Below are 57,453 nucleotides of genomic sequence, written 5' to 3'. Positions count from 1 at the left end.
CGGCCGCACACCGTGCGTGCGGCGATGGCCGCCGCGGCCGCTGGCGTCGCTGCAGTCGCGAGACTGACAGCCGGCGCGCACACTTTCGCATCCATGATGGCAACTTCCGCTGGCGTCGCTCCGCCGTTGCCGCCTGCCTCCCTCCATGCGCGTGCAGGCACCGAATTACGCGCACGATTTCTTCATCTTAGGTAAAAATTCGGATGACAAAGCAGTGGGAAACACCCGACAAAACATGGGAAATTACGCGGCTCGATTCCGCGGTACGACGATGCGGGAGAATGCGATGGCCGATGTCGATGCGATGTCGACACCGGCAAATTGATCAGCGGATTGGATGTCCGTGCACGACAAACTTCATACGTTCCCGTGCGCTACGCGATCGCCGGATGGTTTCCGCACGCCGGGCGCGTCATGTCATCGCTTGTCGGCTTCCTCGACGAAAATCTCGAACCACGCGTTCATGACGGCCCAGAAGTCCACCGGCTCGAGTTCGGTCGGATTCTCGTGCCACCAGATTCGCCCTGCATCGCTGCCGTCACCGGCGCTATCGCGAAGATCGAGGCACAGGTAGTCGCCGCCGCCATTCTGAAATACCGTCCACACGAGATCCGGGTTCACGCCGAGCTTGCGCGTCTCGTCGGCTGTCAGATCGAGCTTGTCCGTCAGTGCGCTCTGGTCGCCGATCGGCAACGGTCCCATCGAATTGGCAGGGAAAAAAGTCCAGCCGTTGTGGGTGAACTGGTAGAAGCTGCGCAGATCGTCGGGCAACGCACGCCAGAGCGGCATGTCGTCCGACACGAGGTCACCGAGCGGCGGGTGACCGATGAAAAAGTTCAGGTCGTCCTGTTCGACCGTGTACGGATAGAGCAGGCAGAGATCGCCGTTTTCCTTCTGGAACACGGCGGGCCGCCGCAGCTTCTCGTTGAAGAACTGCTCGATCGCCGGCAGACGGCCGGTGACGCCGGCCCACATCTTCGCGAGCCAGTTGCCCAGCGCGGCATCGGGCGTATCCAGCAGCACGCGCCACGCGGTCGGCACCTGGACGTCGGCAGGAATCTCGTTCGCCGCCAGCCAGACCTCGCCTCGCAACTTGAAACGCTTCAGCTCGGCCGTATAAGTCGTCGCGGATAGCTCAATCATTGCCATTCACCATTGAATTCGTCGTCCGGTCATTCTACTTCGGCTGATCGCCGAGCAAATCGTTGATCTGCTGCTGCAGCATCGTCCGGTTGTCGGTTTCGCGCTGCATCATCTGCTGCCTGAATCCTTCGTCGACCTTGATGCCGCCCTTCTTGTATTCGGTCCAGTCCGCGTACGACTTCGATCCCTTCGATGTATTCGCCGTCTCGCTCAGGCCCGTGAAGTTGTCAGGGTTGTTGAGCACCTTGACCTGATCGTCGAACGGCAGATCCTTGAATCCGGGCATCTCCGTGATCTCTTTCATCGACACGATGTGATCCGCATGCAACGGCTTGTCGATCGTCAGGCCCGGGAGAGCGGGATCGTCCATGCCGGGTTCGTAGTTCTCGTTGACCATCTTCTGAACCTTGGAACTCGGCGTCTTAGCCCGAAGCTGATCGTACAGCGTTCTCGGCACGCCCTTGGTCGTCACCCGTACGTTGCCGCCATTGGCGCCGAGCGTGTTCGGCTCGATCTCCACCTTGGTCCGGTTCAACACGTCGACGGCATTCTTCGCCGCTTCCGTGTCGGCGCCCTTGGCGCCCAGCCCGAGCAGCGCAAATCCCGCGACGCCCACCATGATGTCGCCGTAACCGGGCCCGAGCGACTCGCCCCACGAGTGGAGCGCATTCAGGCCGACGTTGGCACCGATCACGGTGCCCGCGAACAGGGCGGTCGCACCCAGTCCGGCTGCCAGCGCGCCGAGCCCTGCGGCACCGAGTGCAACGAAGCCCAGCACCTCGAGCGCCGTCTCGAACATTGCCTCGGTATCGTGGATGGCCACGACGGTCACGGTCTCGCCGCCGACCGTCACGTTGTCACTCGCCGTCTTGATGACCGCGCCGCACTCCATCTTCATCGACAACCGCGCCATCGGCTTGCCGTTGACGGTCACGGTTCGCGAGCCCTGTGCAACCAGGAGCTTCGCCTGGGGAAAATGATTGAACGGCAGGCCATTGCACTCGTCCGCGAAATCGACGCCGGCGCGCAGTGCGGAACGACTGTTGACCGTGACGTTCGTCGATCCCTGATGAAGCATGCCGGTCGTTGGACCGGATATGTTGGCCGCCTTCTGGATGCCGCGAACCAGCGCACCACCGGCGAGGCCGCCGCCCGCCACGCAGCCGCCGACGATCGCGACGAGCGCGAGGCCGCCGGTGGCCGCGGTCGCCGTCACGATGGCCGCTGCGACGACCGCACCGACCACGGCGCCCGCGATCATCCCGAGCAGGCCGAAACCATGCGCGATCTCGTCGCCCATGCGAGCGGCGCGCAGGGCGGCCTCCGCACCGCTCATGACGACCTGCCGTCCGTATGCGCAGCCGTCTGCCGCCGCAGGTGCGCCTCGATGTCCTGCAGCGATGTCAGCGGCGGCACACCTTCCACCGCGGTGACGGATTCGAGTCGGCGACGCAGTTCGAGCCCGGAGTAGCCGGGACTGGAGCGCAACTCGTAGCGCCCGTCGGCCTTGAACAGCCCGTGGCGGCTGCGCTGGGTGATCGTCGGCTCCAGCGGCGAACCGTCGCTCGCGAAGAACACCCAGTCGTGGCTTTCGACTTCACGCGCACTGATATGCTCGCACGCCGTGCGAGGGTCCGGATACACGCGCAGCACGCGTGTCTTCGCCGACAACGCGAACACGTGCGGCAGGCGCTCGAGCGAGGTCGCCGGCGTATCGACTGCCTCCGGCGCCGGCGGCACCACGACGAACGAAGACAGGATCGACGTCCATGCAGGAATATGCCGCTCGAAGTCTTCCACGCGGGCATTGAGCGTGAACACCAGCATCGCTTCGTCGAGCCTGACCATCGCCTGTCGCTGCCGCAGCACCGTCTTGTCGCTGCGCCACTGGTAGTCCAGCATGAGGCCCGGAAGCCCGTCGATCGTGACAGGCTCGCGCGCGATCGGCTTGTAACCGGGAAACTGGCGCTTGAAAGCCGCCTGCTGTGCATCGGCGTAGGCGCCGACGTCGTCGAGCGGCGTGTCGTAGTCGCGTGTGACCACGAATGCCACATCCTTCCTGCCGGACGCATCAGGCAAGTGGAACACATTCATGGTTTGGTCACGCCAGCCGTCGGGCAACGCCATGCGCCCCTCGTGCAATCGGTAAACCGCCATTCCGTTTGTCCTTTTATTGATCCGTGCACACGCGTCAGGGTGTCGCGTTACTTCGCCTTGTCGCCGAAGCCGACGCTCGACAGGCAATCGGGATTGCGCTCCGCGAACCCGAACACGAGCTCGCCCCACGCGGTTTCCGATCGGAACGTCGTTTCCTCGTTCGGAGAGCGCCCCGACGGCGCACCGGCGACCCGCATCCCGGCAAACCGCGCCTTCACTTCATCGCGGCTGATGCAACGGCCGGACAGCGCCAACGTCAGCGCGCCGCGCGTGTCGCTCTCATTGCTCGTACGCAGCACGATCCGCTCGATCTGCGTGCCGTCGTCCAGCGCGATCGGGCCGCTCTCGCCATTGCTCCAGAACGTGAAGTATTCGTTGCTCGATTCGCTGCGCGCGAACTTCGTGTTAAGCAGATGCTCGACGGGCTCGCGCCGGATCGGCTGATGCGTGCCGATCTGGTCGATCACTTGCCAGAGACTGAGTTGAACGGTTGTGTGCATCTTTTTCGATCCTTCCGAACAAGCAGGCGTCACGCCCAGCGACATGGCGAGCAGCAGCGGCGCGATGATCGCCGTGTAGCGGCCTCGCCTAGTGGGACGGGTAGTTACGGTCATACCAGCTTCCGTAGTACGTTTGATAGTTGACATACTGCCCATTGACCGGCACCGACGCATATTCTCCCGTGCCGTACACATGCCCGATGGCAGCCCGCGCGGCACCGGCGTCGCCGTTGTGCACGAACTGGTTGTACGCCGCATTGTAGGCCGGCGCATTGTCAGGATTGCCTGCGATCTGGATGTCGGGGCCGCCGTGCGCGAGGATTTCTCGCTGCACCTTGATGTTGTTCATCGTCGCCGCGCCTTCGTCCGCCAGTTCGCTATTGACGTAGTTTGTCTTGGTCGAATAATCCGGCGTGCCCTGATACAGCGCGTGTCCGGTTTCGTGCGCGAGCCCCTGGACGACAGCCTTCGGATTCCCCCGGTCGTTGCTGTCGATCACGATCGTCGGCGGCTGGCCATGCTTGTTCGTCGAGGATCCCTGATTCGCGGGACCATACTGGATCTGCCAGCCGTCCTTCTGCAGTTGCGTGATGTCGTGTTCGAGTGTCGGCGACTTCGCGGCGAGTTTGTCGACACCGGCGCCCAGCCCCGTCGCCACGACCTTCCTGGGTGTGCCTTTCGCGTGATTTTTCCCGTGCGCCGGCGCTGCTGCCGCCGCTGCGCCGCCACCGCCACCGCCACCGCCTCCGCCTCCGCCACCGCCGCCTGCCGCGGGCGCTGCGGCATTGGGCTCGGGATCGGCCGGATCCGTCACCGGGACGAGCGGCGGCGACGCCGGTCCCGTCGTGCCGTCCGGATTCAGGTCGACGCTTTGCGAACCCAGCACGACGATGCGCGTACCGTCGAGTACGATCTGTCCGTCGGCCGAGAGCGTGATCCTGGCCTTCCCGCATTCGAGGACGATCGATTGGGATCCCTTGACATGCACATGCTCGGTGTCGGATTCGATCTGAACGGGGCCCTTCGCCTTGAGCGCCATGTGCTGTTCCTGCGCATGCAGGATTACCGCAGTCTTCGCCGTATGCTGAATATGCGCGTCCTGCGACTGCACGGAAATGGCCTTGCGTACGATGTTCGCGTGCTGCCCCTGCGTGACGACGTTCGTCTGGTTCGGGCCGTTCACGACCGTCACGTGATTGTTCTGGACCGTCGTGGCCATATCCTTCTGGCTATGGATATTGACCAGTTCCTCGCCCTTCTTGTCGTGGATCACGACCTCGCAGAATCCCCCGCCGCCCGGCGTGGAGTTGCTGTGGAACCCCATCTGGTGCGCACCGTCGGGCAACGCATACGGTGGCGTCTGTTCGGCGTTGAACATGCGGCCGACAATGATCGGGCGATCGGGATCGCCGTTCAGGAAGTCGACGATGACTTCCTGGTTGACGCGCGGAATCGCCACGGTTCCCCAGCCGCGCCCCGCCCACGGCTGCGATACCCGTATCCAGCAGGAACTCTCCTGGTCGTTCTTGCCGTAGCGGTCCCACGGAAACTGCACCTTGATCCTGCCCATTCCGTCGGTATGGATCTCTTGCCCCTTCGGGCCGACCACGATCGCGCTCTGTGGTCCGGGCATGACCGGCTTGTCGTGTCGACGCTCGGGACGATACGGAATCTTGCTGCGGATCAGCGTCAGCGAGCTCCTGAAACTCCCGGGCTGCGCCGATGCATCGCCGAAATTGTTCTTCGCATCGATGTCGATCCCGACGACCAGGAATTCGTTGTCGTCCTGCTTGGCCGGGTCGAACCAGAAGTGCCCGTCGATCTTGAATTTGCGGCCCACCGTGAGCCCCCGGCAACCGGATTCGCCACGGAACACCTTGGCCTGCCACTCGTACACCTCGAGCCGGCGCTTGGCTTCGGCCTCGCCCTCGCGGGTGTCCTTGTATGCGAACGCCGAACTGCCGTCGTACACCTCGAGCTTCGGCGCGTTGCCCTGGTCGGCCAGCGTCGGCAGCTCGACATACGGCCGGCTTTTCGGGTGCTTGTAGTCGAACGTATGCAGCGCGACCACACCAGGCTGGGTTTCGCGGCTCGCCGACAATGCGGTCAGGCGGTCCGCCTGCTGCACGCCGCTCGCCGCGTTGTAGGTCACGACAGGATCGTGCGCCTGGTCGGGACACGACGTCGAATCGTCGGCGATCACGAGCGTGTGACCATCCTGCCGATATTCGAAGTAGTAGAACAGCCCGTGCCGCTCGAGCAGCCGGCTGACGAAATTCAGGTCGCTCTCCTGGAACTGGACGACGAAATCTTCCTGTTTCAGTTCCTCCTTGACATGCGTCTGGTAGTCGACCAGCGCGCCGTAGTCGGCGAACACCTTGCGCAGCACGTCGAGCACCGTGACCTGCTGATAGATTCGGCTGTTGACCCGCTTGCCGAGATACCAGAGCCACGGCACCAGGTCGCCGCGATAGTGCGCAACGCCGCCATCGTTACGCTCGAAGCCGAACCGGACAAGATAGCCGTGAATCTGCCGCTCCGATCCGTCCTGAAGCGCGATGTTCACGGCCACCGCCTGGTTCAGCACGTCCTTGAGATCGATCGACGGATTCTGCGCGATCAGGTCGAGCGTATAACGGGGCAGCTCCGATAACGCCTCGCCACCCTTGATCGCGGCAATCGACAGCGCGCGATTTCCGGTCAGCGACGATTGCAAGCGAAGCAGCCGTGTCGTCTCGCTGAATGGCAAGGGCGACCCGAGTGCGCCGGGCTGGCCCTGTGTCTGGCCCGGAACGAAAAATTGCGGGGCGGAAGCGAGGTCGGACAGCGGCTGCCCGGCGAGCGGGTGATCGTCGACAGCCGGTGCGGCCTCGGCTGCCGCTGCCGGCGAAGCCGATGCAGTCAGCCCCCGCATGCCGGACATCGCGCCGGAAGCGAGTTGCCCGGCGACCGGATTCAGCATGCCGGCCGCCGGCGCCGCCATCGATGCGGCAATCTGGGCCGGATTGGCTCCGGCGGCCAGCGCCTGCATGACGGCCGATGCGGTTGGCGCAACCTTGCCGACTACGGGATTCGCGGCCGCGGCCATTTGCATCGCACCCGATGTCAGTGCGCCACCCAGCGGAGACGATCCCGCCGACTCGGCTATTCCGGCGATTCCTGGCAACTCTTTCATGGGCCCTCTCGCTTTCTATTCTGATCACCACGACGCATGCGCGCGGTTTTACTACATGTCGATGTCCGAAATATTAATTTCGAAACGCGTCCTCGACGAAATACTCTTATCGGATTTCTCGTAATGCGTGCAATCGCATTCGCCAGCAGGCGAGCATTAAGAAAAATCGGTAATTTTCGGCCGCGTGAAGATTTATATTGAATGGAGATGGATTGCCTCTCACGCAGGCGGCGCCATCATAACGGCCCGTTTCAGGCGCGTCCATACCTTCCAAATAAGCAATCCACTCGATTGCCTCCAGATCGACTGCAACGCGCGCAGACCGCCATTCACTTCGGCGTCACAATGAGTAATTTCGACATTGACGCAACGCAGCACGGGACAATTTACCTGATCGCGAATTACTGCGTATTCCCGATTTAAAACAAGTCGACACCGGCGATTCGCTTCGCGACCATGCGTTCAAGCCGTTTCCGTTACGCCGGAATGGCGAGAGCGACATGCCTGTCGATCACGCGATCCTTAGCTTTCTCGCCGACGCGAGATTGACTCACTTCCCGGCCAGGTTCCAGGCAATTTTCGCCGGCGAATATGTCGCTTCGTAGGACGACGTTCCGGAACCCCGGCGTGCACCCCGGCCACCGCATCGAACGGCGCACTCGCCCCTGCCCGAGGTATCCTTGGGTTCTGAACGGACCCTGCCACGTATCGCAAGCGGTCCATCCGCGCCAACCTCGCACTTCAATACCATCCATGGATTTCGACGTCATCGTTCTCGGCGCCGGCATCGTCGGCGTCTCAGCCGCGCTGCACCTGCAGGATCGCGGACGCAAGGTCGCCCTCGTCGATCGCGGCGCGCCCGGCGAAGGCACGAGCTTCGGCAACGCGGGGCTGATCGAGCGCTCGTCGGTCGAGCCGTATCCGTTCCCGCGCAGCCCGTTCACGCTGATGCGCTATGCGCTGAACCGCTCGACCGATCTCTACTGGCACAGCGCGTCGCTGCCCGCGTTCGCGCCGTGGCTCGCGCGGTTCTGGTGGGAATCGGCGCCGCTGCGTCATGCGGCCGCTTCGCGCGACATGCTGCCGCTGATCGAGCGCTGCATCGTCGAGCACGACGCGCTGATCGCACGGGCCGGCGCCGGCGAGCTGATCCGTGCGAACGGCTGGCTGGAAGCGTTCCGCACGCCAGCCGCGTTCGAGCGCGGCGTGGCCGAGGCCGGCCTCACCGCGCGCCGACACGGGCTCGGCATCACGCCGCTCGACGCGGCCGCGCTGCTCGCGCACGAGCCGAGCCTCGCGCCCGGCTTCTGCGGCGCGCTGCACTGGCTCGATCCGAAGAGCGTCGTCGATCCGTCCGCGCTCGTCAAAGCGTATGCGCAATTGTTCGTGCAAGGCGGCGGGACGCTGCTCACCGGCGACGCCGCGAGCCTCGACGCACTGTCGCCCGGCTGGCAGGTTCACACCCAGGATGGCCCGGCCGCCGCACCGGCCGTCGTCGTCGCGCTCGGCCCGTGGTCCGACACGGTGTTCGGCAAGTTCGGCTACAAGATCCCGCTGCGCGAGAAACGCGGCTATCACATGCACTACACCCCATCCGCACGCGGCGTGCCGTCGGCGCCGATCGTCGATCGGGAATACGGTTACGTGATCGCGCCGATGCGGCGCGGGCTGCGGCTGACAACGGGGGTCGAGATCGCGCGGCGCCGCGTGCCGCCGACCGGCGTGCAGCTCGAGCGTGCGGAACGCATCGCAAGGCCGGTGTTCGGCTTCGGCGAGCGGCTCGACCCGCATCCGTGGCTCGGCTTCCGGCCATGCACGCCGGACATGCGCCCGGTGATCGGCCCCGCGCCCGCCCATCGCGGGCTGTGGTTCTCGTTCGGGCACAACCACCACGGGCTGACGCTCGGCCCCGTCACCGGCCGGCTGCTGGCCGAGATGATGACGGGCGAGGCGCCGTTCACCGATCCGGCGCCGTATCGCGCGGACCGATTCTGAACCGGTGATGCGTCGACGCGCGCTCAGTCGAGCGCGCGGCCGAAAATCCGGATGACCTCGTCGAGATGCTCGGCCATCGCGCGGCGCGCGGCTTCGGAATCGCGCGCACGGATCGCGTCGAGGATCGCGCGGTGTTCGAGTTCCGACCGGTGCGGCATGTCGTTCGGCATGTACAGCGACTGCAGCCGCTGGAACATCAGGTCGTACTTGTGCGCGAGCAACTGCTTGATCATCAGCGCATACGCGGCGTTGTCGCTCGCTTCCGCGATACGGATATGGAACAGCCGGTCGCCCGGGTGCGTGAGCGAGCCGCTGCGGTTGTCTTCCTGGTTGCGCAGGAACGCTTCGTGAATCCCTTCGATCTGCGCATCCGAGCCGTGCGTCGCGGCCAGCGACGCGGCTTCCGGCTCGATCAGCCGGCGCGCCTGCAACAGCGCGAACGGCGGGATTTCGGTGTCGAGGTCGAGCGCGATGCCGAGTTCGGGATCGATCTCGACGATCGAGAACGGCGCGACCGTCGCGTCGGGTGCCGATGCGGGTGTGGGCACGGCGGCCGTTTCGGGATGGCGCACCTTCACGCCGTCGCCGACGCGCACGCTGACGAGCCCGTTCACTTCGAGCGCGATCAGCGCCTCGCGCACCGACGTGCGCGACACGCCGAACCGTTCGGCGAGTTCGCGCTCGGGCGGCAGATAACTGCCCGGCGGGAAATCGCCGGACTCGATCATCGCACTGAGCTTGTCGGCGATCTGCTGGTAGAGGCGGCGGTTCTGAATCGGCTGGATGGACATACGTTGATGCTGGTAATCGGTTTCGTTCCGGACGGCCTGACGAATCGGGCAGGCCGTTCGCGCCTATTCTATATGCCGCGCTTCACATCGCCCGGCACCGCGTAGCAACGCGCGGCCGTGCCGCCCCACAGCGCGCTGCGCTCGGCCGCCGACAACCGCGATTCGGCCCAGCGTTCGACGAGCGACGTCACTTCGTCATACGACGCCGCGAGCAGGCACACGGGCCAGTCCGACCCGAACATCAGCCGCTGCGGGCCGAACGCGTCGAGCGCCGCGTCGAGGCACTGCTCGATGTGGCGGATGTCCTGCGCGCGCAGGCCACGCTGCCAGTCCGCTTCCGTCACGAGCCCCGACAGCTTGCACGCGACATGCGGCAGCGCACCCAGCTCGCGCAGCGACGCGCGCCAGCGCGCGAACGCCGTGTCGTCGCGCTCGAACGCCGAAAGCGCAGGCTTGCCGGCATGGTCGAGCACGAGCCAGTGCACATCGTGCGTCGAGCAGAACACGCGCACGTCCGGCAACTGGCGCTCGAACACGAGCACGTCGTACACGTATCCATTCGCCTGCAGCCACGCAACGCCGCGATTGAAACCGGGATCCGCGACGAACGCGCCCACGTCGGCTTCGTCCTGCACCTGATGACGAAAACCGCGCAACTTCGGGCTGCCCCACTCGGCAACGCGGTCGGCAAGCGCCGGCGCACCGAGATCTTCCCAGCCGACCACCGCCGCGATGCGGGCATCGTCGCGCGCGAGGTCGAGCAGGAACGCCGTCTCGTCGCGCCCGGCGCGCGCCTGCACCGCGATCGACGCGCCGAGCGCCTGCGCATGCATCTGCGGCCACAGCGTGTCGGGCAGGTAGTCACGCGCGAGCACACTCATCCCGGGGCCGATCCACGGATAGTCGGCCGCGCGATAACGCCAGAAGTGCTGATGGGAATCGATGCGTACTGCGCCCATGGTGCCCTCGTGTTCAGTTGCCGCGGCGGCGGCGCGCGTCGCCGCCGCTCGTGCGCAACGCTCAGTCGTACAACACCGCCGCGATCTTCGGATCGTCGATATTGGTCTTGTCGTACCAGTAGAAACCGGTATCGATGACCTTCGGCAGCTTCTCGCCCTTGGTCGCCTTCACGGCCGCCTCGACGGTCTTGTAGCCGATCCCGATCGGGTTCTGCGTGATCGCGCCGGCCATCAGCCCGCTGCGGATCGCGTCCTTCTGCTGCTTGCCGGAATCGTAGCCGACGATCACGACCTTGCGCTTCATCTCGCGCACGCCGTTGACCACACCGATCGCCGAGCCCTCGTTGGTGCCGAACAACCCCTTGAGCTTCGGATACGCCTGCAGGATCGATTTCGTCACCTCGGTCGATTTCAGCTGGTCGCCTTCGCCGTACTGCACGGTCACGACCTGCACCTTCGGGTGCGCCGACTTCATCCGCTCGAGAAAGCCGTCGCGGCGGTCGATGCCGGTGCGGCTCGTCTGGTCGTGCGCGACCACGGCCACCTCGCCTTCGTCGCCGATCAGCGCCGCGAGCTTGTCGGCGGCGAGCGCGGCAGCCGCCTTGTTGTTCGTTGCGGCCGTCGTCACCGGGATATCGCTGTCGACGCCCGAGTCGAACGCGATCACCGGAATCTTCGCGGCCTGCGCCTTCTTCAGGAGCGGCAGCGCGGCCTTGCTGTCGAGCGCCGCGAAGCCGAGCGCGACCGGCTTCTTCGCGATCGCGGCCGACAGCATGTCGATCTGCTTGTCGACCATCGCCTCGGTTTCGGGCCCTTCGAACGTCACCTTCACCTTGTAGTCCTTCGCGGCCTGCATCGCACCCGATTTCACGGCCTGCCAGAACTGATGCTGGAAGCCTTTCGAGATCAGCGGGATATAGGCTTCCTGCGCCCGCGCGCCGGCCGTGAGGCCGACGGCGAACGTCAGCCCGACGATCGCGTTCAACACCTTGCTCCTGATCACTTCGCGTCTCCTTGGTGGGTCTCTTCTGGATACCGGCCGGGCCGGCGGTGAAGCGGATGCCTGCGGGCAGGCGTGCGTCAGCGGCGGCGCCGGCGCAGGATGTCGACGTACACGGCGAGGATGATGATCACGCCCGTCACGACCGTCTGCCATTCCTGCGCGACCGACATGATGCGCAGGCCGTTGGTCAGCACGCTCATGATGAACGCGCCGATGATGGTGCCGACGATGCTGCCCGCGCCACCCGACAACGACGTGCCGCCGATCACGACGGCCGCGATCGCATCGAGCTCGTAGCCCTGCCCGAGCGCCGGCTGCGCGGAATTCAGCCGTGACGCGATCAGCAGCCCGGCAATCCCGCACACGGCGCCGCTGAACGTGTAGACGGCGATCTTCCACGCGTCGACGTTCACGCCGGACAGCCGCAGCGCTTCTTCGTTGCTGCCGAGCGCGAACGTGTAGCGGCCGAAGATCGTGCGGTTCAGCACGATCGACGCGCCGATCGCGACGAGGAACAGGATCAGCACCGCGTTCGGGATCGGCAGCGCGGGGATCAGGTTGCCGATCAGCGAATCCTGCGCGATCGACGTGAAGCCCGGCGTGTCGTTGAAGTAGATCGGCCGCGTGCCCGAGATCACGAGCGACAGCCCCTTGAGCAGCATCATCATGCCGAGCGTCGCGATGAACGGCGGCACCTTCATCTTCGCGATCACGAAGCCCGACACGCAGCCCGACAGCGCACCGAACAGCAGCGCGGCCAGGATCCCGAGCGGCAGCGGCATCCCCCACTTCGTCAGCACGACGCCGGCCATCACCGCGCAGAACGTCATCAGCGTGCCGACCGACAGGTCGATGCCCGACGTGATGATCACGTACGTGCAGGCGACGGCCAGCACGCCGTTCACGGCGGTGGCCTGCAGGATCGACACGAGGTTGTCGACTTCGAGGAAGTTCGGCGACGCGAAGCTGAAGAACACGATCAGCAGCACGAGGCTCGCGAATGCGAGCAGCTTCTGCCGTGCGGCCGGATTGAAGAAGCGCGACTTCAGGCTCGATGCGGCGGCCGGCGTGTCGCCGGAAGCCAGGGGCGGAACGGGATGCGTATCGTTGGACATGGTCAGCGTCTGAATCAGGACAATACGGTCGACTCGCGCTGCGTCGCGAGCTGCATGATCTTTTCCTGCGTGGCGTCGGCCGCGCGCAATTCGCCGGTCACGCGGCCTTCGCACATCACGAGAATCCGGTGGCTCATGCGCAGCACCTCGGGCAGCTCCGACGAGATCATCACGATCGCCTTGCCGTCGGCGGCGAGCGCGTCGAGCAGCTTGTAGATCTCGCTCTTCGCGCCGACGTCGATGCCGCGCGTCGGCTCGTCGAAGAACAGGATGTCGCAGTCGCGCAGGAGCCACTTCGCGATCACGATCTTCTGCTGGTTGCCGCCCGACAGCAGCCTCGCGGGCTGCGCGACCGACGGCGTGCGGATCGCGAGCTGCCGCACGTACGACTGCGCGGTATCGCGCATCTCGCGCGCATCGAGGAACACGCCGCGGCGCACGAAACGGCGCATGCTCGACAGCGCGATGTTGTTCTGCACGTCCATCCCGACCGCCAGCCCGAAATGCTTGCGATCCTCCGACAGGTAGCCGATCCCGTGCTTCACCGCATCGGCCGGCGTGCGGATCGTCACCGCCTTGCCGTGCACGCGGATTTCACCGGCGTCGACCGGGTCCGCGCCGAACACAGCGCGTGCAACCTCGGTGCGGCCCGCGCCCATCAACCCCGCGAAGCCGAGGATCTCGCCGCGCCGCAGCGTGAAGGCGACATCGCGGATCGCACGGCCGCGCGACAGCCCGCGCACTTCGAGCGCGACATCGTTCGACGCCGTATCGGGCGGCGTGTGGGATACCGTTTCGAGCTGGCGGCCAACCATCATCGAGATGATCGACTCCATCGACGTGCCGGCCATCGGCACGGTCGCGACATACTTGCCGTCGCGCATCACGGTCACGCGATCGGCGATCTGGCGCAGCTCGTCCATCTTGTGCGAGATGTAGACGATGCCGACGCCGTGCGCGCGCAGGTCGCGGATGATGCGAAACAGCTCGGCGATCTCCGCGTTGTTGAGCGCGGCGGTCGGCTCGTCCATGATCAGCGCGCGCGAGTCGAACGACAGCGCCTTCGCGATCTCGACCATCTGCTGCTTCGCGACCGTCAGCCGACCGACCGGCGTGCGCGGGTCGAGGTCGAGCCGCATCCGCTCAAAGATCGCGGCGGCATCGCGATTCAGCTTGTCTTCGTCAACGAACACGCCGAGGCGGCCGCGCGGCTCGCGGCCGATAAAGATGTTCTGCGCGACGCTCAGGTGGTTCATCAGGTTCAGTTCCTGATGGATGATGCCGATGCCGAGCGCCTGCGCGGCGCGCGGATCGGCAATCTCCACCGCGCGGCCGTCCATCCGGATCTCGCCGCCGTCGCGCTGGTAAACGCCAGCCAGGATCTTCATCAGCGTCGACTTGCCGGCGCCGTTTTCGCCCATCAGCGCATGCACTTCGCCGGCGCGCAGGTCGAAGCGGCAGTCGTCAAGCGCCTGCACGCCCGGGAAGCGCTTGCCGATGCCGGTCAATGCAATCAACGGCGGCGTGGGGTTCGGGTCGAGGTCGGGTTGCATGGAGCGCGGCCCTCAGCTGATCGCACGGTCGAGATGCGTATAGCCGCCATCGACGAACAGCCACTGGCCCGTCGTGTGCGATGCGCGATCCGACAGCAGGAACACGGCCGTATCGGCAATCTCGTCGGCCGTCGTGAAGCGTTGGCCGAGCGGCACCTTGCCGGCAATTTCCGCGATCTTTGCTTGCGGATCGTCGAAACCGGCGATCCAGTTCTGATAGAGCGGTGTCATCACCTCGGCGGGAATCACCGCGTTCACGCGCACGCCGTCGTCGCGCAATGCGACGGCCCATTCGCGTGTCAGCGCGAGCTGTGCGCCTTTCGATGCGCAATAGCCGCTCGTGTTGCCCTGCCCCGTCACGGCCGTCTTCGACGAGATGTTGACGATTGCGCCGCGCGCCGCCTTCAGGTGCGGCACGCAGTAGTGCGCCATCACGTAGTAGTGGATCAGGTTGCGTTCGAGCGACGAAACGAACGCGTCGCGCCCGGCATCGAGCCCGATGCTGTCGTTGATGCCCGCATTGTTGACGAGGCCGTCGAGACGACCGAAGCGCGCGACGGTCTGCGCGACCGCGTCGCGACACTGTGCGTCGTCCTGCAATTCGACGGAAACGCAGGTGGCATTCGGCTGCTTCCGCACGAGTTCGCGCCAGAACGCGTCGTCGGGCGCGTGCCGCGCGAACACCACCGGTATCGCGCCTTCGCCGGCGAGCCGCATCGAGATCGCGGCGCCGATGCCCGACGCGCCGCCGGTCACGATCACGACCTTGTCTTGCAGATTCAAATCCACTTCGCGTCTCCGTCGTTCATGTTGTCGGCACGCACACCCTGCTTCAGCCGCGGAACCGGTACTGCTCCAGCGATTCTGGCTTCATCTCGATCGAGAAGCCGGGCGCCGTCGGCGGCATGTACGCCGCGCCGCGCACGACGCACGGCTCGACGAAATGCTCGTGGAGGTGATCGACGTATTCGGTCACGCGCCCTTCCTTCGTGCCGGAAATGCATACGTAGTCGATCATCGACAGGTGCTGCACGTACTCGCACAGCCCGACGCCGCCCGCATGCGGACACACGGGCAGCCCGTACTTCGCGGCCATCAGCATCACCGCGAGAATCTCGTTCACGCCGCCGAGCCGGCACGCGTCGATCTGCACGACATCGATCGCGCCGCGCGCGATGAACTGTTTGAACAGCACGCGGTTCTGGCACATCTCGCCGGTCGCGACCTGCACGGGCGCAATCGCCTTGCGGATCTTGCGATGCCCTTCGACGTCGTCGGGGCTCGTCGGCTCCTCGATGAACCACGGCCGCGCGAACGCGAGCTCGCGCACCCAGTCGATCGCCTCGTCGACTTCCCACACCTGGTTCGCGTCGATCATCAGCTTGCGGTCGGGGCCGATCACCTCGCGCGCGATCGTCACGCGGCGGATGTCGTCCTCGAGGTTCGCGCCGACCTTCAGCTTCACGTATTCGAAACCCTCTTCCACCGCCTCGCGGCACAGCCGGCGCAACTTGTCGTCGCTATAGCCGAGCCAGCCGGCCGACGTCGTGTAGCACGGGTAGCCGTCGCGCTCGAGCGTCGCGATCCGCGTGGCTTTGCCGGGCGCCTGCCGGCGCAGCAGTTCGAGCGCTTCGTCCGGCGTCAGGCAGTCGGTCAGGTAGCGGAAGTCGATCGCGCGCACCAGTTCCTCGGGGCTCATGTCGGCGACGAGCCGCCACAGCGGCTTGCCGACGGCCTTCGCCCACAGATCCCACACCGCGTTGACGACAGCGCCGGTCGCCAGGTGGATCGCGCCCTTGTCGGGGCCGATCCAGCGCAACTGGCTGTCCGACGTCACGTGGCGCCAGAAACGGCCCATGTCCTCGCGGACCCAGTCGAGGTCGAGGCCGACGACGAGGTGACGCATCGCATCGATCGCCGCGCAGCAGATTTCGTTGCCGCGCCCGATGGTGAACGTGAGCCCGTGCCCCTCGAGCCCGTCGCGGTCGGTTTCGAGCACGACGTAGGCCGCCGAATAATCGGGGTCCGGATTCATCGCATCGGAGCCGTCGAGCTGGCGCGAGGTCGGGAAGCGCACGTCGAGGACGCGCATCGATCGAATGATAGGCATGACGAACCGTCCGTAAAAGGAAATCAGGCCTGCACGGTGCGCTGGCGCTGCTCGCCGAGCCCGTCGATGCCGAGCGTGATCACCTGTCCTGCGCGCAGATAGACGGGCGGCTTCTGCCCGAGGCCGACGCCCGGCGGCGTGCCGGTCGAGATCACGTCGCCCGGCTGCAGGCTCATGAAGCGGCTCAGGTAGCTGATCAGGTGCGGCACGCGGAACACCATCGTCGCGGTCGTGCCGTTCTGGTAGCGGTGGCCGTCGACGTCGAGCCACAGCCGCAGCGCGTGCGGATCGGGCACTTCGTCGGCCGTCACGAGCCAGGGCCCAAGCGGGCCGAACGTGTCGTTGCCCTTGCCCTTGTCCCACGTGCCGCCGCGTTCGAGCTGGAATTCGCGTTCCGACACGTCGTTCACGACGCAGTAGCCGGCGACGTGCGACAGCGCATCGGCTTCGTCGATATAACGGCCGCCCTGGCCGATCACCACGCCGAGCTCGACCTCCCAGTCGGTCTTCTCCGAGCCGCGCGGGATCTCGACGTCGTCGTTCGGGCCCGAGATCGCGCTCGTCCACTTGCCGAACACGACCGGTTCCTTCGGCACCTCCATCCCCGATTCGGCCGCGTGGTCGGAATAGTTGAGGCCGATGCAGATGAACTTGCCGACGCGGCCCACGCACGCGCCGAGCCGCGGCGTGCCTTCGACGAGCGGCAGCGACGACGGCGGAATGTCGCGCAGCCGCGCGAGCGACGCCGGGGTCAGCACATCGCCGGCGATGTCGTCGATTACGCCGGACAGGTCGCGGAGCTGGCCCTGCGCATCGAGCAGGCCCGGTTTTTCATGGTGTTTGTCGCCAAATCTGAGCAGTTTCATAGCGTCGTCCGAATGGAAACGGAAAGTGAATGGGGGGCGGTCAGTCAGTTCGGCACGGTCAGTTTGACCAGCCGCCGTCGATCAGGTGGATCGTGCCGGTCGTGAACGACGCTTCGTCGGATGCCAGGTACAGCGCGAGCGCGGCCACTTCATCCGCGCTGCCGATGCGGCCGATCGGCTGGCGCGCGACGAACGCCTGGCGCACCTCGTCGGCCGACACGTGGCGCGTGCGCGCTTGGTCCGCGATCCGCTGCTCCAGCGACGGCGATTCGATCGTGCCCGGGCAGATCGCGTTGCAGCGGATGCCGCGCTCGACGAAATCGGCGGCCACCGCCTTGGTCAACCCGATCACGGCCGCCTTGCTGGTGCCGTAGACGAAGCGGTTCGGCACGCCCTTCACGCTCGACGCGGCCGACGCCATGTTGACGATCGATGCGCCGCCGGCCTCGAGCATCGCGGGCAGCAGCGCGCGGATCAGCCGGTACATCGACGTGACGTTCAGGTTCATCGAAAACGCCCATGCGGCGTCGTCGCAGTCGAGGATCGAGCCGTGATGCACGTAGCCGGCGCAGTTGAACAGCACGTCGAACGCGCGTTCGCCCGCGGCGAGCGCCGCGATGTCGCTCGCATCGGTGACGTCGAGCCGCCGCGTGGCCAGCCGGCCGCCCGCGCGTTCGGCGTCGGCCTCGAGCCGCACGAGCGCGGCTTCGTTGATGTCGGTCGCCAGCACGTCGGCGCCCTCGCTCGCGAACCGCAGCGCGGTCGCACGGCCGATGCCCTGCCCCGCCGCCGTCACCAGCGCGCGTTTGCCCTGCAATCTCATGAGCGACTCTCCCGAAAAAGCGGCCACCCGTCGGCCGATTGGCACAAAGGACTAAAGGTCCAACCAATCATAGGAAGGGATCGCGCGTTTGTCACGAAATCGGGATTCAGTATTTACCCGAGCGGCAAAATCGGGCGGATGAAGAAAAATCCGGTGCAGGACCGGTCCTGAAAGTTGCGTCCTGACTTCGTACAAACCCAATATCGGCGCGCCTCTCGGCCGGTCCGTCGTACTTGTCCGGCGCTGCGGCCACACCAAACTGACAAAAAAGTCATGTTCGCGTCAGGGTCTCAACGGGATCGGCGCGCCATCATGGCGTTGCCGGACCGCGCTTTTCAACCATCGCCTCCCCGCCCGCTTTCGATCCTGCGGGCACTCCGTCCCCCGGCGATGGACGCCGTGACTGGGCGAGCAGACACGGTGCGCGGGCCGATTTTCCGCCCCGGACTTCCCCGTCCGGGGCGTTTTTGTCCGTGGTTTCCAAGAAAATAAGCTTGGATTGTTTCTAAATCGGCAAAAGGTAATTTGAGCCAGACAGGATGTTTTTTCCGGTCACAGACGCTTACATTTAGCGCACCACTCATGGAAACCGCTACGGATTCGCCCTCGGGTAGTGACATCCACTGCCACGGCCGAAACCGCACGAGCTTTAGGAAACGGCAAAATGAAGGCCTCCAAATCCCTGCCTGCGCTCGATCCCGCCGACGTCCACGTCGAAATTCTCGAACGTTCCGATACGCTGCTCGTCGTCCGCTGGGTCGAGCCCGGTCGCTGTCACTACGGTGAACAGCGCTGGCGCCGCCGCTTCGCGCAGCGTACCGGCACCTGCGCGCTGTCGCGCCAGGTCATCCATCGCGGCGACGAAGTGTTCCGACCGGCCGAACGCCCGGCACCCGCGAATGCGGCCGCGATGATCTCCGCCGCCGAGGTGCTCGCACTGGCCGGAAGCAGGTAAAACCTGCCGACCGCGCGCGGAAGCTTGCTGCGTCACGCCGCGAGCCCGCCCTAGAAGCGCCGGTCTAATTCCCCCGCTTGTCTGTCACGTCCGCCCGCACTATCGTTACACCACTCAATGTAACGATTACGTGCCGCGGCCGATCGGCCGTGCCGATGGAGACAGACATGCATGCATGGAGCGCGCGCCACGTCCCGGCGCAGGGCGGCAAGGTCGCGGTCGTGACCGGCGCCAACAGCGGTCTCGGCTGGCAGCTCGCGGAAACGCTGGCCGCGAAAGGCGCGACGGTCGTGATGGGCTGCCGCGACGCGGCGCGCGCCGCGCAGGCGGCAGACGCGATTCGCCAACTTCACCCCGATGCACGCGTCGAAGTCGATCCGCTCGACCTCGCCGATCTCGCGTCGATCGCACGTTTCGCGGGCGATATCTCCGAACGCCACGGCCGTGTCGACATCCTCTGCAACAACGCCGGCGTGATGTTCCTGCCGCTGCGGCACACACGCGACGGCTTCGAGATGCAGTTCGGCACCAACCACCTCGGCCATTTCGCGTTGACCGGCCATCTGCTGCCCGCGTTGCGTGCGGCACGGCGCGCACGCGTCGTGACGATGTCGAGCGGCTTCAATCGCGGCGGCCGGATTCGCGTCGACGACCTGCGTGCCGAACACCGCTACAACCGTTATCTCGCCTATTGCGACAGCAAGCTCGCGAACCTCGTGTTCGCGATCGAGCTGCAGCGCCGTTTCGAGCGCGCGGCGTTCGCGGGAATCAGCGTGGCCGCGCACCCCGGCTATGCGGCGACCAACCTGCAGTTCGCGGGCCCGGCGATGGACAGTTCGCCCGCGCGCGCCGCGCTGATGCGTGCGGCGAACCGTTATCTCGCGCAGCCGGCCGACCAGGGTGCGCTGCCCGCGATTCATGCGGCCACGTCACCCGATCTCGCGGGTGGCGCGTATATCGGGCCGTCCGGCTGGTTCGAGTCGCGCGGGCTACCGGCGCCCGCGAGCGTGCCGCGCCCGGCCCGCGACGTGGCCGCGGCGGCGCTGCTGTGGGAAGCGTCGGAAGCCGCGACGGGTGTGCGCTTCCTCAGTTCGGGTGCGCCGGCCGGACGCGCGCCGGGCCGGCCGTTCGACACGACAGCCGAAGCGCGCTGAACCCCACTCCGCCCTTCGCAATATTCTTCATACTTATTACGCGGACCGAAAAGAAAGCCCGTTGAAAGGCTGATCCGGCGCGCCACTGTTACCACACAGGAAACAATTTATCGTCAAAATCGGCGTTTACCCTGAATCCTCTGGTGACTAAGATTTGATCAATCGCTCAAGACATGGTGTCGAGAGCGAACTCAATAAAACACCCGGAGGTCACCATGAAATCGCTCGTTTCCGCAGTCGTTGCCGCTGTCGCCCTGTCCGCTTCGTTCGGCGCATTCGCACAAAGCACCGTGACCCGCGCACAAGTGCGTGGCGAACTGGTCCAGCTCGAACAAGCCGGCTACAAGCCGGGCGTGTCGAGCCCGTACTACCCGAACGACATCCAGAGCGCCGAAGCGCGTATTCATGGTGCCGACACCAGCGGCTACGGCGCACAGCCGGCTCCGCTCGTCCACTCGGGCGCCCCGGCAGCCGCATCGACGAACGCACGCGACTCGATCTTCTTCGGCCAGTAAGCCGATGCGCCCCCGGCGGGCGCCGCGCGTCGCGCGATGAAGTACGGCAGTCCGGACGAGCCCCTTCGCGGGGCTCGTCTTGTTTCATGAAACGCATACCTCCGCCGCCCGGCAGCGGGTGGCTTCGCCCGGACGCCTGGCGTCCGGGTGCTTTTTCCCGGCGGGCCAAGCGTGACGAAGCCGTATGCGCCGATCAGCGCGCCGCGGCTGCGGCAGGCACCGATCGCGACAGCACACGCCAGCGCGACAGCAACTCGTCGCGATCGACGTAACAGCCCTGCAGGTGCCGCCGGCCCGTCGACGGATCGAACTCGGTACGCGCATGCAGCACGCGCCGGTTGTCGAACGCCCACATGTCACCCGCCCGCAACCGGCGCTGCACACGGAAACGCGGCTCGCGTGCGAGCGCGAGAAACCGCCGGTATGCGCGATAGACGGCCGCGACCGAGCCGGCCGGCGCATCGAGCGGCCCGCGCAGGAAGTTCGCGACGCGCACCTCCGTCACGTTGCCGCGCGCATCGAGCCCGATCACCGGCGCCGAACAGCGGTAGTCGCTGTGCGCACTCTTGTTCCAGAACTCGAACGGCGTCGACGCCAATTGCTCGAACTCGGCAGGATGCTCGCGCCGCAGCGCATCGGCCAGCGCAAAGCCGTCGAGAAAGATACTGTCGCCACCCGTCGCTTCGTTGGCCAGGCAATGCAGGAACTGCACGCCCGGCTGCAACTCGCGTGTCGGCAGGTCGGTATGCGGCGGCAGGTTCAGCGACGTATACGCATTGCTGTCCGGACGCGGTTTCGATTCGACGTCGAACAGCACACCGAAATTGCTTTCGCGGATCAGGCCGACGCGGCGCGCGATCTCGTCGACGCGGCCGCGCTCGGCCGGCACGCCTTCGACGAGCGTCAGCCCCGTGCGCTGCAGCGCGGCAAGCCACGCGAGCAGCGCGCCGTCGTCTTCCATCACGTCGCGCCACGCGAATACGCCGATCGCCGTCGCATCGTCGCCGGCCCACACGTGCCGCCCGTGCGCGACCAGACGCTCCGCGCGCGACGCATCGTCGTATGCATGCGCACGCAACCAGCCCGGCGACCACGCGCTGCGATGGCCGTCGTTCCACTCGACATGCAGCGCACCGTCGGTTTCGACATGCACGGTGAGCGCCGACAGATCGTCGCGCACATCGGCAATCTCGAACACCTGCTCGCGCGTGACCGCATGCACGCACGCCGAACACACGCAGTTGTCGCGCAACCAGTCGAAATGGAACGGCGATCGTCGCGTGTCGCTCCACTCGACGTCCACCGCCCCATCGCCGATCGTCGCCGCCGCGATGGCCGCGTCGGCCGAAAACGTCCGCCAGTCCTCGATACGGTGTTGCGCTGCTGACTGCATCGTTGCCTCCCGGAAACGCCCGCTACGCGTGTGGTGCGAGCAAAAACCCGCCGATCATCCGGTGCATGCGGGCGGCCTGCGGGCTCGTCCCGAGCGCGCGCCAGCAGCCGTGCACCAGTCCTTCTCCCATCCAGCCGTGCGCGAGCCCGCCGGCCGCGCGAATCCGTTCGACGTACACGCGCGCGTCGTCGCGCAGCGGATCGTGTTCCGCGCCGATTGCGAGCACCGGCGGCAGGCCGTCGAAACGCGCCGCTTCGAGCGGCACCGACGCGCGCAACAGCGGGTTGCCGTTCAGCAGCACGTCGGACAAATCACCATCCCAGTACAGTTCGCGATAGCGACGCACGTCGTCGAGCGTCAGCATCGGCGCGTGCGCTTCCGTCTCGCGCGCGGGCGATTGCGGTTCGAAGCTGAGCATCGGATAGACGAGCGCGACGCCGTCGACGTTGCGTTCGCCTGCATCGCGCAGCGCGGTGGTCACGGCCGCCGCGAGCATCCCGCCCGCACTGTCGCCCGCGAGCGTCAGCGGATGCACGCACGGCCCGAACGGCCAGCGTGCGTCGCGCGCGGCGCGTGTGACTTCCAGGCAATCTTCGAGTGCGGCCGGCGCGCGGTGTTCGGGCGCAAGGCGATAGTCGACGGCGATCACGTCGAGCCCCGTGTCGGCCGCGAGTTGCGCGGTGATCAGCGCATGGCTGTCGAGCGAGCCGACGACGAAACCGCCGCCATGAAAAAACAGCACCGTGCCGGGCGATGCGCCGTGCGCTGACGCGTAGCGCCGCAGTGCGATCGCGCGCCCGTCCGGCGCATGCCACACCGCGTCCTGCTGCACGATGCCGGGCGGCAGCGCGGCCGGCGTCCATTCGGCCGCGAAGCGGTCGTAGAGGCGGCGCTGCTCGCCGGGCGAGCGCGCCGCCGCATCGGCCGGGTACCACGCGTCGACGGCGGCGACGAACGCCTCGATTTCCGGTTCGAGCATCGTGCGCGCTCCGCAGTCGAGAGTTGAAGGGTGACGATCGCCGCTAGCGGCGCGGCGGCAACCCGATCACGCGGCCCGCATAGGCAGGCGCCTCGCAATCGCGCTGCAACGCATGCAGCCCGGCCACGCGCGCGGCCACGTCCTCGTCGAACGGCGCCGATTTCGCGCCGTCGCGCGTATCGACGTGCAGCAGCATCTGCTCGCTCGCCGATACCGCGTCGTCATGCCCTTGCGCGAACAGTTCGAGATACAGGTGCAGCCGCTTCGCGTCGTGCGCGAGCACGCGCGCATCGACGCGCACCTGCGTGCCCTCCTTGATCTCGTGCAGGTAGTTCACGTGCGCTTCGAGCGTGTAGACCGAGCGCCCCCGCTCGCGACGTGCGGCGTCGTCGAGCCCGATGCGATCGAGCAACGCATCGGTCGCGAAGCTGAAGATCAGCAGGTAGAACGCATCGCGCAGGTGGCCGTTGTAGTCGACCCATTCGGGCCGCACCACGTCGCGGTAAATCGTCAGCGGGGTATCGCCCGTCATCGTCTAGTCCTCGAATCGCATCCCGTGCCGCGCCTTCACCGCGGCGATCGATTTCAGCACCTCGGTGATGCACTCGTCGCGATAGCGTTCGAGTTCCTTGATGCTGCGCGTGCCCTGCTGTTCGGTCGTGCCTTCGACGACGCTGTCGATCAGCGCGTCGGTCAACGTCGGCGCGACCAGCTTCGTCCACGGCAGTTCGAGCGCAGGGCCGAACTGCTGCATGAAGTGTCGCATGCCCGCGTCGCCGCCGGCCAGCGTGTAGGTCAGGAACGTGCCCATGAACGACCAGCGGATGCCCGCGCCGAAGCGGATCGCATCGTCGATCTCGCCGGTCGTCGCGACGCCTTCGTTGACGAGATGCAGCGCCTCGCGCCACAGCGCTTCGAGCAGGCGATCGGCGATGAAGCCCGGCACCTCCTTGCGCACGTGCAGCGGCCGCATGCCGAGCTTGCGATAGATCTCCATCGCGCCTTCAACGGCTTCCGGCGACGTGCGCGCGCCGCCGAGCACTTCGACGAGCGGCAGCAGGTAGACGGGGTTGAACGGGTGGCCGACCACGCAGCGCTCGGGATGCGTCGCCCGCGCGTAGAAATCGGTCGGCAACAGCCCCGACGTCGACGACGCAATGATCGCGTCGGGCTTCGCCGCGCGGCTGATCTGCTCGTGCAGCTCGAGCTTCAGCGCCTCGCGCTCGGGCGCGCTTTCCTGGATGAAATCGGCATCGGCGACGCACGCCTCGATCGTCGAGACGAAGCGCAGCCGCGCGGGATCGGCGCCCGGCGCGAGGCCGACGCGTTCGAGCGCGGGCCACGCGTTCGCGACGTTCGCGCGCAGCCGCTCTTCCGCGCCCGGCGCCGGGTCCCACACGACCACGTCGAGACCGTGCGCGAGCGCACGGGAAATCCACCCGCTGCCGATCACGCCGGTGCCGATGGCGGCGAACGTCTTGATGTCGGTCTTCACAGCCATGTCAACGCATCCTTCAAATCAGGGGAAATCGGTGGGCGGCCGCGCCTGAATGCGTGCCGCCGTGTCATGTCAGTCAGCGCGGGAACTCACGCGAATTCGGCGATCGCTCGACGTTCGAGCAGACGCTCGCCGCGCGCCGGCAGGCCGAGCTTGCGGCGGCCTTCGGCCGGCGTCAGCACGCGGCCGCCGAGCCGTTCGACGATCTCGCGGGCGCGCTCGACGAGCGTGCCGTTGGTCGCATGCACGCCGCGATCGAGCCAGATGTTGTCTTCAAGACCGACGCGCACGTGGCCCCCGAGCAGCATCGCCTGCGCGACCATCGGCATCTGCATGCGGCCGATCCCGAAGCCGGCCCAGTGCGCACCCGGCGGCAGGTTGTCGACCATCGCCTTCATCGTGCCCGTATCGGCCGGTGCGCCCCACGGAATGCCGAGGCACAGCTGGAACAGCGGCGGATCGTCGAGCAGTCCTTCCTTCAGCAGCTGCTTCGCGAACCACAGATGGCCCGTATCGAAGATCTCCAGTTCCGGCTTCACGCCGAGTTCCTGGATGCGTTTCGCGCCGGCGCGCAGCTGTGCGGGCGTCGACACGTAGATGTAGTCGCCATCGCCGAAATTCAGCGTGCCGCAGTCGAGCGTGCAGATCTCGGGCAGCAGGTCCTCGACGTGCGCGAGGCGCGTGAGGCCGCCGACCAGGTCGGTGCCCTTGCCGAAGCGCATCGGATCCTCGCCCGGGCCGATCTCGAGATCGCCGCCCATGCCTGCCGTCAGGTTGATGATCACGTCGACGTCGGCCGAGCGGATGCGGTCGACCACTTCGCGGTACAGGTTCGGGTCGCGGCTGCCGCGGCCCGTCTGCGGATCGCGCACGTGGCAGTGCGCCACCGTCGCGCCGGCCTTAGCGGCCTCGATCGCGGCTGCCGCGATTTCCTTCGGCGTGACGGGAATCGCCGGATGCTTGCCGACCGTATCGCCCGCGCCGGTGACGGCGCAGGTGATGATGACTTCATGGTTCATGCTGGGTGCCTCGCTTGATTCGGGTTGTGTCGCATTGCTAGGGTGGCGCGGGCGCCGGCCGTCACAGGCCGAGATACGCCTTCACGGCAGGCAGGCCATCCTTGCCGTCGAACGTCTTGACGCCCGCGAGCCACGGATCGAGCACCTGCGGATTCTTCTTCAGGTAGGCCTTCGCGGCCTCGGCCGGCTTCGTCTTGTTCATCACCGACTGCATCAGCTGGTTCTCGAGCTGCGTCGAGAAGCGCAGGTTCGTGACGAGCTTGCCCGCGTTCGGGCACCGCGAAATGAAATCGGGCGCGGTGAGCGTGTACACGCGCGCCTCGCCGTAGTTCGGCCCGAACGACGCGTCGCCGCCGGACAGGTAGTTCATGCTGAGCTGGATGTTCATCGGATGCGGTTCCCAGCCGAGGAAAACAACCCACTTCTTCTCGCGGACCGCGCGCTCGACCGTCACCAGCATCCCGGCCTCGCTCGATTCGACCAGCTTGAAGCCGCCGAGCCCGTACTGGTTCGTGTCGATCATCTTCTGGATCGTCGCGTTCGCGCTGCTGCCCGGCTCGATCCCGTAGATCTTGCCGTCGAGCTCCGCGCGGTGCTTCGCGATGTCCTCGAAGGTCTTCAGGCCTGCCTGGTATTCGTAGCTCGGCACCGCGAGCGTCGCCTTCGCACCGGACAGGTTCGCCGGTTCGACGACGTTGATCGACTTGCTGTCGAGGAACGGCTGGAGTTGCTTCTGCTGCACCGGCCACCAGTAGCCGAGCGACACGTCGAGCTGCTTGCTCTTGAGACCGGCGAACGAGATCGGCACCGACGCGATCGTCGTGGTCGGCTTGTAGCCGAGCGCCTCGAACACGGTCGATGCGAGCGCCGTCGTCGACGTAATGTCGGTCCAGCCGATATCCGCGAAACGCACGGTGCGGCAGGTCGCGGCATCGGTCTCGGCCAGCGCCGCATTCGTGAACGCGCCGGTCGCCAGCACGGCCGCGGCAAGCGCGGCGATCTTCGTCGACTTCATGGTTCGGTTCCTCCCGGTTGGTCTCGCGGCAGCCGGTGCGCGGAGTGTGCGCCGGCCTGCATCGTGGGAGTAAAAGTAACGAGCCATATTCGCCGCGAGAAGACCGCCGGCGACCTGTTCTTGACTATTTGCGACTATGAGTGGAAACCACTAGGTTTTGCTTGAGGCTTGGCGGGTGGGGGTTTGAGGCGAATTCGGGTGGAAATCGGGTTGCCCCGATGCGGCGTGCGGCTTTCGATTCGGCCCGCCGATGCTGACAGACTTCCGACACATCCTCGGGTGCCGTGAATCGGCCCTATGCTGGCGTCGTCAGCGTGTTCGGCCAGCCAGGAACCCCATGATCCTTACCGCTCTGTTTGTCGTGGCTGTTTTCGCAATCGTTGCGGTCATGCACCGCGGCGTGATCGGCAAGGCGGACGCGCGGCTTCGCGCACGACTCGACGCGGACGGCCCGCGCAGCGATGGTTCGCGCCGGTTGATGCGTGAATCGGGATACCGCGTCTGAACCCGCTCGAATCGTGTTGGTGGCGATGCGCCCCGCTCAACCGGCCGCCCCCCGCATGCACACGCTCGCCGCCACGCTCACGCGTCATTTATCATCGCCAGCTTGCTTTCCGGATACGGGCCGATCTCCGTACCGGCGCGTTCGCGACCGCAGCCCGACTGCTTCATCCCGCCGAGCGGCACGGCGTTGTCGAGCAACGGAAAGGTTTCGTTCGTCTCCATGTCCACGTTTCCTTGATGTATCGGTGAGTCGGTCAGTAGCGATCCGCTACGCCGTCGATCCCGCGTGCCTGCGAAAGTGTACAAGGCGCAATTCGGCGAACTGCCGTCGACGACGGCGCGCCGCATGGTGTACGGCGCAAAAACGCGCTGAACGTCGGCAAAACCCGCGATAATCCCGGCTTGAACGTTCGGTGCCAGCGCACCGGGCACGGCCCGCACCGGCCCGCTCGCCGTGTCGCGCGGTGCACGACGACCACCGGATTCGATCCCCTGCCCCGATGCCCGAGGATTTCCATTTCCTGTTGCTGCCCGGCTTCTCCGCGCTCGGCTTCATGTCGGCGGTCGAACCGCTGCGCGTCGCGAACCGCTTTCGCACCGAGCTGTACCGCTGGCACGTGATCAGTGCCGACGGCGCACCCGTGGCCGCGAGCAACGGCATTCCGGTCGCTGCCGAAGCCGCGTGCTCGGACGTCGACCAGGTCGACACCGTGTTCGTCGTCGCGGGCTTCGATCCGCTCGTGTGCTACACGCGCCCGCTCGCCGAATGGCTGCGTCGCCAGCACCGGCATGGCGCAACGCTCGGCGGCATCGATACGGGCAGCTTCGTGCTCGCGGAAGCCGGGCTGTTCGACGCGTCGCAGCCGCTCACGCTGCACTGGGAAGCGCTGGCCGCGTTCCGCGAACGCTACCCGGGCCTGAACGCGACGCAGGAACTGTTCGAGATCGACGACCGGCGCATCACGTGCGCGGGCGGCACCGCGTCGATCGACATGATGCTCGACCTGATCGGCCGCCGGCACGGCGCCGACCTCGCGGCGGCCATTTCCGAGCAGTTCGTCGTCAGCCGCATCAGGCAGCGTTCGGACAGCCAGCGGCTCGAGATCGCCGCACGCTACGGCGTGCACAACCGCAAGCTGATCCAGGTGATCGGCACGATGCAGCAGCACATGGAGAATCCGCTCGGCTCCGACGCGCTCGCGCAGGATGTGTCGATCACGCGGCGCCAGCTCGAACGGCTGTTCAGCGCGACGCTGAACGACACGCCGACGCACTTCTACCTGAACCTGCGCCTCGATCGCGCCCGCGAACTGCTGCAGCAGACCGACATGAGCATCACGTCGGTGTGCGTCGCGTGCGGGTTCGAGTCGCCGTCGCATTTCTCGCGAACGTATCGCGCGCGGTTCGGCGTCAGCCCACGCAGCGACCGGCGCGCGACGCGCTGATCGTCGCGCGTTTTAGTCACAATCCGGCGCGGTATTGCGCGTTCCGGCAGCGTTCCCCTCCGCTCGCTGCACAATGCCGGCGATTTATCGACGGACCGAAGCGGTCGTCGAAAATAATTTGGAATGTCGTTGAAAATATTCTGTAACATATCAAACAAAGTTAGATAGGCAGCCTAACGACATCGCGCCACGCCGGCTGCCAACCAATATCGATCCGATCCGAGGGGTATGACATGACGATGCTCGCTTCGCCGTCGCCGCACCTGCCTGCCGTTCGCTTCTCCGCCGCCTCTTCCGCCTGTTTCTTTTCGACCTGACATTTAGGGTTCCTTAGTCAGTCGACACCCCCAACACCGCTTCGCCGCACCGGTTCCATCGAACCGGCGCGCGGGCCGTGTCGTGCCTGCGCGCCACGAACGCGCGGGCGTGTCCAACCGTTGAGATGAGGATCACGTATGCAGACATCACGCAAAGCATTGCCGCTCGCCCTGGGTCTCGCGCTCGGTTTCGGCATCGTCGGCGGCAGCCTGGCCGATACGAAAGTCTCGAATCCGCAGGCAGCGAGCCTGCGCGAAAGCCTGACGCGCGGCGTCGCGCCGCCAGCCGCTAAATCCGATACGGCCGGCGGGCAGTTCCGCGCGGACGGCGTCGCCGTCACGCTGTACAACCCCGCCTATCGCGTCAAGAAGGCCGCCTCGACGCCCGCCGCGACCGCGCGCGACTTCGTCGCGTCGCAAGCGACGCAGCTCGGGCTCGACGCAGCCGCGCTTGCGAGCCTCGTCGTCACGTCGGAACGCAACGACGCCGACTTCACCGTCGTGCGCCTGCAGCAGCAGGCCGCCGGGCTGCCCGTGTACGGCAGCGACATCGCGGTGACGGTCGCGAAGGACGGCCGCATCCTGTACGTCGCGAGCAATACGATCAACGGCGTGGTCGCGACGACGCGCAAGTCGCAGGCCGTCGACCAGCAGCAGGCGCTCGACCGCGCCCGCGCATATCTCGGCGTGAGCGGTTTCACGAATCTCGATGCGCAGCTCGTCGCGTTCGTCGACAAGACCGGCACGCATACCGCGTGGAAAGTGCGCGGCCGTCCTCAGGACGGCCCGAAGGGCGACTGGGAATTGCTGATCGATTCGGGCAGCGGAGAAGTGCTGCGCGCCGAGGACAAGGCGTTCTATGCGACCGACGGCACCGGCTTCGTGTTCCGCCCCGACCCGCTTTCGCCGACGAAAAGCAGCTACGGCAGCACGGGCTACAAGGACAACAACGATGCCGATTCGACGCAGCTCACGGCCGCGCGCGTGCGCGTGACGCTCAAGGAACTCGCGCAGTCGGGCTCGCGCTACACGCTGACGGGCCCGTACGCGTCGTGCGTCGATTTCGATGCGCCGCTCGACAACGCGTGCCCCGCGCAGTCGACGCCCGCGTTCGAGTTCACGCGCGGCAACCTGTATTTCGAGGCCGTGAACGTGTATTACCACATCGACACGTTCCTGCGTTACGTGAACCAGACGCTCGGCATCAAGGCGCTGCCTTACCAGTACACGGGCGGCGTGCAATACGACCCGCACGGCGAATCGGGCGACGACAACTCGTCGTACTCGTCGAGCAGCGGCCGGCTGACCTTCGGTCAGGGCGGCGTCGACGACGCGGAGGATGCGGACGTCGTGATCCACGAGCTCGGCCACGGCATCCACGACTGGGTGACGAACGGCGGCCTGTCGCAGCAGGAAGGGCTGTCCGAAGGCACCGGCGACTATCTCGCCGCCGCGTACAGCCGCGACTTCAACCAGTGGAGCCCGTCCGATGCGCAGTACAACTGGGTCTACAACTGGGACGGCCACAACGAGTTCTGGGGCGGCCGCGTGACCAACTGGAACGTCGGGCGCACGTACGCGCAGGCACGTGGCGCTGAGATCCACACGGCCGGCCAATATTGGGCGTCGTGCAACCTCGTCGCGCGCGACGCGATCGGCGCGCAGGCGATGGACAAGGCGTTCCTCAAGGGGCTGTCGATGACCAACAGCTCGACCAACCAGAAGGCCGCCGCGCAGGCCGTGCTGACGGCCGCATCCGCGCTCGGCTACAGCAACGCGCAGCTCACCGCGATCGGCAACGCGTACAACAAGAGCTGCACGTACGGCGTGACCGTTCCGCAGAAGTCGTAATTCCGCAGCAGGCGGGAGTGCGGCACACGACCTGCGGCGCGCTCCCTTCATCGACATCGCCATCCTCACGAGATCGAACATGCCTACTCTGAAGCTGACTCATCTGAGCGCCGCGCTGGGCGGTATGCTGCTGACCGCCGCCGCGCACGCGACACCCGTCTGGATCACGCTCGGCGACGCCGCGTTCCGCCAGCTGCAGCGCATCGATGCAAGCGCCACCGCGCAGTACAGCACGACCGTCGACGCCGGAAAGACGGCCGACGGCGCCGCGCGCCGCGAGACCGTTCACGTCGTCGAGATCGACGATTCACGGCTCGGCGACCTCGCCCATGCCGTCCACCATACGCGCGGCCACGGGCCCGGCTACGTCGTGCACGACTCGTTCGACGAAGCGCGGCAGGCGCTGCAGCCGTTGCCGGCCACGCTGGCCAAGCAGGCCGCTCCCGCGTACAAGCTGTCGAACGCGCCGCAGATCGGCACCTGGATCCAGCAGCTGCAGGCCAGCAACATCGTCGGCACGATCACGTCGCTGTCGGGCTTCACGAACCGTTACTACACGACGTCGCACGGCGTCGCCGCGTCGGACTGGCTCGCGCTGCAGTGGAAACAGCTGGCGGGCTCGCGCGCCGACATCACCGTCGAGCAGTTCGCGCATACCGGCTTCCCGCAGAAATCCGTGATCCTGACGATTCGCGGCAGCGATCCGGCCGCGGGCACCATCGTGCTCGGCGGCCACCTCGATTCGACGGTCGGCCGCACGACGGAGAACACGCGCTCGCCCGGCGCGGACGACGACGCATCGGGTATCGCGAGCCTCACCGAAGCGCTGCGCGTGCTGCTCGCGAACAACTACCGGCCGAAGCGGACGATCAAGTTCGTCGGATATGCGGCCGAGGAAGCCGGCCTGCTCGGCTCGAAGGCGATCGCGAAGCAGTTCCGCACGCAGAACGCGAACGTGGTCGGCGTGCTGCAGCTCGACATGACGAACTACAAGGGCGATCCGAAGGATATCTACCTGATCACCGACTACACGAACGCGGCGCAGAACACCTACCTGACGAACCTGGCGAAGACCTACCTGCCGGAACTCGCGATCGGTACGTCGCAGTGCGGGTACGCGTGCTCGGATCACGCATCGTGGAATGCGCAGGGCTATCCGGCATCGTTCCCGTTCGAGGCCGACCAGAACGACAGTCCGTATATCCATACGGTGAACGACACGCTGGAAAACTCGGACCGGCAGGCGAACCACGCACTGAAATTCGGCAAGCTCGCGCTGGCGTATGCGGTCGATCTTGGCGGAGATGGCGGGACGACTGCGAAACCCTGACGCGCCTGAATGAAGGAGGCGTGTACTCGCGGCCCGCGCACGCTTCCTTCCCGACGACGTCGATCAGACGATCTCGCCCGGCGCCCCGTAGCGACGCATGCCCGACACTCGCGCAACCGGCACGATCGACCACGTGCGCCGGGCACGGACGTTCATCCGGCTAGAATCGTCATTCGACCACTCCGCTACAGGCTTTCCGCCATGACCGAATCCACGCGCTCCATCGACGACCTGTCGCCCGCTCGCGTCACGACCGCATTCGACCTGCCCGGCCATACGACCGTCCGCTCGCTCGGCGTCGCACAGGGCATCATCGTGCGCTCGCGCTCGATCGTCGGTTCGTTCGGCGCGTCGCTGCAGACGATCTTCGGCGGCAACATCACGCTCTACACATCGCTATGCGAAAAGGCGCGCCAGCAGGCGTTCGAAAAGATGCTCGCCGATGCACGCAAGCTCGGCGCGAACGCGATCGTCGCGATGCGCTACGACTCGACCGAGATCGGCTCGGGCGTGACCGAAGTCATCTGCTACGGCACGGCCGTGCGCGTGACGCAGGACGCGTGACGCACGTCACGCGTCGCGCTCGAGCGACTTCATGTTCGTGAGCTGCGGAAACAGCCGCATCCACGTGAGCGCAACCGCGATCGTCGCCGCGCCGCCGACGACGATCGCCGTCGGCGCGCCCCACCACGCGGCCGTCACGCCCGATTCGAATTCGCCGAGCTGGTTCGACGTGCCGATGAACAGCGCATTGACCGCGCTCACCCGCCCGAGCATGTCGTCGGGCGTGCGCAGCTGCACGAGCGACAGGCGCACGACGACGCTGATCACGTCCGACGCGCCGAGCGCGGCCAGCGCGACAAGCGACAGCGCGAAGTGCCGCGACAGCCCGAACACGATCGTCGCGACGCCGAACGCGATCACGCCGCCGAACATCGCGCGGCCCGGCCGCCCCTTCAACGGGAAACGCGTGAGCCACAGCGTGCCCGCGAGCGCGCCGACCGCAGGCGCCGCGCGCAACGCACCGAGCCCCCACGGGCCGACCTGCAGGATGTCGCGCGCGTAGATCGGCAGCAGCGCCGTCGCGCCGCCGAACAGCACCGCGAACAGGTCGAGCGACAGCGCGCCGAGAATCGCCGGCTCGCGCCGGATGAACGCGATCCCCGAAAACACCGAGCGCAGCGTGACCGGCTCGCGGGCCGGCGGCGCACTGCGCAGCGGAATCGTGCTGCTCAGCACGGCCGCGATCGCGAACGCGACGACGCTCGTGCCGAACGCGACGGGTGCGCCGAGCCCATAGAGCAACCCGCCGAACGCCGGCCCGAGGATCTGCGCGGCCTGGTTCGCGGACGTCGACAGCGCGGTTGCGCGCGGCAGGTCGGTGCGCGGCACGACGGCCGGCAGCAGCGACGATACCGACGGCGACTCGAACGCGCGGGCCGTGCCGACGATCGCCGCGAGCGCGTACACGGCCGGCGCGGCCAGCCATCCTTGCACGGCGCCGAGCAGGAACACGCCGGCGGCCAGCGCTTCGACGCCCTGGCAGATCGTCGCGATGCGCCGGCGGTCGTAGCGGTCGGCCACCTGCCCGACGACGAGCGTCAGCGCGAACATCGGCACGAACTGCGCGAGGCCGACGAGGCCGAGCGCGAATGCGCTGTGCGTGAGCGCGTAGACATACCAGCCGATTGCGACCGACAGGATCTGGAAAGCCAGGGAAGACATCACGCGCGTGCCCCAGAAACGCCGGAACGGCGCGTGGCGGAACAGGTTGGCGGGCAACGGGGATAAAGGACTGGAATCGGGCACGGGGTCGGTCATCGGGATCTGGACGGGCGGCGCTGCGCACTGCAGCCGTCGGAACATGACGACGCCCGCCGATGCGGGCGTGCGACAACGGTGGAGGCGCGGCCAAGTCGCGATGATATGCCAACCTCGGAAAACGGGCCGGAGGCGATGCCGGCGATTCCGGCGACTGCGTCGATCGCGGCCGCCGGGTGGTCGCGGGTGCACCGGCTCGACCGATGCACGCGGCCCGCGCACGTCACTGCGGCGTGCCGCCCGCATCGGTCGAGCCCATCGCGATGCCGAACAGGCGCTGGCCTTCCTGGGTGTCCTCGACTCGCCAGCCCTCGGCGCCCAACGCTTCCCGTATCCGGTCGGCCTGCGCCCAGTCCTTGTCCGCCCTCGCGCGCTCACGATCACCGAGCAACACGCGGACGTGTTCCGGAACGTCGAACGCAACCGGCTTCCATTCGCGCAAACCCAGGCCAAGCACGGTGTCGAAGCTGTCCACGGTCGCCTTCAGCGTACCGGGCGGCAGGTTGCTCCTGACCAGATCCCACAGCACCGCGAGCGCCCTGGGCAGATTCAGGTCCTCGTTCACTTCGGCGTCGAATCGCGTGGCGAAATCCGCATCGACGCGGCCTCCGTCCGGCCAGCCGGCGTACAAGTGCCGCAGTCGATTCAGTGCGGTGTGCGCGGCGTCGAGCGACGCCCACGTGAAATGCAGCTTGCTTCGGTAATGGGCCGTCAGGCACAGGTAACGGTACGCGAGCGGATCGACGTTCCGGCTCTGCAAGGTCTGCAGACGGACGAAATCGCCGCTCGACTTCGACATCTTCGCATCGGCGTCGAGCGTCAGAAAGTGCCCGTGCATCCAGTAATTCGCGAGCTGCGTGCCGTGGGCCGCCCGCGTCTGCGCGATCTCGTTGCTGTGATGCACGGCGATATGATCCTCGCCGCCGCAGTGAATATCGAACAACGTCCCGAGATACTTCGCCGACATCGCCGAGCATTCGATATGCCAGCCAGGAAAGCCGCGACCCCATGGGCTGTCCCATTCCATTTGCCGATTGACGCCGGCCGGGCTGAACTTCCACAACGCGAAATCCGCGATGCTCCGCTTCCCGCCCAGTGCAACCCGCTTGCCCGCCTGCAACCCCGCGCGGTCCAGCCGCGCGAGATAGCCGTAGTCGTCCTGCCGGCTGGTGTCGAAGTAGAGACCATCGTCGGTCCGATAGACGTAGCCGGCCTGATCGAGCGTATCGATGAACGCGATCTGTTCGGCAATGTGATCGGTGGCGCGGCACCAGACCGTCGGCTCGAGCAGGTGGAGCGCGCGCCAGTCCCGGACGAACGCGTCGGTGTAGCGCTGGGCGATGGCCCACGCCGACTCGCCGGTGCGACGGCTGCCCTTCTCCATCTTGTCTTCGCCTTCATCCGCATCCGACGTCAGGTGGCCGACGTCGGTGATGTTGACCACGTGCCGGACCGCGTAGCCGTTGCGCTCCAGTACGCGGCGCAGCAGATCCTCGAACACGTAGGTCCTCAGGTTGCCGATATGGGCATCGTCGTAGACCGTGGGGCCGCAGCAGTACATGCCCACCCGTCCGGCACGGATGGGCGTGAACGGGCGCACGGTACGCGACCAGGTGTCATACAGCGCAAGCGGCATCGAGTTTCTCCGTCCCGAAGAGGTGGGTACAAAAACAAAAAGGCCGCCTGTTCTGCAACACAGGCGGCCGGAAGGCGATTGCTTGAAAGTTTAGCGAGTTCGCTAGACGCAAATTCCCCCTGGCACGTTCTGACAACATGCACGGGCAAGCGAGGAGAGGAAATGGGCGCGATCAGGCATGCGGTCGATGCTAGCGTCTATGGACGGCACAGGTCAAGGCCATCCGACCGCCGCTCCCGGTGACAATCCCGGGGCGGCGGCCAACCGGACGGATCTCGTGCCCGCTCACACCCGTCGAAAAAAAAAAAGCGCGAACCTCGGTTCGCGCCAAAGAGAGATCCTCGCTGAGGACGTCGCCGCCCCACACCACTTCGCTCAGAACGAATGCCGCATCCCGATCCGCACATCGGCCTGCGTCTGCGTCGTCGACGGCGTGAAGCTGTAGCCGACCACCGCATCGACACCCTGCGATGCACGCAGGTAGTCGCCGGAGATGTACACGTCGGTGCGCTTCGACAGCAGGTAATGCAGGCCCGCCGTGCCCTGGTTCCAGTGATGGCCTTCGAAGCGCGTGTGCTGGTAGCCCGCGATCAGGCTCAGCGCCGGCGTGAACTGGTACAGGCCGCCGCCTTCATACACCTGCATGTGCGACGACTGGCCGAAGCCCTTGATCGTCGTGTACGAGTAGTTGGCGTCGAGCGTCAGCTTGCCGATCGTATAGCTCGTGCCGATGCCGAACGTGCCCTGGCTGTCGACGTCCATCGGCGTATTCGCGAACAGGTCGGTGCGCGCGCCGGTCGCCGGATCGACGGTCACGGTCTGCTGGCCGAGGAACGTGTGCGTGCCGATCATCGCGTACGGGTCGAATGCGTAGATGCCGTTCGGGTTGTTCAGGCGCGTGTACGCGGCGCCAATCGAGAAGTCGCCCTTCGTGAAGCTCGCACCCGCGCTCCATGCGCTGTTGCGATGGAAGTTGCCCGCGACGTTGCCGAACGAGTACATCGCGCCGAACTTGAAGCCGCTGAGATCGTTTGACAGGAACTTCACCGAATTCGGCAGGCGGTCGCCGTTGAAGCGGTCGAAGTCGCCCTGGTGGATCGCATAGCCGCTGCCCCACGCCGAGATGTTGTAGATCGAGACGAGTTCGTTCGTGATGTCGAGCTGGTTGCCGAACGACAGCGTGCCCCAGTCGTTCTGCAGGCCGACATACGCCTGCCGGCCGAATTCGGCGCCGCCGAAGCCGAGTTGCCCGTTGCCGAGGTGGAAACCGCTCTCGAGCGTAAACACGGCCTTCAGGCCACCGCCCAGGTCTTCGGTGCCCTTGAGGCCGAAGCGGTTCCCGTACGCGACGCCGTCGTCGAACTTGACGACGTGCGAGCCGCCCGTGTTGTTCACGTACGTGATGCCCGCGTCGAGAATCCCGTACAGCGTCACGCTGCTTTGCGCATGCCCGATGGCGGGAATACAGGCCGCGCATGCAAGCGCGGCGGCTACGGCAACTTTCTTTTGCTTCATTGTCGACCACCCTCCCTGAACCGTTCGATGGATAGAATCTCGTCCCGGCGCGTGCCGCGATGCGCCGGTGGATTCGAATTCAGACCGCCCCGCTGGCTTCGGCATTTCGTTTTCCGCAATAACGGAGCCATTGGCGAAAAATACAAACCCATATTTCGGGTCACCCGTCTGAAGGCGACACTAAATGGTCACGATGCGACCCGGTCGGGAAAACACGTAGACAGGCGGCACGGCGGAAACCGGCCGCCAGGAGGGAGGGAATCAGTGGCTGTCGAGGGCCGCGCGCACGGCCGGCAGGCCCGGCGCGCCGGCCGCCGTCGTCACGCCGTCCAGCCAGCCGGCGACCAGCGCAGGGTCGGCCTTCAGCGCATGTTGGGCCGCGAGCGCGGGCGACGTCTTGTGGTCGAGCATGTCGGCGATCATCCGGTTTTCGACGTCGACGGAGAACGTCATCTGCCGGAACAGCCGCGCGAGGTTCGTGCACTGGCCCGCGAACCCGGCACGCGTGACCGTGTTGACCGTCGCGCCGCCGTAGTTCGGGCCGAAGTACGCATCGCCGCCCGACAGATAGGTCAGATGAAACTTCGTGTTCATCAGATGCGGCTCCCATGCAAGAAAGACGATCCAGCGCTTGTCGCGCACCGCGCGCTCGACCTGCGTGAGCATGCCCGTCTCACTCGATTCGACGAGCGACCAGTTCGCCGCACCGAGCGCGTGGTCGGACAGCATCCGCTTGATGTTCTGGTTCGCGGGCGCACCGGGCTCGATCCCGTAGATCTTGCCGTCGAAGCGGTCCGCGTAGCGCGCGAGATCGGCGAACGTATGCACGCCGGCGGCCGCCACGTAGTCGGGCACCGCGAGCGTGAACTTCGCGCCGCTCAGGTTCGCGTGCAGCACGTCGATCGACTTGTCGTCGACGAACGGCTTCACGAGCGGTGCCTGCGCAGGCATCCAGTTGCCGAGGAACACGTCGACCTGCCCTTTCTTCAACCCCTGGTACGTGATCGGCACCGACAGGTTCGCCACGTCCTGCCGGTAGCCGAGCGCCTTCAGCACGACGCCCGCCATCGCGTTCGTCGCGTCGATGTCTGTCCAGCCGGGCGCCGCCATCTTCACGTTGCCGCACGTCTGCGGGTCGGCCGCAGACGCAGGCTGCGTCGCCAGCACGCACGCGGCCGCGGCGAGCGCCGCCCCGATCCTTCGGATTGCTGCATTGCATTGTCGTTGCATGGTTCGCTTCCTCCGTCGTTCTTCAATGACCGCGATGCGGTACGTTCAGCGCCCGACGCGCGGGAAACGCGCCATCGCTTCGAGCGTATCGAGTTCGATGTGATTGCGCATGTAGCGCTGGCTCGCGTCGGTGAACGGCTGCCAGTCCCACGCCTGGATGCGGCCCTGCGTCGTCGCCGCGTAATGAAAGCGCCGGCGCCGCTGGCTCGCACGCACCTGCCGGTCGAGCTCGGGCAAATCCCAGCGCCGCGCGGCTTCCGCGCGGAACGCGGCCAGCACGTCGGCGGCTTCGGGCACACCGGCCAGGTTCGTCAGCTCGCGCGGATCGTCCGACAGGTTGTAGAGCTGGTCGGGATCGAGCGGGCAATGCACGTACTTCCAGTCGCCGCGACGAATCATCACGACCGGTGCGACAGCGCCTTCCGCAAGGTATTCGCCGAGTGCAACGTCGTGCGCAGGCGTGCCGCGCAGGTGCGGCAACAAGCTCGCGCCGTCGACGGGGTCCGGCCAGCCGCCGGCCGGTGCGGCGCCGGCCAGGTCGACGAGCGTCGGCAGCAGGTCGAGGTGCGACACGGGCCCGCGCACGCGCGCGGCGCCGAAGCGGCCCGGCGCATGCACGATCAGCGGCACGCGGCAGCCGCCTTCGAAGAACGTCATCTTGTACCAGAGCCCGCGCTCGCCGAGCATGTCGCCGTGGTCGGATGTGACGATCACGATCGTGTCGTCGGCGAACCCGCACTGTTCGAGCGCGGCCAGCACGCTGCCGAACTGCGTGTCGACGTAGGATGTCGCGCCGTAGTATGCGCGGCGGGCAGCGCGGATCTGCGCGTCGGAGGGCGGTGTGCGGTCGTTTTCGCAGACGAAGCGCAGCCGCTGCGAATGCGGGTCGCTTTCAGCCGCATCGAGCCGCACGGCCGGCATGTCGATCTCGTCGTCGCTGTAACGATCCCAGTACTCGCGCGTGATCGCATACGGGTCGTGCGGATGGGTCAGCGACACGACCATGCAGAACGGCCGCGCATCGTGCCCGGCCGCACGCTCGCGCGCGACGTCGTAGAGCTTCTGCTTCGCGGCGAACGTAACCTCGTCGTCGAAGTCGAGCTGGTTCGTGCGCACGCACGGGCCGGCCTCCAGCACCGAGCTCATGTTGTGATACCAGCTCGGCCGCTCGGTCGGCTGGTCCCAGTCGGGCACCCAGCCGAAATCGGCCGGATAGATGTCGGTCGTGAGCCGTTCCTCGAAGCCGTGCAGCTGGTCGGGCCCGCAGAAGTGCATCTTGCCGGACAGCATCGTCCGGTAGCCGCCCGCGCGCAGGTAGTGCGCGAACGTCAGCGTTTGCGCCGGCAACTCGGCGGCGTTATCGTAGGCGCCGATTCCCGACGGCAGCTTGCCGGTCAGCAGCGAGAAACGCGACGGCGCGCACAGCGGGCTCGCGCAGTACGCGGCGTCGAACACCACGCCTTCGGCGGCGAGCCGGTCGAGCGTCGGCGTGCGCGCGACGCGATTGCCGTAGGCCGGCAGCGCGAACGGCGTGAGCTGGTCGGCCATCAGGATCAGGATGTTGGGTGTCGTGTTCGTCATCGGCGGTCGTGAGGAAAGCGGTGTTCGAATGGAGCGGCACGCCGCTCGTGCAGCAAAACGTCCGGCATGACGGACGGAGCCCGCAGAAAGTGCCGCGCGTGCGGGCCGCGCTGGCTAGAATCGCGGAATGCGTTGCGTGGCGGCCGTGAAGCGCGCGTGCCGTACCGTCCGCTGCACTATCGCCCGCCCGAATTCGCGCGGGTAGGCGTCCGGCCCTTATGGGGCCATTAGAGAGACTTATGTCGAAATCCGAACCGTTACCGTCGATGCAGGCGCTGCGCGCGTTCGAATCCGCTGCCCGGCTCGCGAGCTTCACGGCCGCCGCGCGCGAGCTCGGCTCGACGCAGCCGGCCGTGAGCCAGCAGGTGTACCAGCTCGAAGCCGAGCTGGGCGTGCCGCTGTTCGAACGCAGCCCGCGCGGCGTCACGCTGACGGCCGACGGCCAGTGCCTGTACGAAGCGGTGCGGCTGAGCCTCGACACGCTGCGCGGCGCGACCGCAACGCTGCGCGCGCGCCGCGAGCACGGCGCGCTCACGATCGTCACCGACTTCGGCTTCGCAACCTACTGGCTGATGCCGCGGCTGGCCGGGCTGAAGCGCGTGATGCCGGACGTCGACGTGCGCGTCGTCACGTCACAGGATTACGACGCGCAGCGCGACCACGGCGACATCGCGATCCTGTTCGGCGACGGTCACTGGCCGTCGTGCACGGCCGCGCGGCTCTTTCCGGAATCGGTCACGCCCGTGTGCTCGCCCGCGTTCCGCGACGCGCATCCCGGCGTCGCGCGGGCCGACCACCTGCTCGCGCTGCCGCTGCTGCACGTGCAGCCGACGCGCCCCGAGCGCTGGCTGTCGTGGCCGGGCTGGTTCGACGCGCACGGCCTCGAATCGCCGGCCGCCGCGCGCGGCGTGACCTTCAACAGCTATGCGCTCGTGATCCATGCGGCGCTGCTCGGCGAAGGCGTCGCGCTCGGCTGGGCGCCGCTCGTCGACGAGCTCGTCGCGTCCGGCCAGCTCGTGAAGCTCGTCGACGCGCCCGTCGTCACGCCGCGCGGCTACTTCCTGGTACGCCCGCCGCAGCGGCCCGAGCCGGATGCGACCCACGTGTTCCGCCGCTGGCTGCTCGACGCCTGCGCGTGACGGGCACGGCCGGCCCGCACGCACTGGCGTGCCGATACCAGCCACACGGCGGGTTGGTTCTATCCGCCCCGAAATCGTCCTGCTTTACTTGAGCCTCCCGCTACCCGCGCGGTGCGGCGCCGTCGTGCGCCGCCGCACGGCCGTGCGCCCCATGCCATCCGAGGAGTCTCATGACCGCCGAGCACCGCCCCGATCAATTCGTCCTGACGCTGTCGTGCCCGAGCGCGGCCGGCCAGGTCGCCGCCGTCGTCGGCTTTCTCGATCGCCATCGCTGCTATGTCGATGCGCTGAACGTGTTCGACGACGATCTCAGCAACCGCTTCTTCGTGCGCTGCGTCTTTCATCCGACGGATGAAACGCTGCAGATCGACGCACTGCGCCAGGAGTTCGCGCCGATCGCGGCCGGCCTCGGCGGCCAGCAGGGCGACATGCAGTGGGCGATCCACGACGTGAACGCGCGGCCGAAGGTGCTGATCATGGTGTCGAAGCTCGAGCACTGCCTCGCGGACCTGCTGTTCCGCTGGCGGATGGGCGAGCTGAAGATGGACATCGTCGGCATCGTGTCGAACCATCCCGATTTCGAGCCGCTCGCCGCGCAGCACGGGCTGCCGTTCCGGCATTTCCCGATCACGGCCGAGACGAAGGCGCAGCAGGAAGCGCAGTGGCTCGACTTCTTCGAATCGAGCGGCGCCGAACTCGTGATCCTCGCGCGTTACATGCAGGTGCTGTCGCAGGAAACGAGCGCGAAGCTCGCGAACCGCGCGATCAACATCCATCATTCGTTCCTGCCGGGCTTCAAGGGCGCGAAGCCGTACCACCAGGCACATACGCGCGGCGTGAAGCTGATCGGCGCGACCGCGCACTTCGTTACCGACGATCTCGACGAAGGCCCGATCATCGAGCAGGTCGTCGAGCGCGTCGACCATGCGCTGCGCCCCGAGCAACTGCTTGCGGTCGGGCGCGACGTCGAATCCATCACGCTCGCGCGCGCGGTAAAGGCGTTCATCGAGCGGCGCGTGTTTTTGAACGGCGACCGCACGGTGGTGTTTTCGTAAGCCGGCGGCCACGACCGTTCGTCATGCGGAGGCCGACGGCACGCGTGCCGGCGCCGTGCCGACTCGTCGCGCCCGGCGCCGCAGATACAGGTTGTTGAGGATCAGTGCCGCGCCCGTCAGCGCGGCGCCCGCGACCTGCGCGCGATTGGGCACCACGCCCGTCGCCGCGGACACGATGAACGCGGTGATCGGCAGGACGTCCATGAACAGCACGCCGTTCATCGGCCCCAGGATCCGGTTGCCCGTCATCCACAGCAGGATCGCGCCGAAGCCGGCCACCGGCCCCATGTACGCGAGATGCGGCAGCACCGCATGCACGGCGGACCGCGACGGCGCCGCGATCCCGTGCATCGCGATCAGCACGAGATTGACCGCGACGATCGTGGTCAGGCCAAGGCATGTCGTGAAGGTCGTGTATTTCAATGCCGACCAGCCGGTGAAGCGCGCCGCGCCGAACGTATAGACGACCCAGCACAACGCGCCGACGACGATCAGTGCGTTGGCCGCGTAGTGCTGCGGTTCGTGCAGCGCGGCAATCACGTCGCCGCGCGTGATGACGAGCGCCACGCCGGCGAAAGACAGCACGACGAACAACACCGACACCGGCGCAGGCGCGACGCGCCGCACCAGCGCATTGAGCAGCAGCCCCATCATCGGCTGCGTCGCCATCATGATCGATGCGGTCAGTGCGCCCTCGTCGCCGGCCAGTTGCTGGCCCAGGAACACGAACGACCCGAACCCGCAAAAGCCGATCGACCCGAGCAGCCACGCAAGCAGCACGGATTCACCGGCTGGCCGGAATGCGCCGGGCCCTTCCACGATCCGCAGCAACGCGACGAATGCCGTGCCGGCGATCAGATAGCGCAGCGACGTCAACGTAAACGGATCGATGTACCGCAACGCATCGGTCATCACCGGGAACATCACGCCCATCAGGATCGTCGCGCATACGCATGCCGCGATCCCTTTCCCGTACGCGCTTGCGGCGGGGACTGCGAAATTTGCATTATTCATGACTGATCGTTCCCAAATTAGTTGAACAACGATGCCGGTGCGACTGCGCGCAGCGGCGGCGTTTCTGCGACTTCATTGCCGAATCTGCCTGCTCTTTCCGGTCTCTTCAGCCGCGCGTCGAATGCGCATTATTTGAAACCGATCATTCTCAAAATAATCAAAAAAATCAGGTCAGCGCCCGCATCGCGATTTCGACGATCGAGGCCAGTTCCGCTTCCGACGCACTCGACTTGCCCAGCACGCGCAAGCCCTGGATCAGGCACAGCAGGAACCGGCCGACCTCCTCCGGATCGAGGTTCCGGTCGAAATCGCCCGACTGCTGGCCGCGCGCGACGGCAAGGCTGAATTGCGTGCCGATGCGCAGCAGCGTCGATTCGATGTATGGCCGCAACGCGTCGTCGCCGGGCAGCAGCTCGACGGCCGAATTCGTGATGAGACAGCCTCGGCGCTCCGACAGCCGCACGCCGATTTCCGTGTAATACAGCAGCGCTTCCCTGAGCGCCTGCCGCGGCGGCAGATCCGCCGCGAGGCGCTCCTTGAGGCGCGCGATCGCGCCTTCCGCGTAACGGTCGAACGCGGCGACCAGCAATCCGTGCTTGTCGCCGAACGTCCGGTACAGGCTGCCGCGAAACACGCCGGTCGCCTCGCATAGCGTGTCGATCGACGTCGCGTGATACCCCTGCTCCCAGAACACGCGTGCTGCTGCGTCGATCACCTCGTCGGTGTCGAATTCGCGTGGGCGCCCCCTGTCGCGGGAGCCGGGAGAGGTCGGGCTCATGAGTCCGGATATTAGAACCGATCATTCCCAAAATCAAGCGCCGTCGATCGCGCACTCGCGCCGCCCGCACCCGCACGCCTGCCGGCTCTGAACGACAAAAGCCCGACCGGCTGCAGCCGGTCGGGCTTCGTTGCTTGCGGAGACATCGATCGCGCCGCCCGTGTGCGGTTGCCGGGCGGCGTGCGTCGTCAAACGGCCTGACGCGTCACTTCACCCACGCGAAGTAATACGACAGCCAGATCGTCAGCCCTGCGCCGATCAGCGCCGCATACGGCATCAGGCTCAGCCACAGCGCGCGCTTCGGCACTTCCAGCTCCATGTCGCGCTGCATCTGCGCGGGGAAGCGGCCGCGATCCTGCCAGTAGTGACGGAACAGGAACACCGGCACGATCAGCAGCATCGCGATCAGCCCGTTGCGCAGCGTGCCTTCACCTTGCAGGTTCGCGCCCGCGCCGACATAGACGAGGTTCGCGTAGCCGCAGAGCGAGCCCGCGACGAGCAGCCAGGTCGGGCAGCGGAACGGCCGATCCCAGTTGCCGCGATCCATCCGGTGGATCCAGCCCGACTGAAGATTCAGGAATACGAACAGCATGTAGCAGACGTTCGAGATCGACAGCACCGTCATGTAGTCCGACATCATCAGCAACACGAGGTTGAAGCCGAGGTCGGTCCACATGGCGCGCGTGGGCGAGCCGTGCTCGTTCACGTGCGACAGGTACTTCGGCAGCCAGCCGTCGACCGATGCCTGGTACAGCGTGCGCGACGAACCCATCATCGACGTCATCACGATCAGCAGGATCGACAGCATCAGCATCACGACGACCGCATTCGCGACCCACGCGCCGCCGCCGACGATCTTTGCCATCGCCGCCGCGACGCCGGTGCCGTCGCCGATCGAAGGATCGAGCATCGCCTGAGTGCCGAGCGCGCCCTGGAACGCCAGCGGCACGAGCGTCATCACGACGAGGCACAGCGCGCCCGACCAGAAGATCGCCTTCGCCGTATCGCGGCGCGGATCGCGGAATTCACGCGTGTAGCAGACGGCCGTTTCGAAGCCGTACGACGCCCAGCCGGCCATGAACATCGCGCCAAGCGCCATCGTGACGCCCTGCCCGTTCCACGAGCCGAAGGTCGAGGCCGTGAGATTGCCGTGCGCGTCGTGACCGAGCGGCAGCAGCGGGAGCAGGTTCGACATCGGCACGTCGCCGGTGACGAACGGCACGATGCCGACGATCAAGAGCGGCGTGAGCGATGCAATGCCGAGGATGCGCTGCGTACGTGCCGCCTTCGACGCACCGCTATGCTGAAGCTTGAACGTGATGAGAAGCAGGATCGTCGCGATGATGAACGTCGCATTGATCCGCAGGGACAGGCCCGGCTTGATGAACCCGAGATCCGCGATCTTGAGCTGCCATTGCAGCACCGCCGCGTTGGCGGGAAAGAGACTCGTGAGCGCATAGCTCGCCGCGAGGCCGCAGCCGAGCGCGAGCATCGGCGACCACGCGAGCCAGTTGCACCACACGGACACCGGGGCAATCAGCTTGCTGTAGCGCACCCAGCCGATCGCGCCATACACGGACGCGCCGCCCGATTTATGGGGAAATAGTCCCGATATTTCCGCATAAGTCGCGCTTTGAATCAGCCCCATCGTGATCGCGGCGATCCAGATCGCCCACGCGGGCTGGCCGATCGTCGCGCATACGCCGCCGATCGTGAACAGCACGCCTGCCGGCACGCCGCTCGTCACCCAAAAAGCGTCTTTCCAGGTCAGGCCACGATGCAGCGTGTGGCCCGTCGAATCATGTGAGATGGTTGCCTCAACATCACTGGTGCTGTTCGCACGCAGTCCTGCCTGACTCATCCAATTCCTCCTGTGATGACTCCGCACAAGGGCACTAGTGTAACAACTTACGCGCTTTTTTGCAGAATCCGAAAAAGAATTCCGGGATATGGCCGCATGACATCGCGATTATTTCGGATTCCTGCGTACCATTCCCGGCGTGTTTTTATAGTGACTCGTACGACGTATTTTCAGGTACTTACTGGACGCCTTCGGTCCACGCATTCACGCGGTCGGCATGTGCCGCAATCCACGCATCGGCAGCCGCTTCCGGCTTCGAGCCGTTCTGGATCGCCAGCATCACGCTGTCGATTTCACCCGGCTTCCACTGGAATTTCTTCAGGAACGCGACGACCGGCTTGGCCTTGGTTTCGAGCCCCGGATTCACGACGCTGTCGACGTGCTCGGCGCCGCCGAACACCTTCTTCGGATCCTCGAGGAAACGCAGCTTCCACTTCGCGAACATCCAGTGCGGCGCCCAGCCGGTCACGATCACCGGCTTGTTCGCGCCGACCGAACGCGACAACTCGGCCGTCATCGCGCTGCCCGAGCTCGGCATCAGCGTGTAGCTGAGCCCGTAGTTCTTGATCGCTTCGTCGGTCTTGCGCATCACGCCCGCACCGGCATCGATGCCGACGATGCGGCCGCCGAAGCTGCTCTTCTCGGCGTTCAGATCCTCGATGCTCTTCGCCTTCACGTAATCCGGGACGATCAAGCCGATCTTCGCGTCAGGAAAGTTCGCGCCGACGTCGACGACCTTGCTCTTGTATTCGCTCCAGTACGAGCCGTGCGTGACCGGCAGCCATGCGGACAGCGTCGCGTCGAGATCGCCACGCGCGACGCCCTGCCACATGATCCCGGCAGCGACCGGCACGAGCTTCACCTCGTAGCCGAGCTTCTTCTCGATCACGCGGGCCGCGACGTTCGACGTCGCCACGCTGTCGTCCCAGCCTTCGACGTAGCCGATCTTCAACGTCGGCTTCGTATCGGCGAGCGCTGACGCGCTCAGTGCCACCATCGCCGACAGTGCGCCGCCCCACAACAGTTTTCCGAAGAGTTTCATGGTCGATCTCCTTGATATGCGCACCGTGCGCGTTGCCTCTCTAGGTTCTTCAACCACAAATCCGCGGTATCGTTGTTTTCCGACGGATGCTTGTCCGGACGCGACGCGCCCGGACAGCCGATGGCGCGTTTCGACTACTTGTCGATCACGAGATCCGACAGCGGCTTGCTGCAGCACAGCAGCACCATGCCCTGGTCGATCTCGCGCTGGCGAATGCCGCCGTTGTGCTTCATCTCGACTTGCCCCGACACGAGCTTCACCTTGCAGGTGCCGCACATGCCCTGCGTGCACGACGCCGGCAGCCGCACGCCCGACTGGCGCGCCGCGTCGAGCACGTGCTGCTCCGAGCCGCATGCAATCTCGCGGTTGCTCTTCGCGAAGCTGACCGTGTACTGCTTCGTCGCGGGGTCGACGCCGTCGGCGGCCGGCACGAGTTCGGCGAGCACTTCGTCGCTCGCGGTCTGCGCGAGCGTCTCGAACGAGAAGCTTTCCTCGTGATACTGCCTGCGATCGAAACCCGCTTCGTCGAGCAGGTCGCGCACGGCCTTCATGTACGGCGCGGGGCCGCACGTGAAGATCTCGCGCTCCATGAAATCCGGTGCGATCAGCTTCAGCAGCGGCAGCGTCAGGAAGCCCGTGACGCCCGGCCAGTTGGTACGTGCGCCGACGCGCTCGACGACGAACGACGTGCGGAAGTTCGTATGATTCGACGCGATCAGGTCGAGCTCGCGCGCGAAGATGATGTCGTCCGGCGTGCGCGCGCTGTGCACGAACAGGATGTCGCGATCTTCCGCGAGATCATGATGCGCGCGGCTCATCGACATCAGCGGCGTGACGCCCGAACCGGCCGACAGGAACAGGTACTTGCGCGCCGGATGCCGCGCGCACGTGAACTCGCCGGCCGGGCCGAGCACGCGCACCGGTGCGCCCGGCTGCAGGTTGTCGTGCAGCCAGTTCGACACCTTGCCGCCCGGCACGCGCTTCACCGTGATCGACACCGTGTGCGGCCGCGCCGGCGACGACGAGATCGTGTAGCAGCGGTTGATCGTCTCGCCGTCGATGTCGAGTTCGAGCGTGAGGAACTGCCCTGGCTCGAACGAGAACGTGCGGCCCTGCGGCGAACGGAAGAAGAAGCTCTTCACGTCGTGCGTTTCCTGCCGCACGTGGCAGCACACCAGCGTTTCCTCGACGTCGCTCGTCCAGCGCTCGGGCAGCGCGTTCCAGAACGCCGGGCGCGTCACCCGGCTGTCCACCGGCTCGAAATTGGCCGCATCTCGCATCATGTCTTGCTCCGCTTGTCCGCTGCTCAGTACTACGCGCCGGTTTTTTCGGCGAGACGGCCGATGTACCAGGCCGAGAATTTTTCGACGAGACCTTCCGTGAACGGCGAGTACGGGCCCGGCTCGTACGCGCTGCTGTTCGCGCCGCGCTGCGAGAATTCGACGAGCGCACGATCCTGGTCGTTGGTCGCGTTCCACACGGCCGTCAGGTTCTTCACGTCGTAGTCGATGCCTTCCTTCGCGTCCTTGTGCACGAGCCACTTCGTGCGCACGAGCGTCTTGCCGGCCGACAGCGGAATCACCGAGAACGTCACGATGTGATCGCTCATGAAGTGGTGCCACGAATTCGGCTGCGTCCAGAACGACAGGCCGCCGAGGTCGGCCTTGTCGAAGCCGCCGAGCAGCTTCTTCGATGCGACCTTCGCGTCGAGCGTCTGCGATTCGCCGCTGCGGTCGAGCGGCAGGCGCTGCGTGCGGAAACCCGTCACGTCGAGCAGCTTTTCGATTTCGGCCGACGGCAGGCCCATCTCGGCCCACTCCTTGCCGCGCCGCACGCAGGTTTCGGCGAACGCGTCCATGCCTTCGGCGTTCGCGTCGGAACGCTGGTAGCCGAAGCCGTATTCGTACAGCGAGATCGTCAGCTCCGGATGGTTCGCGACGCAGTGATAGCACTCGCGGTTGTTCTCCATCGTGAGCTTCCAGTTGCCTTCCTCGATGATGTCGATCTGCGCGGCGATCTTCGTGTTCGGCAGGTCGTGCGGCAGCAGGTACGGCTCCATCTCGGCGCGCATCTGCGCGAAGTCGACCGGCGGCTCGTCGGCGAGGCAGATGAAGATCAGGCCCGCGAGATTCTCGACGTGCACCGACTTCAGGCTGTGCTTGCAACGGTCGAACTTCTCGCCCATGTGCTCGGCGAACATCAGCTGGCCCGTCAGGTTGTAGGTCCAGCTGTGGTACGGACACACGATGTTGCCGACCGAGCCCTTGTCCTCGTTGCACAGTCGCGCGCCGCGGTGACGGCACACGTTGTGGAACGCGCGGATCGCCATGTCGTCGTCGCGCACGATGAGGATCGAATCGCTCCCCAGTTCCACGGTCACGTAGTCGCCCGGCTCGGGAATGTCCGGTTCGACCGCCACCTGGATCCAGTGCTGGCGGAAAATCGCCTCCATGTCGAGCGCGAAGATGTCCTCGCTCGTGTAGAACGGTGCATCGAGGCTGTGCCCTTCCTTGCGCCGCTCGATCAGTGCACGAATGTCTGCCGATACTTTCATCGTTTGCTCCGGATTCCTTGCATCCCTGGGTTCTTGCCGACAGGCATCAAAATCAGTAGTCGATGAGCTGATGCTCGCGCAAATACGCGAGGATCACTTGTGCTTTTTCGACCGAACTCCCTTCATTTACGACGTTGCCGCCACGGCTCTCGGTCGTCGTCGCGGACAGCATCCGGGCATGCCCGGAGCGCTTCTCGGCGGCGACCAGCTTTACGGGTTTACGCTCGACCGGGCCGACCGTCCAAGCGGCCGCGTCGGCATCCGTGCCGGGCGCCGCGAGCGCCGGCCGGATCGCGCCGGCGCGCAGCCGCGCGTACGCGTAGCGCGGCTCGGCATTGGCGAGCGGATGGACGGCAATCACGGCCGGCAGCGCGGTATCGACGCGCCGCCGCAACCCTTTCGGCAAAAATTGCCGGACGGCCACGCGACCGCCTTCGACCGTCACGTCGACGGCCGAGCCGACCAGCGGATAGCCGAGCTTCGCGGCGATGCGGTAAGGCAGCATGCCGGTGTCGTATGCGCCTTCGGCGCGCGTGCCGGTCAGCACGAGATCGTAGTCTTCGATGCGCGCGGCGAGCGCGTGCACGGCATCGTCGTCGTCGCGGCAGGCCAGCACCTCGACCTCCCGCGCGCCGAGCGCGAGGTATTCGGCAAGCGCCGCGTTCGCGGGGTCGCCGGCATGGATCACGTCGAGCGTCGCGCGATGCTGCTCGGCGAGCTGGCGGCCGGTTTCAAGTGCGACCGCATCGTTGCGGCTGTAGCGCGCGACGCCGCTGACCGGGTGCCGGCCCACGGACACGAGCACCGCGATGCGTTGCAGCTGGCGGGGGGCGTTCATGCGGCGACTCCTTCGGGTTCACGGGTGCCGACCGCGGCCGGCGATTCGCCGCGCGCGGCCCGCGCGGCCTGGACCTGTTCGATCAGCGCGGCGATCGTCGCCTGCGCGTCGCCGACCACCGTCAGGTTCGCGCGCTTCGCGATCGGCGCGCTGCCGTCGAGGTTCACCGCGATCACGTGACGGCAGTCCTTGATCCCCTGCAGGTGCTGCACCGCGCCCGAAATGCCGAACGCGATGTACACGCTCGCCTCGACCGTCTTGCCGGTCGCGCCGACCTGCTTGTCGCGCGTGAAGTGGCCGTTGTCGACCGCGACGCGGCTCGCGCCGATCGCCGCGCCGAACGCACCGGCCAGTTGCTCGAACGCGCCGATGTCGGACACGCCGTTGCCGGCCGACACGATGAAATCGGCTTCCTCGAGCGCGACCTGGGCCGCATCGATTTCGTCGAGGCCGAGATCGCGGTACGGCCGGGCGGCATCGACCACCGGGCGGATGAAGTCGGCGGCCAGGCGTTCGCCCGCGCCGACGAACGGCAGCTTCGCGTCGACCGCGTTCTGCGCGAGCAGGATCACGTCCGGCAGCGCGCGCGTGGCAAACGCGCGCCCGGCCTGCGCATACGCACCGACATGCTTCGCGTCGATCTCGACGACGTGGGTCGCGATGCTCGCGCCGGCTACCGCCGCGTAACGCCGGCCGAGATCGCCGTCGCCCGTCGCGTTGTCAGGGATGAATACGTGTTTCGGTGCAAGCGCGGCCACGCAGGCCTGCAATGCTTGCAGTTCGCTTTCGGGATCGAACGCACGGCGATCGAAGCCCGTCAGCTCGAGCAGCTTGTCGACGCCGAGCTCGGCCACGTCGTCCTTCAGCTCGCCGAACGCGAGCAGCGCGACTTCGGTCTGCGCGTCGGCGAGCACGGCGGCGGCGGCGATCGCCTGCCGCGAATGGTCGTCGAGCGCGCCGCGCTCGCCGTGCGCGACCACCAGCATCACGTGCTTCGGATCCTGCAGCGCGCGGCGCGGCTTTGCGGCCGCGCCGTGACCGTGCGCGGACCACTGCGCGGCGTTCGCATCGGCGCTGCCTTCCTCGCCGAGCGTGATGCGCTTCAGGCCGGCGGCCGTGATGATGAACGGCCGGCGCGGATCGATTCGTTTGATCGTGTTCATCGACTCACTCCAGCGAAGCGGCAACGAGTTCGGCGACGTCGAGCACGTCGGGGCGCGGGCCCACGACACCTTCGAGCATGGCCGTGCAGTTCGGGCACCCGACCGCGACCACGTCCGCGCCGATCGTGCGCGCGTCGGCGATGCGGATGTCGGGAATGCGCTGCTTGCCGGGGATGTCGGTCAGCGGCGCACCGCCGCCACCGCCGCAGCAGCGGCCGCGCATGCCGTTGCGCTCCATCTCGACGACCTGGATGCCGATCGCCTTCAGCAGCTTGCGCGGCGCTTCCGTCTCGCCGTTGTAGCGGCCGAGGTAGCACGGATCGTGATACGTCGTGCGCTTCTCCTGCAGCGCCTCGACGGCCTTCGGTGCGATCTTGCCGCTGTCGGCCAGTTCCGCGAGATAGGTCGTGTGATGCTTGACCGTCACGCGCAGCCCGAGCGCACGGTACTCGTTGCGCAGGCTGTGCATCACGTGCGGGTCGGCCGTCACGATCTGCTTGTACGACAGCGTGCCGAGCGTGCCGATCAGGCGCTTCGCCATCTGCTGGAACGTCGCTTCGTCGCCGAGCCGGCGTGCAACGTCGCCCGTGTCGGTCTCGTTCGAGCCGAGCACCGCGTAGTCGACGCCTGCCTTGTTCAACACCTTCACGAACGCGCGCAGCGTGCGTTGATAGCGCATGTCGAACGCACCTTCGCCCGCGACGAACAGCACGTCGACCGGCTTGCCCGGCTGCGCGACCGGTGCGCTCAGGTCCACTGACCAGTCGTAGCGCGCAGCCGTGTCGTAGCCGCCCATCGTGCCCGTTTCACGCAGGTTCGCGAGGACTTCCTGGCCCTTGCCGGGCACCGTGCCGTGCACGAGCGTGCGGTTGCGGCGCATGTCGACGATCGCGTCGACGTGTTCGATCAGCATCGGGCATTCCTGCACGCAGGCGCGGCAGGTCGTGCACGACCACAGCGTCTGCTCCTCGATCAGGCCCGACACGATCGGGCCGTTCGGCTCGCCGCGATGCTGGCCGACCGCGATGCCCGGCGACGGGCTGCCCGCGTACGCCGCATCGGTGCCGCCCGCCATCCCGACGACGAGATCCTGAATCAGCTTCTTCGGGTTCAGCGGCTGGCCCGACGCGAACGCAGGGCACGCGGCTTCGCACTTGCCGCACTGCACGCAGGCGTCGAAGCTCAGCAGCTGGTTCCAGCGGAATTCGACCGGCTTCGCGACGCCGTACTCCTGATGCTCGATGTCCGGCAGCTTCAGGGCGGTCGGCGGCGTGGCCGTGCCGTTGCCGGTGAACGAGTCGCGCGTCGCGGCAAAACGCTCCTGGCGCGGGTGGAACGCGAGGTGCAGCAGGCCGGCGATCGCGTGCTTCATCGGGCCGCCCTTCGCGGCGCCGACCGTCATCGTGAACGCGCCGATGCCGATCAGCAGCGCGCAGAGCACCGCGAACGTACCCGACATCGCGCTGGTGGGCACCAGCATGAACAGCACGAGGCCGAGCGCGAACGAACCGAGCAGCCAGGGCAGCGTATTCCACGGGCCGCGCGACAGGCGCGCCGGCACGTCCTTCGCCGCGCGTCGGCGCCACACGAACACCGCGCCGACCAGCATCGCGAGCGCCGCGAGGAAGATCAGCTTGTCGAGCCACGGCGAGTAGATCGCGAGGCCGTAGTTGATGAACACCAGCGCGAGCGCGCCGATCGCGCCGCCGGCCGTCGCGACGTGGGTCTTCGCGATGTACGGATCGCGGGCGACCACGTGGTGCAGGTCGACGAAATAACGCTTCGGGATCGCGAACAGGTTCGCGACGCCGAACGAGCCGGGCGCCGTGGCGCGGCCGAGCCGCCAGTAGGACGAGCGCTTCGCGACCGCGAACGCGAGCCCCGCCACCGACAGCCACAACAGGGCGGTAATGAGGAAGGACGGGTTCATCTTTTAGAAATCCTTCACGAGACGCAGCGAGTCGTAGATCGCACCGTGGACGTTGTGCATCGAGATGCAGTCGCCGACACGGAACAGCAGGAAACGGCCGTTGCCGAGCTCTTCCGACAGGCACGGTTGCGGCTCGGCCGCGAACAGCGTGTGCGGATCGATCTGGCCGCGGTTCACCGATTCCGGCTTGAGCTTCCAGTACAGCTCGTCGTTCGGCGACGAACCGTTCTCGATCACCACCTGGTCGACCGCACGCTCTTCCAGTTCTTCCGTGTACTCGTTGCGCAGCACGGCGATCAGCTTGCCGTCCTCCTGATACACGCGATCGAGCATCGTGTTCGGCGTCGGGATCACCCCGAACGCGTACAGGCGGCGATAGAAGATCGGGAACGTCGTGCCGCCGCAGTCGTCGGCGACCTTCACGTCCGGCGTGACGACCTCGACCTTCGAGCCGCGGCTCGCCATGAAGTCGGCCACGCCCGCGCCAGCATGCGTGCTCACGCCGTCGAACAGCAGCACGTTCTGCTTCGGCTCGACCTTGCCGGTCAGGATGTCCCACGAGCTGACGGCAAGACCCTCGGCCACGCCCCAGCCCGGCACCTGCCACGTGAAGCTCGACCCGCCGGTCGCGAGCACGACGATGTCCGGCTTCTCGGCCATGATCATCTTCTCGTCGGCGGCCACGCCGAGACGCCGGTCGACGCCCAGGCGCTTCGTTTCCATGTCGAACCAGCGGATGATCCCCGACATCTGTTCGCGCTGCGGCGCTTTCGCGGCGATCATCACCTGCCCGCCCACTTCCGCGTTCTTCTCGAACAGCACGACATCGTGGCCGCGCAGCTTCGCGACACGCGCCGCCTCGAGGCCCGCCGGGCCCGCGCCGACCACCACGACCTTGCGCTTCGGGCCGCGCGACTTCTCGATGATGTGCGGCATCGTCGCTTCGCGCGACGTCGCCGCGTTCTGGATGCACAGCACGTCGAGGCCGTTGTACTGGCGGTCGATGCAGTAGTTCGCGCCGACGCACTGCTTGATTTCGTCTTCGCGGCCGTCGCGGATCTTGATCACCATGTGCGGATCGGCGATCTGCGCGCGCGTCATGCCGACCAGGTCGATCATGCCGGTCGCGAGCAGGCGCTCGGCCTGGCCCGCATCGCGGATGCTCTGCGCGTGCATCACCGGAATCTTCACGACCGACTTGATGCCGGCCGCGAGGTGCACGAACGGCTCCGGCGGCAATGCCATCGGCGGCATGCAGTTCGCGATCGTGTTGTGCGTGTCGCCGCCCGAGCCGACCACGCTCAGGTAGTCGATCAGGCCCGTCTCCGACATCGCCTGCGCGATTTCCTTCAGCGCTTCGTGATCGAGGCCGTCCTCGTGGAATTCGTCGCCGCACATGCGCAGGCCGACGCAGAAATCCTTGCCGACCGCCTCGCGCACGGCCGTCAGCACTTCGATGCCGAAGCGCAGGCGGTTTTCGAGGCTGCCGCCCCATTCGTCGGTGCGGTGGTTCGAACGCTTGCTCCAGAACTGGTCGATCAGGTGCTGGTGAGCGGCCGAGATCTCGATGCCGTCCATGCCCGCTGCCTTCACGCGCTTCGCGGCCGCCGCGAAATCGCCGATGATGCGGCGGATTTCCTCGATCTCGATGATCTTTGCGTTGCCGCGGTGCACGGGTTCGCGCACGCCCGAAGGCGACATCAGGTGCGGCCAGTGCTCGCCGTGGAACGACGAGCGGCGGCCCATGTGCGTCGCCTGGATCATGATCTTCGCGCCGTGCTTGTGCATCGTATCGGCCAGGCGCGTGAGCGGATCGATGATCTTGTCGGTCGACAGGTTCACCGATTTCCACCAGCCCTGCGGGCTGTCAATCGACACGGGGCTCGACCCGCCGCAGATGGCCAGGCCTACGCCACCCTTGGCCTTTTCTTCGTAGTAGCGGATATAGCGGTCGCCCGGCAGGCCGCCCGGCTCGGCATACACCTCCGCATGCGCGGTGCTGACGATCCGGTTGCGCAGCGTCAGCTGGTTCAGCTGCATGGGTTTGAACAGGTGGGGATAACGCATCGCTGGCGACCTCTGGCGTTCGAATGTCTCGTGTTGCGGGTGTTGTTCTGCTTCAGTGAATCAATGCATCAGTGCGCGATCGGCGACACTTCGAAGACGCAGTGGTCGTGATGCTCGGCCGCGCACTGCACTTCCTTCGAGTACGCACGCGGTGCGCCCTTGCCTTCCGGCGTCGTGTCGTTGACCCAGTCCATCGCACCGGCGAACCAGCCCGCGAACATGTAGCAGAGCTTGCCTTCCTTGCCCGGCTGCTGGAGCACGAACGACGAGTGGCGCAGCTCGATCTTCGCGCGTGCGCTGGCCGGATCGGCCTCGATGATCGAGAACAGGCCCCAGCCGCGCTGCGACAGGCGCTTCAGGTAGTGTTCGAACACGGCCATGCCGGTGATGCCGTGCTGCTTTGCTTCCTTGTCGCACCAGTGGTAAGCGGACTTGTAGCCGGCCTTGTAGAGGATCTCGGCATACGCTTCGACGCCGAGCGCTTCCTCGACGGCGACGTGGTTGTTCGTGAAGAAGTGGCGCGGCACGTACAGCATCGGCAGCGCGTCGGTGGTCCAGACGCCGGTATCGGGATCGACGTTGATCGGCAGTTGCGGTTGCATCGTGGTGACTCCGTGAGGAAATTGGCCGCGCGGCTCAGTGCGCAGGCGCGACATCGTCCGCGTGCCCGCGCGGCTTGCACGGGCACGTCCCGATTTTTCTAATGTTGAATCGCGGGTGGCGGTTCGGCTCGATGCGGCGCTTACGCGCCCCACACGTCCTTGAACACGCGCACCCAGTTCTCGCCCATGATCTTGCGAATGCGCGACTCCTTCCAGCCGTGGCGCTCCATCGCGGCGGTCAGGTTCGGGAATTCGCCGATCGTGCGGATGCCGTCCGGGTTGATCACCTTGCCGAAGTTCGTCAGCTGGCGATAGCGGCCCTTGTCATGCGTCAGCATGTCGAAGAATTCCTTCGCGAAATCCTGCGTGAAGTCCGTGCCGATGCCGACCGCGTCTTCGCCGATCAGGTTCACGACGTAATCGATCGCCTCGATGTAGTCGTCGATGTTCGCTTCGATCCCGCGCTTCAGGAACGGCGCGAACATCGTCACGCCGACGAAGCCGCCCGCATCGGCGATCTCCTTCAGCTGCGCGTCGCTCTTGTTGCGCGGGTGCTCCTTCAGGCCCGACGGCAGGCAGTGCGAGTAGCACACCGGCTTCTTCGAGAACGCGATCGCTTCCGACGACGTGTTGCCGCCCACATGCGACAGGTCGACCATGATGCCGACGCGGTTCATCTCGGTGATCACTTCGCGGCCGAAGTCAGACAGGCCGCCGTCACGCTCGTAGCAGCCGGTGCCGACCAGGTTCTGCGTGTTGTAGCAGAGCTGCACCACGCGCACGCCCATGTCGGCGAACGCCTCGATGTAGCCGAGGTTGTCCTCGAACGCATGCGCGTTCTGGAAGCCGAGGATGATCCCCGTCTTGCCTTCCTTCTTCGCGCGGAAGATGTCGTCCGTCGTGCGCACCAGCGTCAGCAGTTCGCCGTTGTCGCGGATCTTCTTCTTCATCACGCCGATGTTGTCGACGGTCTTGGCGAAGTTCTCCCACACCGACACCGTGCAGTTCGCAGCCGTGATGCCGCCCTTGCGCATGTCCTCGAACACCGGCTTCTCGAACTTTGAAATGTTCAGTCCGTCGATGATGATGCTGTCCTGATGCAGCGTGCTCATATCCGCTCTCGCTCGTGGGTCTGTTCTTGTGGGGGTCGATCAGTAGATCGGGAAACGTTCGCAAAGCGCGAAGATCTCGCGGCGCACGCGTTGTTCGGTCGCGTGATCGCCTTCCGGGTTCGCGCGCAGCGCGTCGAACACTTCGAGGATCAGGCGGCCGACTTCACGGAATTCCGCGACGCCGAAACCGCGCGTCGTTCCGGCCGGCGTGCCGAGACGGATCCCCGACGTGACGGTCGGCTTCTCGGTGTCGAACGGGATGCCGTTCTTGTTGCAGGTGATGCCCGCGCGTTCCAGCGCCTGCTCGACCGGCGCGCCCTTCAGGCCCTTCGGGCGCAGGTCGACCAGCA

At 66.3% G+C, this 57,453-nt stretch carries 51 protein-coding genes (2 of these 51 only partly in view); 11 read left to right on the top strand and 40 right to left on the bottom strand.

Annotated features, from left to right (window positions below; translation table 11 throughout):
* The 6 genes from yfiR to AC5LXX_RS19335 all read right to left on the bottom strand — a co-directional run.
* Positions 1–95: the 5' end (the start) of a regulatory sequestration protein YfiR gene (yfiR, locus tag AC5LXX_RS19360; RefSeq protein ID WP_493412722.1), read on the bottom strand. It extends 604 nt beyond the left edge of the window; 95 of the gene's 699 nt are visible here — the first part of the coding sequence; it begins with the start codon at positions 93–95; its stop codon lies beyond the left edge, outside the window.
* 322 nt (positions 96–417) lie between these two features.
* Complete coding sequence (locus AC5LXX_RS19355) at positions 418–1,143, bottom strand: SMI1/KNR4 family protein (RefSeq protein WP_493412721.1); 726 nt, start codon at positions 1,141–1,143, stop codon at positions 418–420.
* 34 nt (positions 1,144–1,177) lie between these two features.
* On the bottom strand, positions 1,178–2,479 hold the full coding sequence (locus AC5LXX_RS19350) for a PAAR domain-containing protein (RefSeq protein WP_493412720.1): 1,302 nt from the start codon (positions 2,477–2,479) through the stop codon (positions 1,178–1,180).
* Complete coding sequence (locus AC5LXX_RS19345; protein WP_493412719.1) at positions 2,476–3,270, bottom strand: DUF1795 domain-containing protein; 795 nt, start codon at positions 3,268–3,270, stop codon at positions 2,476–2,478. Before AC5LXX_RS19345 ends, AC5LXX_RS19350 begins: the two co-directional genes overlap by 4 nt.
* Positions 3,271–3,347: 77 nt before the next feature.
* Entirely contained in the window at positions 3,348–3,914 is a 567-nt protein-coding gene (locus AC5LXX_RS19340) for a hypothetical protein (protein WP_493412718.1), read from the bottom strand.
* Positions 3,889–6,762, bottom strand: coding sequence for a type VI secretion system Vgr family protein (locus AC5LXX_RS19335; protein ID WP_493412717.1), 2,874 nt, complete (start codon positions 6,760–6,762; stop codon positions 3,889–3,891). Before AC5LXX_RS19335 ends, AC5LXX_RS19340 begins: the two co-directional genes overlap by 26 nt.
* On the opposite strand from AC5LXX_RS19335, the gene AC5LXX_RS19330 reads away from it, so the two are divergent.
* Together AC5LXX_RS19330 and AC5LXX_RS19325 are read left to right on the top strand one after the other, a co-directional pair.
* Entirely contained in the window at positions 6,761–7,099 is a 339-nt protein-coding gene (locus tag AC5LXX_RS19330) for a hypothetical protein (RefSeq protein WP_493412716.1), read from the top strand. The two genes, AC5LXX_RS19335 and AC5LXX_RS19330, sit on opposite strands and share 2 nt — an antisense overlap.
* A 629-nt stretch (positions 7,100–7,728) precedes the next feature.
* On the top strand, positions 7,729–8,970 hold the full coding sequence (locus AC5LXX_RS19325) for an NAD(P)/FAD-dependent oxidoreductase (protein ID WP_493412715.1): 1,242 nt from the start codon (positions 7,729–7,731) through the stop codon (positions 8,968–8,970).
* A gap of 23 nt (positions 8,971–8,993) precedes the next feature.
* On the opposite strand, the gene AC5LXX_RS19320 is transcribed toward AC5LXX_RS19325, so the two are convergent.
* From AC5LXX_RS19320 to AC5LXX_RS19280, 9 genes are all read right to left on the bottom strand, one after another.
* Entirely contained in the window at positions 8,994–9,761 is a 768-nt protein-coding gene (locus AC5LXX_RS19320; RefSeq protein WP_493412714.1) for a FadR/GntR family transcriptional regulator, read from the bottom strand.
* Between the two features lie 68 nt (positions 9,762–9,829).
* Positions 9,830–10,720 carry an L-fucono-1,5-lactonase gene (locus tag AC5LXX_RS19315; RefSeq protein ID WP_493412713.1) on the bottom strand — a complete coding sequence of 297 codons (891 nt, stop codon included), beginning with the start codon at positions 10,718–10,720 and terminating at the stop codon, positions 9,830–9,832.
* Between the two features lie 61 nt (positions 10,721–10,781).
* Positions 10,782–11,723, bottom strand: coding sequence for an ABC transporter substrate-binding protein (locus AC5LXX_RS19310; RefSeq protein ID WP_493412712.1), 942 nt, complete (start codon positions 11,721–11,723; stop codon positions 10,782–10,784).
* 77 nt (positions 11,724–11,800) lie between these two features.
* Positions 11,801–12,838, bottom strand: coding sequence for an ABC transporter permease (locus AC5LXX_RS19305; RefSeq protein ID WP_059239323.1), 1,038 nt, complete (start codon positions 12,836–12,838; stop codon positions 11,801–11,803).
* 14 nt (positions 12,839–12,852) lie between these two features.
* Positions 12,853–14,391: a sugar ABC transporter ATP-binding protein gene (locus tag AC5LXX_RS19300; protein ID WP_493412711.1), complete on the bottom strand. Its 1,539-nt coding sequence runs from the start codon at positions 14,389–14,391 to the stop codon at positions 12,853–12,855.
* A gap of 12 nt (positions 14,392–14,403) precedes the next feature.
* Positions 14,404–15,180 carry an SDR family oxidoreductase gene (locus AC5LXX_RS19295; RefSeq protein WP_493412710.1) on the bottom strand — a complete coding sequence of 259 codons (777 nt, stop codon included), beginning with the start codon at positions 15,178–15,180 and terminating at the stop codon, positions 14,404–14,406.
* Positions 15,181–15,223: 43 nt separating this feature from the next.
* Positions 15,224–16,501 (bottom strand): L-fuconate dehydratase, encoded by a 1,278-nt coding sequence (locus AC5LXX_RS19290; protein ID WP_493412709.1) that lies wholly within the window; start codon positions 16,499–16,501, stop codon positions 15,224–15,226.
* A 23-nt stretch (positions 16,502–16,524) separates the two neighbouring features.
* Complete coding sequence (locus AC5LXX_RS19285; protein ID WP_493412708.1) at positions 16,525–17,367, bottom strand: ureidoglycolate lyase; 843 nt, start codon at positions 17,365–17,367, stop codon at positions 16,525–16,527.
* 58 nt (positions 17,368–17,425) lie between these two features.
* On the bottom strand, positions 17,426–18,190 hold the full coding sequence (locus AC5LXX_RS19280; protein WP_493412707.1) for an SDR family oxidoreductase: 765 nt from the start codon (positions 18,188–18,190) through the stop codon (positions 17,426–17,428).
* 664 nt (positions 18,191–18,854) lie between these two features.
* On the opposite strand from AC5LXX_RS19280, the gene AC5LXX_RS19275 reads away from it, so the two are divergent.
* From AC5LXX_RS19275 to AC5LXX_RS19265, 3 genes are all read left to right on the top strand, one after another.
* Complete coding sequence (locus AC5LXX_RS19275) at positions 18,855–19,145, top strand: DUF3331 domain-containing protein (RefSeq protein ID WP_006484717.1); 291 nt, start codon at positions 18,855–18,857, stop codon at positions 19,143–19,145.
* 167 nt (positions 19,146–19,312) lie between these two features.
* Entirely contained in the window at positions 19,313–20,299 is a 987-nt protein-coding gene (locus AC5LXX_RS19270) for an oxidoreductase (protein ID WP_493412706.1), read from the top strand.
* 215 nt (positions 20,300–20,514) lie between these two features.
* Positions 20,515–20,814: a DUF4148 domain-containing protein gene (locus tag AC5LXX_RS19265; RefSeq protein ID WP_124455204.1), complete on the top strand. Its 300-nt coding sequence runs from the start codon at positions 20,515–20,517 to the stop codon at positions 20,812–20,814.
* Between the two features lie 193 nt (positions 20,815–21,007).
* On the opposite strand, the gene AC5LXX_RS19260 is transcribed toward AC5LXX_RS19265, so the two are convergent.
* The 7 genes from AC5LXX_RS19260 to AC5LXX_RS19230 all read right to left on the bottom strand — a co-directional run bounded on the left by AC5LXX_RS19260 (position 21,008) and on the right by AC5LXX_RS19230 (position 27,444).
* Entirely contained in the window at positions 21,008–22,207 is a 1,200-nt protein-coding gene (locus AC5LXX_RS19260; protein ID WP_493412705.1) for a TauD/TfdA family dioxygenase, read from the bottom strand.
* A 22-nt stretch (positions 22,208–22,229) separates the two neighbouring features.
* On the bottom strand, positions 22,230–23,186 hold the full coding sequence (locus AC5LXX_RS19255) for an alpha/beta hydrolase (RefSeq protein WP_493412704.1): 957 nt from the start codon (positions 23,184–23,186) through the stop codon (positions 22,230–22,232).
* 43 nt (positions 23,187–23,229) lie between these two features.
* Positions 23,230–23,718, bottom strand: coding sequence for a thioesterase family protein (locus AC5LXX_RS19250; RefSeq protein WP_493412703.1), 489 nt, complete (start codon positions 23,716–23,718; stop codon positions 23,230–23,232).
* 3 nt (positions 23,719–23,721) lie between these two features.
* Positions 23,722–24,687, bottom strand: a complete 966-nt coding sequence (locus AC5LXX_RS19245) for an L-carnitine dehydrogenase (RefSeq protein WP_011354221.1) — start codon at positions 24,685–24,687, stop codon at positions 23,722–23,724.
* An 86-nt stretch (positions 24,688–24,773) separates the two neighbouring features.
* Positions 24,774–25,703 (bottom strand): 3-dehydrocarnitine:acetyl-CoA trimethylamine transferase CdhC, encoded by a 930-nt coding sequence (gene cdhC, locus AC5LXX_RS19240; protein ID WP_493404834.1) that lies wholly within the window; start codon positions 25,701–25,703, stop codon positions 24,774–24,776.
* A 61-nt stretch (positions 25,704–25,764) separates the two neighbouring features.
* Positions 25,765–26,718, bottom strand: a complete 954-nt coding sequence (locus AC5LXX_RS19235) for a choline ABC transporter substrate-binding protein (RefSeq protein WP_493412702.1) — start codon at positions 26,716–26,718, stop codon at positions 25,765–25,767.
* Between the two features lie 582 nt (positions 26,719–27,300).
* Entirely contained in the window at positions 27,301–27,444 is a 144-nt protein-coding gene (locus AC5LXX_RS19230; RefSeq protein ID WP_493412701.1) for a hypothetical protein, read from the bottom strand.
* 278 nt (positions 27,445–27,722) lie between these two features.
* On the opposite strand from AC5LXX_RS19230, the gene AC5LXX_RS19225 reads away from it, so the two are divergent.
* The 4 genes from AC5LXX_RS19225 to AC5LXX_RS19210 all read left to right on the top strand — a co-directional run bounded on the left by AC5LXX_RS19225 (position 27,723) and on the right by AC5LXX_RS19210 (position 32,729).
* Positions 27,723–28,667, top strand: a complete 945-nt coding sequence (locus AC5LXX_RS19225) for a GlxA family transcriptional regulator (protein ID WP_493412700.1) — start codon at positions 27,723–27,725, stop codon at positions 28,665–28,667.
* Positions 28,668–29,122: 455 nt separating this feature from the next.
* On the top strand, positions 29,123–30,835 hold the full coding sequence (locus tag AC5LXX_RS19220; protein WP_493412699.1) for a M36 family metallopeptidase: 1,713 nt from the start codon (positions 29,123–29,125) through the stop codon (positions 30,833–30,835).
* A 79-nt stretch (positions 30,836–30,914) separates the two neighbouring features.
* Entirely contained in the window at positions 30,915–32,165 is a 1,251-nt protein-coding gene (locus AC5LXX_RS19215) for a M20/M25/M40 family metallo-hydrolase (protein WP_493412698.1), read from the top strand.
* A gap of 201 nt (positions 32,166–32,366) precedes the next feature.
* A complete protein-coding gene (locus AC5LXX_RS19210) occupies positions 32,367–32,729 on the top strand; it encodes a YbjQ family protein (RefSeq protein ID WP_493412697.1) in 363 nt (120 codons plus the stop codon).
* A 6-nt stretch (positions 32,730–32,735) separates the two neighbouring features.
* Here the strand turns inward: AC5LXX_RS19210 and AC5LXX_RS19205 are convergent, their stop codons facing one another.
* The 5 genes from AC5LXX_RS19205 to betC all read right to left on the bottom strand — a co-directional run bounded on the left by AC5LXX_RS19205 (position 32,736) and on the right by betC (position 39,948).
* Positions 32,736–33,986 carry an MFS transporter gene (locus tag AC5LXX_RS19205; protein WP_493412696.1) on the bottom strand — a complete coding sequence of 417 codons (1,251 nt, stop codon included), beginning with the start codon at positions 33,984–33,986 and terminating at the stop codon, positions 32,736–32,738.
* Between the two features lie 223 nt (positions 33,987–34,209).
* Positions 34,210–35,622, bottom strand: a complete 1,413-nt coding sequence (gene cysS / locus AC5LXX_RS19200; RefSeq protein ID WP_493412695.1) for a cysteine--tRNA ligase — start codon at positions 35,620–35,622, stop codon at positions 34,210–34,212.
* A 375-nt stretch (positions 35,623–35,997) separates the two neighbouring features.
* Positions 35,998–37,137, bottom strand: coding sequence for a porin (locus AC5LXX_RS19195; RefSeq protein ID WP_493412694.1), 1,140 nt, complete (start codon positions 37,135–37,137; stop codon positions 35,998–36,000).
* Between the two features lie 261 nt (positions 37,138–37,398).
* Positions 37,399–38,367 (bottom strand): choline ABC transporter substrate-binding protein, encoded by a 969-nt coding sequence (gene choX / locus AC5LXX_RS19190; RefSeq protein WP_493412693.1) that lies wholly within the window; start codon positions 38,365–38,367, stop codon positions 37,399–37,401.
* Positions 38,368–38,412: 45 nt separating this feature from the next.
* Entirely contained in the window at positions 38,413–39,948 is a 1,536-nt protein-coding gene (gene betC / locus AC5LXX_RS19185; protein ID WP_493412692.1) for a choline-sulfatase, read from the bottom strand.
* 239 nt (positions 39,949–40,187) lie between these two features.
* Between betC and AC5LXX_RS19180 the strand changes: the two genes are divergently transcribed.
* Both AC5LXX_RS19180 and purU read left to right on the top strand, forming a co-directional pair.
* Complete coding sequence (locus AC5LXX_RS19180) at positions 40,188–41,087, top strand: choline sulfate utilization transcriptional regulator (RefSeq protein WP_124455228.1); 900 nt, start codon at positions 40,188–40,190, stop codon at positions 41,085–41,087.
* Between the two features lie 170 nt (positions 41,088–41,257).
* Positions 41,258–42,142: a formyltetrahydrofolate deformylase gene (gene purU, locus AC5LXX_RS19175; protein WP_493412691.1), complete on the top strand. Its 885-nt coding sequence runs from the start codon at positions 41,258–41,260 to the stop codon at positions 42,140–42,142.
* Positions 42,143–42,163: 21 nt separating this feature from the next.
* Here purU and AC5LXX_RS19170 read toward each other — a convergent pair whose 3' ends face one another.
* The 13 genes from AC5LXX_RS19170 to AC5LXX_RS19110 form a co-directional block, all read right to left on the bottom strand.
* Positions 42,164–43,156 (bottom strand): DMT family transporter, encoded by a 993-nt coding sequence (locus AC5LXX_RS19170; RefSeq protein ID WP_493412690.1) that lies wholly within the window; start codon positions 43,154–43,156, stop codon positions 42,164–42,166.
* Positions 43,157–43,322: 166 nt separating this feature from the next.
* The gene (locus AC5LXX_RS19165; RefSeq protein WP_493412689.1) at positions 43,323–43,934 is read right to left on the bottom strand and encodes a TetR/AcrR family transcriptional regulator; all 612 of its coding nucleotides are present in this window, start codon (positions 43,932–43,934) and stop codon (positions 43,323–43,325) included.
* 205 nt (positions 43,935–44,139) lie between these two features.
* Positions 44,140–45,795: a trimethylamine N-oxide permease gene (locus AC5LXX_RS19160; RefSeq protein WP_493412688.1), complete on the bottom strand. Its 1,656-nt coding sequence runs from the start codon at positions 45,793–45,795 to the stop codon at positions 44,140–44,142.
* A gap of 178 nt (positions 45,796–45,973) precedes the next feature.
* Positions 45,974–46,837: a glycine betaine ABC transporter substrate-binding protein gene (locus tag AC5LXX_RS19155; protein WP_493412687.1), complete on the bottom strand. Its 864-nt coding sequence runs from the start codon at positions 46,835–46,837 to the stop codon at positions 45,974–45,976.
* Between the two features lie 134 nt (positions 46,838–46,971).
* Positions 46,972–48,120, bottom strand: a complete 1,149-nt coding sequence (locus tag AC5LXX_RS19150) for an FAD-binding oxidoreductase (protein WP_493412686.1) — start codon at positions 48,118–48,120, stop codon at positions 46,972–46,974.
* 29 nt (positions 48,121–48,149) lie between these two features.
* Positions 48,150–49,391 carry an aromatic ring-hydroxylating oxygenase subunit alpha gene (locus AC5LXX_RS19145; RefSeq protein WP_124455242.1) on the bottom strand — a complete coding sequence of 414 codons (1,242 nt, stop codon included), beginning with the start codon at positions 49,389–49,391 and terminating at the stop codon, positions 48,150–48,152.
* A 52-nt stretch (positions 49,392–49,443) separates the two neighbouring features.
* Entirely contained in the window at positions 49,444–50,229 is a 786-nt protein-coding gene (locus tag AC5LXX_RS19140; protein WP_493412685.1) for an electron transfer flavoprotein subunit beta/FixA family protein, read from the bottom strand.
* Positions 50,226–51,392 (bottom strand): electron transfer flavoprotein subunit alpha/FixB family protein, encoded by a 1,167-nt coding sequence (locus AC5LXX_RS19135; protein ID WP_493412684.1) that lies wholly within the window; start codon positions 51,390–51,392, stop codon positions 50,226–50,228. Before AC5LXX_RS19135 ends, AC5LXX_RS19140 begins: the two co-directional genes overlap by 4 nt.
* A 4-nt stretch (positions 51,393–51,396) precedes the next feature.
* On the bottom strand, positions 51,397–53,322 hold the full coding sequence (locus AC5LXX_RS19130) for a (Fe-S)-binding protein (protein ID WP_493412683.1): 1,926 nt from the start codon (positions 53,320–53,322) through the stop codon (positions 51,397–51,399).
* Positions 53,323–53,325: 3 nt separating this feature from the next.
* Entirely contained in the window at positions 53,326–55,389 is a 2,064-nt protein-coding gene (locus AC5LXX_RS19125) for an oxidoreductase (RefSeq protein WP_493404806.1), read from the bottom strand.
* Positions 55,390–55,457: 68 nt separating this feature from the next.
* Positions 55,458–55,991, bottom strand: coding sequence for a DUF5943 domain-containing protein (locus AC5LXX_RS19120; protein ID WP_006480657.1), 534 nt, complete (start codon positions 55,989–55,991; stop codon positions 55,458–55,460).
* 140 nt (positions 55,992–56,131) lie between these two features.
* Positions 56,132–57,103, bottom strand: a complete 972-nt coding sequence (locus AC5LXX_RS19115; protein ID WP_175689779.1) for a dipeptidase — start codon at positions 57,101–57,103, stop codon at positions 56,132–56,134.
* Positions 57,104–57,142: 39 nt separating this feature from the next.
* A protein-coding gene (locus tag AC5LXX_RS19110; protein ID WP_059239231.1) for a serine hydroxymethyltransferase crosses the window boundary here: on the bottom strand, positions 57,143–57,453 show its final stretch. It continues 964 nt past the right edge of the window; the window shows 311 of its 1,275 coding nt (coding positions 965–1,275); its start codon lies beyond the right edge, outside the window; the stop codon is at positions 57,143–57,145.

The organism is Burkholderia torrens, assembly GCF_984668525.1.
This window is presented reverse-complemented; position numbering and strand designations above follow the sequence as displayed.

Excerpts from the sequence above, each read along its gene's own strand:
- AC5LXX_RS19355 (WP_493412721.1), bottom strand. The coding sequence starts at position 1,143 with ATGATTGAGCTATCCGCGACGACTTATACGGCCGAGCTGAAGCGTTTC.
- AC5LXX_RS19350 (WP_493412720.1), bottom strand. The coding sequence starts at position 2,479 with ATGAGCGGTGCGGAGGCCGCCCTGCGCGCCGCTCGCATGGGCGACGAG.
- AC5LXX_RS19345 (WP_493412719.1), bottom strand. The coding sequence starts at position 3,270 with ATGGCGTTGCCCGACGGCTGGCGTGACCAAACCATGAATGTGTTCCAC.
- AC5LXX_RS19340 (WP_493412718.1), bottom strand. The coding sequence starts at position 3,914 with ATGACCGTAACTACCCGTCCCACTAGGCGAGGCCGCTACACGGCGATC.
- AC5LXX_RS19330 (WP_493412716.1), top strand. The coding sequence starts at position 6,761 with ATGCCGGCCGCCGGCGCCGCCATCGATGCGGCAATCTGGGCCGGATTG.
- AC5LXX_RS19335 (WP_493412717.1), bottom strand. The coding sequence starts at position 6,762 with ATGCTGAATCCGGTCGCCGGGCAACTCGCTTCCGGCGCGATGTCCGGC.
- AC5LXX_RS19325 (WP_493412715.1), top strand. The coding sequence starts at position 7,729 with ATGGATTTCGACGTCATCGTTCTCGGCGCCGGCATCGTCGGCGTCTCA.
- AC5LXX_RS19320 (WP_493412714.1), bottom strand. The coding sequence starts at position 9,761 with ATGTCCATCCAGCCGATTCAGAACCGCCGCCTCTACCAGCAGATCGCC.
- AC5LXX_RS19315 (WP_493412713.1), bottom strand. The coding sequence starts at position 10,720 with ATGGGCGCAGTACGCATCGATTCCCATCAGCACTTCTGGCGTTATCGC.
- AC5LXX_RS19305 (WP_059239323.1), bottom strand. The coding sequence starts at position 12,838 with ATGTCCAACGATACGCATCCCGTTCCGCCCCTGGCTTCCGGCGACACG.
- AC5LXX_RS19300 (WP_493412711.1), bottom strand. The coding sequence starts at position 14,391 with ATGCAACCCGACCTCGACCCGAACCCCACGCCGCCGTTGATTGCATTG.
- AC5LXX_RS19290 (WP_493412709.1), bottom strand. The coding sequence starts at position 16,501 with ATGCCTATCATTCGATCGATGCGCGTCCTCGACGTGCGCTTCCCGACC.
- AC5LXX_RS19285 (WP_493412708.1), bottom strand. The coding sequence starts at position 17,367 with ATGAAACTGCTCAGATTTGGCGACAAACACCATGAAAAACCGGGCCTG.
- AC5LXX_RS19280 (WP_493412707.1), bottom strand. The coding sequence starts at position 18,190 with ATGAGATTGCAGGGCAAACGCGCGCTGGTGACGGCGGCGGGGCAGGGC.
- AC5LXX_RS19275 (WP_006484717.1), top strand. The coding sequence starts at position 18,855 with ATGAAGGCCTCCAAATCCCTGCCTGCGCTCGATCCCGCCGACGTCCAC.
- AC5LXX_RS19270 (WP_493412706.1), top strand. The coding sequence starts at position 19,313 with ATGCATGCATGGAGCGCGCGCCACGTCCCGGCGCAGGGCGGCAAGGTC.
- AC5LXX_RS19265 (WP_124455204.1), top strand. The coding sequence starts at position 20,515 with ATGAAATCGCTCGTTTCCGCAGTCGTTGCCGCTGTCGCCCTGTCCGCT.
- AC5LXX_RS19260 (WP_493412705.1), bottom strand. The coding sequence starts at position 22,207 with ATGCAGTCAGCAGCGCAACACCGTATCGAGGACTGGCGGACGTTTTCG.
- AC5LXX_RS19255 (WP_493412704.1), bottom strand. The coding sequence starts at position 23,186 with ATGCTCGAACCGGAAATCGAGGCGTTCGTCGCCGCCGTCGACGCGTGG.
- AC5LXX_RS19250 (WP_493412703.1), bottom strand. The coding sequence starts at position 23,718 with ATGACGGGCGATACCCCGCTGACGATTTACCGCGACGTGGTGCGGCCC.
- AC5LXX_RS19245 (WP_011354221.1), bottom strand. The coding sequence starts at position 24,687 with ATGGCTGTGAAGACCGACATCAAGACGTTCGCCGCCATCGGCACCGGC.
- cdhC (WP_493404834.1), bottom strand. The coding sequence starts at position 25,703 with ATGAACCATGAAGTCATCATCACCTGCGCCGTCACCGGCGCGGGCGAT.
- AC5LXX_RS19235 (WP_493412702.1), bottom strand. The coding sequence starts at position 26,718 with ATGAAGTCGACGAAGATCGCCGCGCTTGCCGCGGCCGTGCTGGCGACC.
- AC5LXX_RS19230 (WP_493412701.1), bottom strand. The coding sequence starts at position 27,444 with ATGGAGACGAACGAAACCTTTCCGTTGCTCGACAACGCCGTGCCGCTC.
- AC5LXX_RS19225 (WP_493412700.1), top strand. The coding sequence starts at position 27,723 with ATGCCCGAGGATTTCCATTTCCTGTTGCTGCCCGGCTTCTCCGCGCTC.
- AC5LXX_RS19220 (WP_493412699.1), top strand. The coding sequence starts at position 29,123 with ATGCAGACATCACGCAAAGCATTGCCGCTCGCCCTGGGTCTCGCGCTC.
- AC5LXX_RS19215 (WP_493412698.1), top strand. The coding sequence starts at position 30,915 with ATGCCTACTCTGAAGCTGACTCATCTGAGCGCCGCGCTGGGCGGTATG.
- AC5LXX_RS19210 (WP_493412697.1), top strand. The coding sequence starts at position 32,367 with ATGACCGAATCCACGCGCTCCATCGACGACCTGTCGCCCGCTCGCGTC.
- AC5LXX_RS19205 (WP_493412696.1), bottom strand. The coding sequence starts at position 33,986 with ATGACCGACCCCGTGCCCGATTCCAGTCCTTTATCCCCGTTGCCCGCC.
- cysS (WP_493412695.1), bottom strand. The coding sequence starts at position 35,622 with ATGCCGCTTGCGCTGTATGACACCTGGTCGCGTACCGTGCGCCCGTTC.
- AC5LXX_RS19195 (WP_493412694.1), bottom strand. The coding sequence starts at position 37,137 with ATGAAGCAAAAGAAAGTTGCCGTAGCCGCCGCGCTTGCATGCGCGGCC.
- choX (WP_493412693.1), bottom strand. The coding sequence starts at position 38,367 with ATGCAACGACAATGCAATGCAGCAATCCGAAGGATCGGGGCGGCGCTC.
- betC (WP_493412692.1), bottom strand. The coding sequence starts at position 39,948 with ATGACGAACACGACACCCAACATCCTGATCCTGATGGCCGACCAGCTC.
- AC5LXX_RS19180 (WP_124455228.1), top strand. The coding sequence starts at position 40,188 with ATGTCGAAATCCGAACCGTTACCGTCGATGCAGGCGCTGCGCGCGTTC.
- purU (WP_493412691.1), top strand. The coding sequence starts at position 41,258 with ATGACCGCCGAGCACCGCCCCGATCAATTCGTCCTGACGCTGTCGTGC.
- AC5LXX_RS19170 (WP_493412690.1), bottom strand. The coding sequence starts at position 43,156 with ATGAATAATGCAAATTTCGCAGTCCCCGCCGCAAGCGCGTACGGGAAA.
- AC5LXX_RS19165 (WP_493412689.1), bottom strand. The coding sequence starts at position 43,934 with ATGAGCCCGACCTCTCCCGGCTCCCGCGACAGGGGGCGCCCACGCGAA.
- AC5LXX_RS19160 (WP_493412688.1), bottom strand. The coding sequence starts at position 45,795 with ATGAGTCAGGCAGGACTGCGTGCGAACAGCACCAGTGATGTTGAGGCA.
- AC5LXX_RS19155 (WP_493412687.1), bottom strand. The coding sequence starts at position 46,837 with ATGAAACTCTTCGGAAAACTGTTGTGGGGCGGCGCACTGTCGGCGATG.
- AC5LXX_RS19150 (WP_493412686.1), bottom strand. The coding sequence starts at position 48,120 with ATGATGCGAGATGCGGCCAATTTCGAGCCGGTGGACAGCCGGGTGACG.
- AC5LXX_RS19145 (WP_124455242.1), bottom strand. The coding sequence starts at position 49,391 with ATGAAAGTATCGGCAGACATTCGTGCACTGATCGAGCGGCGCAAGGAA.
- AC5LXX_RS19140 (WP_493412685.1), bottom strand. The coding sequence starts at position 50,229 with ATGAACGCCCCCCGCCAGCTGCAACGCATCGCGGTGCTCGTGTCCGTG.
- AC5LXX_RS19135 (WP_493412684.1), bottom strand. The coding sequence starts at position 51,392 with ATGAACACGATCAAACGAATCGATCCGCGCCGGCCGTTCATCATCACG.
- AC5LXX_RS19130 (WP_493412683.1), bottom strand. The coding sequence starts at position 53,322 with ATGAACCCGTCCTTCCTCATTACCGCCCTGTTGTGGCTGTCGGTGGCG.
- AC5LXX_RS19125 (WP_493404806.1), bottom strand. The coding sequence starts at position 55,389 with ATGCGTTATCCCCACCTGTTCAAACCCATGCAGCTGAACCAGCTGACG.
- AC5LXX_RS19120 (WP_006480657.1), bottom strand. The coding sequence starts at position 55,991 with ATGCAACCGCAACTGCCGATCAACGTCGATCCCGATACCGGCGTCTGG.
- AC5LXX_RS19115 (WP_175689779.1), bottom strand. The coding sequence starts at position 57,103 with ATGAGCACGCTGCATCAGGACAGCATCATCATCGACGGACTGAACATT.